Source organism: Spirillospora sp. NPDC052242 (genome assembly GCF_040679555.1).
Lineage (GTDB): Bacteria > Actinomycetota > Actinomycetes > Streptosporangiales > Streptosporangiaceae > Spirillospora.
In genome coordinates, this window is sequence record NZ_JBFAUZ010000064.1 from 1 (window position 1) to 50,589 (window position 50,589).

Sequence of the window (50,589 nt, forward strand, 5' to 3'; positions counted from 1 at the left end):
TCCAGGTCGCCGCCGTCGGTGCGGGCGGTGCGCCGGGACTCGGTGAGCAGCATCAGCGCCAGCAGGCCGGTCACCTCGGCGTCGCCAAAAGCGGGGCCGCCTGACCGTCGGCCTCCACTCCGCTGCGCTCCGTTCCGGCCGCCGGTCAGGCGGCGGCGGCGGGGGTGCGGCGCATCAGCCAGATCAGGTACGGGGTGCCGATGACGGCGGTCATGATGCCGACCGGGATCTCGACGGGGGCGAGCAGGGTGCGGCCGAGCGCGTCGGCGGCGACGACGAGGACGGCGCCGAGGACGGCGGCGACCGGGACGAGGCGGGCGGTGGCGCCGCCCGCGAGGCGGCGGGCGAGGTGCGGGGCGACGAGGGCGACGAAACCGACGTTCCCGACGGCCGCCGCGGCGCCCGACGCCAGGACCGCGCCCGCGAGGAGCGCCAGCAGCCGGGCCCGGCCGAGGTTCAGCCCGAGGGCGCGCGGCAGGTCGTCGCCGAGCGCGAGCATGTTCACCGGGCGGGCCGACAGGGCGAACAGGACGGCCGCGAGCGCGGGCACGACGAGCCAGCCGAGCGTCGTCGCGTCGCGGGCGTAGGTGCTGCCCGCCATCCAGGTGAGCGCCGCCGACACGTTCATCTGCTCGGCGACCACCATCATGTTCGTCACCGCGCTCATCGTGACGGCGACGCCGAGGCCGACGAGGACGACGCGGGTCGGGTCGAGGCCGTGCCGGTCGCGGGCGATCGCGACGACGACGGCGAGCGCGAGGACGCCGCCGGCGGCGGCGAACACCGGGATCAGCGCGGCGGGCGCGCCCGGCAGCACGGTGATCAGCGCGACGGCGCCCGCGGAGGAGCCCGCGGTGACGCCGAGGAAGCCGGGTTCGGCGAGCGGGTTGCGCACCACCGACTGGACGGCCGCGCCCGCGACCGCGAGGACGGCCCCGGCCAGCGCGGCGACCAGGATGCGGGGCAGCCGGTAGAACACGACGGCGTCGGTCTCGTCGGTCCCGGAGCCGGTGAGGGACGCGGCGACCTGGCCCCACGACACGTCCACGTCGCCGATGCGCAGGCCGACCAGCGTCGCGGCGGCGAGGGCGAGCAGCCCGCCCGCGAGGACGGCCGCGTAGCGGGGGCCGCGCGGCGGCGCGGTGACCGCGACGGCCGCGCCCGCGTCGGCGTCCCCGGTCTGGGTGCGGCGGGCGAGGAGGACGAACACGGGCCCGCCGATCAGCGCGGTCACGACCCCGACGGGCAGTTCGCCGAACCCGGCGGACGGCGGGAGCGCGAGGCGCGCGGCGGCGTCCCCGGCGAGGACGAGCAGCGCGCCGCCGAGCCCGGCGAGCGGCAGCAGGGCGAGGTGGCGGCGGACGCCGAGGCGGCGGACGGCGACCGGGGCCATGAGGCCGACGTAGCCGATCGGGCCGGTGAGGGTGACGGCGGCGGCCGCGAGCAGGACGGCGAGCAGCCAGGCGAGCACGCGGGTGCGGGCCACCCGGACGCCGAGGGACTCGGCGGTGTCGTCGCCGAGCGCGAGGACGTCCAGCGGGCGGGCGAGGGCGGGGGCGAGCAGCGCGGCGGCGAGGACCACGGCGCCGATCGTCAGCGGGCGGTCGAGCCCGGACTGCAGCAGCGTCCCGTTGCCCCACAGGAAGACGCCCCGGGTGGAGGGCTCGTCGACGAGCTGCAGGAACTCGGCGCCGGCCATGCCGCCGAGGGTGACGCAGGCGCCCGCGAGCAGCAGCCGTCCGGGGGTGAGGACGCCGCGCGCGGTGAGCAGGTAGACGATCGCGGCGGCGGCGAGGCCGCCGAGGAACGCGGCGCCGCCGGACAGCAGGGTGCCGGTCTCCAGGCCGAGGTAGGCGGCGAGGGCGACGGCGAAGTAGGCGCCCGCGTTGACGCCGAGGGTGTCGGGGGCGCCGAGCGGGTTGCGGGTGGAGCCCTGGATGAGGGCCCCGGCGACGCCGAGGGCGACGCCGGAGGCGAGACCGGCGAGGGTGCGCGGCAGGCGGCTGCCCAGCAGGACGGCCTCCGCGCCGGCGTCGGCGTCGCCGGTCGCGAACGCGACGAGGTCGCCGAGGCCGACGCCGGACGTGCCGAGGGTCAGGTGCAGGACGGCCACCGCGCACAGCGCCGCCGCGAGCGCGCCGCCCGCCACAAGGGCGGACGGGCGCGCGCGCAGCGGAACCTTGGCCTCGCCGGTCGTGGCGGTCATCAGACCCCGAGCGCCTTACCGGTCATGGTGAGGATGTGGACGCTCGACAGGACGCCGCCGTAGAACCAGGTGCCCGGGTCGAGGGCGATCGCGCGGTCGTCCTCGACGAACGCGGCGCCCGTCCAGACGGGGTTGTCGGCGAGCTGCTCCTTGAACGGGTTGTCGTCGTCGGCGGCGACGTACAGGAACGTCGCGTCGTCGGGGACGTCGGTGACGCCCTCGACGCCGACGGTCGTCATGCCCCAGTCGTCGGGCTTGCCGGTCCAGGTGTTCTTCAGCCCGGCGAGGTTCAGGACCTGCGCGACGAGCGCCTTGTCGGTGTGCATCCGGATCTGCGGGGCGTCGTTCGCGGTGAACGCCTGCGCGACCGCGTACTTCAGGCCCGCCTTGTCGGCCTTCTCCAGGCGCGACTCGAGGTCGGCCGCCGCGGTGTCGATCTTCTGCAGGACGGCCGGGGCCTCGCCCTCCTTGCCGACGGCCTTCGCCAGCTCGGTGAAGTTCGTCTTCATCGTCTGCAGGGCCGGGTCGGCGAGCGGGTCGAACGCCAGGACGGGCGCGATGTCGGCGAGCTGGTCGTAGTTCGCGGCGACGCGGGCCTCGTCGGAGACGATCAGGTCCGGCTTCAGCGCGCGGATCTTCTCCAGGCTCGGCTCCTGCCGGGTGCCGACGTCGGCGACGCCCTCGGGGAGCTTCGCGTCGGGCGCGCTGACCCACTTGGCGTACCCGGCGGGGTCGGCGTGGCCGATCGGGTTGACGCCGAGGGCGAGCAGGCCCTCGGTGTACGTCCATTCCAGCGACACGACGCGGGTGGCGGGGGCGTCCAGCGACACCGGGCCGCGCGCGGTCTGCACGGTGATCGCGCCCCCGTCGCCGCCGGGGGCGTCGCCGCCGGCGGTGTCGCCCGCCGAGCCGCCGCACCCGGCGGCGGCGAGGACGAGCGCCGTCGCGGCGGCGCCGCTCGTGAGGGCGCGCAGAAGTCTTCTCATCAGGGGTTCCTCAAGGTGAAAGGGTCGATACAGGGGGAAGGCTCAGGGGGCGGCCCGCTCGGTGGGCTCGGTCCGCTTGGGGAAGCAGGCGAGGTGCCCGCTCGCCGGGTCGCGGACGACGTCGACCTCGATGCCGAACGCGTGCGCGATCGTCCCGGGCGTCAGGACGTCGCCGGGCGTCCCGGCCGCGGCGACGCCGCCGTCCGCGACGACCACGACCTCGTCGGCGTACGCGGCGGCCTGCATCAGGTCGTGCAGGACGACCCCGCACGCGATGCCGTGCTCGCGGGCGAGCCGCCGCACCACGTCCAGCACCTCGAACTGGTGCTTCAGGTCGAGGTACGTCGTGGGCTCGTCGAGCAGCAGGATCCCGGCGCGCTGCGCGAGGACGGTCGCGAGCCACGCGCGCTGCCGTTCGCCGCCCGACAGCTCGTCCAGGCGGCGGTCCGCGAGCGGCGCGGCGTCGCCGACGTCGAGGGCCCACTCGATCGCGGCGACGTCGTCGGCGGTGTGCCGGGCGAACGCGCCGCGGTGCGCGTACCGGCCGTGCCGGACGAGTTCGCGGACGGTCACGCCCGCGGGCACCAGCGGGGTCTGCGGGAGGAACGCGAGCCGCCGCGACAGGTCCCGGCGCGACAGCGACCGCAGCGGGGCGCGCTCCGCGCCCGCGCCGACCTCGACCGTGCCGGCGATGGCGTCCTGGAGTCCGGCGACGGTGCGCAGCAGCGTCGACTTGCCGCAGCCGTTGGGGCCGACGAGCACGGTGACCGCGCCGGCCCGCAGCGTCAGGTCGACGCCGGACAGCACGGCGCGGCCCTGGTGGCCCACGGTGAGGCCGCGGGCGCCGAGCAGGACGTCGGCGGTCGCTTGAGGGGCCACGTGCGCACTCCCGGCGGTCGAACGGAACGGTCCACGCGCACGTCGAGTGCGTGCGAGTTAGGGCAGGCTAACTTATTGCCCCCTCCCGGTTCATCCCGAGGTCGGGCCATATGCCGGGATCGACGCTCTCCGCCCGCCCGCACCCGACCGACCGGTCACAGTTCGATGACTTTCCGGAATCGGCCGATCACTCTCGGCCGCGCTCCATACGATCTGTGTTCATTCCGGCACGTTGTGCAGTCACAGGGGGATCATGGACATCGCGCCCGACCGCCGCCCCGGGAACCTTCCCGGCGGCCTCCCGAGCCTCGTCGGCCGCGCCGTCGACCTCGCCGAGATCGACAGGTCGCTCCGCCTCCACCGGCTCGTCACCGTGACCGGCGTCGCCGGCGTCGGCAAGTCCCACGCCGCCCTGCGGGCCGCCGGCGACGCCGCCGACCGGTTCCCCGACGGCGTCTGGATCGTCCCGCTCTCCCAGCTCGTCGACCCCGCGCACGTCCCGCAGGCCGTCGCGCTCGAGCTGCGCGTCCGCGACCAGACCGCCCGGCCCGAGACCGACCTGATCGCCGAGCACCTCGCCGACCGCCGCTGCCTCATCGTCCTGGACACCTGCGAGCACCTCGTCCCCGGCTGCGCCGCGCTCGCCGAGACGATCATCGCCGCGTCCCCCGGCAGCCGCGTCCTCGCCACCAGCCGGCGGCGGCTGAACGTGCCCGGCGAGGACGTCGTCGAGCTGGCGGCGCTCCCCATGCCGCCGGACGGCGCGGACGCCGCCGCCGTGGCCCGCTGCCCGTCCGCCGCGCTGCTCGCCGAACGGGCCCGCGAGCGCGTCCCCGGCTTCGCCGTCACCCCCGGCAACGCGGCCGCCGTCACCGCCCTGTGCCGCCGCCTCGGCGGGCTGCCGCTCGCCCTCGAACTCGCGGCGGCCCAGCTCGTCCGGCGGTCCGTCGCGGACCTCGCCGCGCACCCCGGCCTCCCGCCGGACGACGCCGCGCGCCGCCGGTCCCCCGTCCTCGCCCCGCACGGCGGCCTGTGGACGGCCATCGGCTGGAGCCACGAACTGTGCACGCCCGCCGAACGGCTGCTGTGGGCGCGGGCGACCGTGTTCGCCGGGGCGTTCACGCCGGAGGCCGCCGAGGACGTCTGCGCGGGCGGCCCGCTCACCGACGTCGCGGGCGCCCTCGACGGGCTCGTCGACAAGTCCGTCCTGGTCCGGCGGGCGGACGGGCGGCACCGGCTGCCCGCGGCGCTGCGCGAGTACGGCGCGTCCTGGCTCGCCGCGCTCGGCGAGGAGCGGGACGCGCTGCGCCGGCACCGCGACCGCTACCTCGCCATGGCCCGCGAGGCGTACCCGGAGTGGACGCGCGCCGGGCAGGTCGACCGGTACCGGCGGCTCGCGGGGGAGTTCGCGGAGGTCCGCAAGGCGCTCGAGACGTGCCTCGCCGAGCCGGGGCCGCTCGCGCTCGAGCTCGCCGGCGCCCTCTGGTTCTTCTGGGTGTCGTGCGACTTCGAGCGCGCGGGCCGCGCGTTCCTCGACCGGGCCCTCGCGCACGCCGACGCCGCGCCCGGCCCGCTGCGGGTCCGCGCCGCGTGGGCCCTCGGCTCGGTCATGAGCTTCCAGGGCGACCGGGCCGGGGTCGACCGGTGCGTCGCCGAGTGCCGCGCGGCCGCGCCCGACCCCACCGCCGTCCGCGCCGCCGACTACATCGAGGCCGCCGACCGGGCGATGAGCGGCCGTCCGGCCGAGGCCGTGCCGCCGCTGCGCCGCCTCGCCGCCGAACCGTGGGACGACCCCGTCCAGGAGGCCACCTGGATGATGGCGCGCGCCGCCCTCGCGTTCGCGCACGTCGTGATGGACGACTACCCGGCCGCGTCCGCGCTCGCCGAGGACCTGCGGCGCGACGGCGAGCGCCGCGGCGAGCACAAGTTCCGCGGCTACGGCCACTACATCCACGCGCTCGTCGCCCTGTTCGGCGGCGACCACGGCACCGCCGCGGCCCGCGCCGGGCGCGCCTTCGAGAGCTTCAAGCTGCTCAACGACGCGTCCAACATGGCCCTCACCCTGGAGGTCGTCGCGATCGCCGACGGCCTGGACGGCGCCCACGAGCGCGCCGCCGTCCTGCTCGGCGTCAGCACCCGGCTGTGGGCGCCCGACGGCGGCCGCGCCCGCTACACCGCGCCCCGGCTCGCCGAGGCCCGCCGCGCCTGCGAGAAGTCCATCGCCGCCGCCCTCGGCGAGGAACCGATGGCGACCCTCTTCCACACCGGCCTCCACTCCGCCTGGCCCTGACCAACGCGACGCCATTCACCGGAAATGCTTCGTTCATGATGCGGACATCGGGAATTCGCCCTGCGGCGATCGGTGCCGAAAAACGGCGATCATGCCCCCACCCTGCGGCTTCGCCGCCATCGAATGGCGTCTAAATTGACTGCATGACATGCCCCCTCGTCAGCGTGATCGTCCCGGTCCACAACTGCCGGAACTCGCTGCGCGGCGCCCTGGAATCGGTCGCCGCGCAGTCGCTGCCCGCTGACCTGATCGAGGTGATCGCGGTCGACGACGGCTCCACCGACGGCGGCGGCGCGCTCCTCGACGCGCTCGCGGGCGACCGGCTGACGGTCGTCCACCAGGAGAACTCCGGCGGCCCCGGCGCCCCGCGCAACCGGGGCCTCGACCTCGCGACCGGACGGTTCGTCTTCTTCCTGGACGCCGACGACCGGCTCGGCCCCGAGGCCCTCGAACGCACGGTCGCGATGGCCGAGCGCAACGGGACCGACGTCGTCCTCGGCCGGCAGGTCGGGGTCGGCGGCCGGAAGATCGCCCGCGGCCTGTTCGACGCGACGATCGAGCGCGCCCACGTGCTCGACCCACCGCCGGCGCCCGGCGGCGACCTGTTCGGCCGCATGTCGATGGCCGCGCTGCAGCTGTTCCGCCGCTCCCTCGTCGAGGACGCCGGGCTGCGCTTCACCGAGGGCGTCCCCTCCCACGAGGACCAGCTGTTCACCGCGGGCGCGTACCTGCGCGCACGCGGCGTCTCCGTCCTCGCCGACCACGACTGCTACTACTGGACGGCCCGCGCGGACGGGACGAGCGCCACCCAGTCGGCCGGCGCCGCGCACGCCGACGTCTACGCGATCATCGCCGCCGCGATGCGGCTGGTCGCCGACCACGCCCCGCCCGGCGACGTCCGCGAGGCGCTGCACCACCGCTACCTGCGGCTGGAGATCTGCGCGCGGCTCCAGCGGCACTACCCGGGCGCGTCCGCCGACGACCGGAAGATCATGCTCGCCGGGTGCCGCGACCTGCTGGACGCGTGGGGCACCCCCGGCCTGCTGGCGCGCGCCCACCCCCGGCACCGCGCCATCGCCGAATGCGTGATGCACGGCACGGACGACGACCTGGACGCCGTCCTCGCCCCATGACCCGTATCGGCCCGTATCCGCCGAACCGCCCGACGTTCCCCGTGGAGGTCATCGCATGAACCATCGCATCCAGCCGAGCGCCCAGGTCGACCCGTCCGCCGAGCTCGGGGACGGGACGAGCGTGTGGGAGCTCGCGCAGATCCGCGAGGGCGCCCGGCTCGGCGCGGGCTGCATCGTGGGGCGCGGCGCGTACGTCGGGGCGGGGGTGCGGATCGGCGACAACGTGAAGCTGCAGAACCACGCGCTCGTCTACGAACCGGCCGTGCTCGAGGACGGCGTGTTCGTCGGGCCCGCGGTCGTCCTCACCAACGACCGGGCGCCGCGCGCGGTGGACCCGGACGGGCGGCTGAAGCGCGCCGCGGACTGGGAGGCCGTCGGGGTGCACGTCGCCGAGGGCGCGTCGCTGGGCGCGCGCAGCGTGTGCGTCGCGCCGGTGCGGGTCGGGCGGTGGGCGATGGTCGCGGCGGGCGCGGTCGTGACCCGCGACGTCCCCGACTTCGCGCTCGTCGCGGGCGTCCCGGCGCGCCGGATCGGCTGGGTGGGGCGGGCCGGGGTCCGGCTGGCCGAACGGCCGGACGAGCCGGGCGCGTGGGAGTGCCCGAGCACCGGCGAGGTCTACGTGGAGGCGTCCGGCGAGCTGACCGAGAAGCGCTGACGCGCGGGCCGGTCAGGGCTTGGACACGAGGCTCCGGTCCTGCCGGGTCGTCACGACGGCGTCCGGGTGCCGGCGGGCCAGCCAGCGGGCGAGCGGGACGGACGTCCGGTCCATCACGATGACGCGGGCGAGCGGCGCCGCCGCGACCTCGCGGGGCAGGCGGCGGCGCGCGACGCGGGCCAGCACGAGCGGCCGGGCGTGCCGGTAGAACGGCAGGAACGCGCGCCGGTGGACGGCCGTGGAGGCGGTGCTGCGGGCGCGGTCCAGCCGGGCGCCGGGACGGCCGAGCCGCTTCACCGGACGCGCGAGGAGCCGCGGCACCCGCACGACGAGCGCGTGCTCCAGCCACGGCAGCGGATGCCGGGCCTCGGCGCGGTCCAGCCGGTGCAGGCGCACCCGGTCGTCCAGGCCGTCCCAGCCGCCCGGTTCGGCCGTCACCACGTCGACCTCGGCGCCCTCCTCCTCGACGAAGTGGCCGGCGAGCCCGACGATCCGCCGGTACTGCCGCCGCGGCTCCACGCTCGGCACCGGGTCCATGCTCAGTTTCGGGTCCATCGCCAGGACGATCACCCGGGGGGCCTCGCGGCCGGCTGGTTCGGTCACGTCGACGTCTCCCCTCACCGGGCCAGCTCGCCGAGCCGCCGCACGAGCGGTTCGAGGGCCACGGTCCGTTCGAAGCGGTCCGCGTGGGCGCGGGCCTCGGCCACCTGCCGGTCGTCCAGGCCGGCCGCCGCCTTCGCGGCCGCCACCATCGACGCGGCGACGGCCGCCGGGTCGAGCCCGCCGGGATTGAACCACAGCGGGTAGTCCCGCAGGAGGTCCTCGGCGGCCGAGCCCGGCGTGTGCACCGACACGATGGGCCGTCCCGCCGCCATGTACTCGAAGATCTTGCCCGAGGTCACGTACCGTCCGCCGCCGTTCAGGAACACGAGGACGTCGGAGTCCCGGTACACGTCGGCGAGCGCCGTCTTGGACACCGGCCCCCGGTAGTGGACGCCGGGGGCGAGGGCCTCGCCGCCGGGCTCGCCGCCGAACCGGCGGCGGAGCGCGCCGTCGGAGTCCTTGAAGAACCCGAAGTACCCGTACAGGTCGAGGGCCGCGCGCCCCATGTCGGCGTGGTCGCGGGCCCGCGCGAACCCCTCGGCCAGCGCCTCGATCGGCTGCTCGCTGGTGACCGTCCCGACGAACGTGAACCGGGGCGCGTGCTCGCCCGGCGGCGTCCGCGCGGCGGGCGGCGGCTCCGCGGTCGCCGGGAGCGTGTCGGCGTCCCAGCCGTTCAGGACGGTCATCATCCGGTCGGCGGCCTCCGGGTAGCGCTCGGCGTGCCAGGCGCGCTGCGCGTCGTTGACGTACAGCGAGTTCGCCGCCGACCGCAGCACCCGGCGCTCCCACCGCCACGCGGGATGGTCGTCGTCGTACCGCGGCTCCTCCTTGAACTGGTCGAGCGTCCAGGAGTCGCGGTAGTCGATGACGTACGGCGTCCGGGTCAGCTTCCGGAACGCCCACGCGGCGCCGAACGACGCGAACGGGTTCCCGGTCGCGAGGACGACGTCGAACCTGCGGCGCGCGTGCAGCCGCAGCGCCTTCCGGACGCTGTCGCGGGCCCAGGACGCGTAGCGCTCGGGGAACACGTGGTCCTGCCCCCACGCGTACATCGACTGCGCGAGCTGCGGGAACGCCGCGCGGAACCGGCTGTACTCGCGCACGTCCGTCTGCCACACGAACCGGTTCAGGTCCGGGCGGACGATCGTGACGCGCGGGTCGATCGTCGCCAGCAGCTCGTCGTCGACCGAGCCGATCGTGTCGTACAGGAACGGCAGCGGCGCCGCGAACACCGTGACGTCCCAGCCCAGCTCGGTCAGCCGGTTCGCGGTCGCCCGGGGGCGGTACACGCCGCTGGCGCGGGACGGCGGGAAGTAGAACGCGAGGTAGAGCAGCCGGGGGCGGCGTTCGGTCATGGGGGTCATCCTCCGGCGTAACCGGCCTGCGGCCGCTCGTGGGCGATGGAGTAGGCCAGCCGCGCGCCCGCGCCCGCGATGACGTCCGCCAGCTCGGACGCGGCCACCAGCGACTGCGGGTCGCCGACGACGACGAGGTCGACCGAGCGGCGGCGCAGCACCTCGCGCTCGACCACCCGGCGCCGGACCGCGGCCGGGTCGCGGCGGTAGGCGCGGGCCAGCAGCCGGTCGACGGGGCGGGCGACGCGCCGCCGGTACGCGGCGTCGATCCGGTTCCCGAGCCCGCGGAGCGGGCCGGGCAGGCACACGCGGACCAGCAGCCGCGGCACTCGGTACAGCGGGATCCGGACGGCGGCGGGACGGTAGCGGCGTTCAAGCGCGGGCAGCTCGACGGCGTCGACGCCGTCCGGCAGCGGCTCCCGCGCCCACGCTGACGCGGCGCCGACGAGCACCGCGGCCTCGCCGCCGTCCGCGACGACCCGCGCGGACTCGCGGACGACGGCGGGCCTGCGGGTGGCGCCGAGCGCGACGAACAGGACGTTCACGCTACCTCCCTCTCCTCCGCCGCTTCGGTGTCGGTGTCGCTTTCGGTGGCGCCGTCGGCGGCGCCGTCGGGAAACCAGTGCCGGTGGTGCGCCTCCGCGACGGTGCGGTAGCCGAAGCGCCCGTCCAGGACGTCCCGGCCCCGCGGCAGGTCGAGCCCGTCCGGGAAGCGGTCGCGGAGCCGGCGGTAGCCCGCGACGATCACCGCCGGATCGTCGTCGACGTCGATCATTTCCCCGACCGCGTCCGCCACACCCGCGAGCGTCCGCTCGGGGCCGCCGCAGCGGGTGACGAGCACCGGCATGCCCGCCGCGACCGCCTCGATGATCGTCACGCCGAACGTCTCGTAGCGGGCCGCGTGCACGAGGAGGTCGTGCTCGCGCATCAGCCGCGCCGCCCGGTCCGGGGGGACGGCGCCGAGGAACGTCACGGCGCCGTCGACGCCGAGTTCGGCGGCGCGCTCCGCGAGCGGCCCCGCCAGCGCGCCCGTCCCGGCCATCGTCAGCGTCAGGCCGGGGTCCTCGGCGCGGCACGCGGCGAAGGCCTCCAGCAGCGGCCCGACGCCCTTGCGCTCGACGAGCGTGCCGACGTACAGCCAGCGGCGCAGCTCCGTGACGGGACGGGGCCGCGGCGTGTCGAACGAGATCGGGTTGGAGATCGGCCGGATCTTCCCCGCGAGCGCCGGGAACGCCTCCGCGAGCCGGTCGCGCAGCACGTCCGTCACGACGAAGAACCCGTCGCAGCGGTCGAGGACCTGCTCGTACAGCTCCCGCGAGTCGGGCTGCTCCAGCACCTTGTCGAGGAAGGACGCGTGCTCGGTGACGAACACGCGCGCGTCCGGGCGGGCGTTCTCCAGCGCGGTCCAGCCGCCGCGCAGCCCCACGTGCGCGTGCACGACCGGCGCCGGGATCGGCTCGCCGCGCAGCGCCTCCCGCAGCCACGCCGCGTGCTCGCGGGCGAGGTCGGCGAACGTGTACTCGGGCACCGTCGGGACGGGGACGCGCAGCAGCCGGGCGCCCGCGACGGCCGGCTGGGCGTGCAGCGCGACCGGCAGCAGGCGCCGGTGCGCCGCGCGCGCCGCCTCGACCTCCTCCGGCGGCTGCCGCATCAGCCACGCCTCGGTGTGGTAGACGGTGACGTCGCCGCAGCCCGGCGCGGTCGCGCCGACCATCGCCTCGACGAACGACCCGGCCCACTCCTGCTGGGGGTTCGGGTACCAGGGGGTGACGACCGCCACGTCGCGGTCGCCGGCGCGTTCCGTCACGCCTGGTCCCGGGCACCGATCAGGGGCGCGTCGGGCGCCTCGCCCGCCGGGGCCCCGGCCGCGGGCGCGGCCGGACGGGCGGCGGACGGCAGCAGGCGCGTGTAGACGCCGTCGAGCACCTCGGCCTGCGCCTCCCACGTCCACTCGCGGAGCAGGTCGGGACGGTCGTCGTACACGGTCCGGTACCGTCCCGGGTCGCCGAGCACCGCCTCGACCGCCCGCACGTAGTCGTCCAGGTCCTCGGCGCGGAACACCTCGCCCTGCCCGGTGTTCTTCACCATGTCGCCCATCGCCTGGACGTCGCTGACGACGATCGGCAGCCGCGCGTGCGAGTACTCGAAGAACTTCGTGATCAGCGCGATCTCGTGGTTCGGCCAGTGGTGGATCGGGATGACGCCGAAGTCGGCCGCCGCCAGGAACGGGACGACCTGGTCGAACGGCACGTACGGCAGGACGTGCACCCGGTCGTCCACGCCGAGTTCGGCGGCGCGCGCGGCGAGCCCCCGGACGTACTCGGACCGCGCCGTCGCGACGACGAGCGCGACGTGCAGCTCCGGCAGCCGCGGCAGCGCCTCGATCATGATGTCGAGGCCGCGCTGCACGGACGCGCTGCCGCTGTAGACGGCGATCGGGACGTCCGGGCCGACGCCGCACAGCTCCCGCATGTCCGGGACCGGCTCGTCGCTCCTCGACGCCCCCTCGGTGACCGGGGCGTTCAGCACGACGGTCGGCTTCTCGCGCAGGCCGTGCCCCTCGACGAGCCGGTCGGCGAGCGCCTCCGACACCGTCAGCACCGCGTCGGCGTCGCCCGCGTACTCGCGCTCGTGCGCGCACATCGCGGGGATCCAGCGCGGCCCGATGCCCCACGGCCGGATGCCCGGCAGGAACTCGTGCGCGTCCCAGACCAGCTTCGTCGTCCGGCCCTTCGCGCGCGCCCGCCGCGCCGCCCGCGCCCCGACGCCGAGCATCCGGAAGTCGTTCGCGTGGATGATGTTCGGTTCGAGCTCGTCGATGACGTTCTTGTACGCGCTGTCCCAGTCCCACAGGTTCCGGTCGAGGACGCGCCAGGCCCGGTCGCCGAGCAGCGCCTGCCAGAACCGGATCGACAGCCGCTCCAGCGGCGAGTCGCGGTCCTTGCGGGCCGCCGCGAGCGCGTCCGTCTGCCGGGCCCGCACCGCGACCCACCGGGCCTGCGCCTTCGCCGTGACCCGCCGCGCCAGCAGCCAGCCCTTCCGCGCCGGGCCCACCCCGGGCTCCAGCCGGCTCGCCGCCAGGTCGGCCCGCCGGGACTGGACGAGCCGGCGCCGGTAGTCGGCCACGTTCGGGTGCCCGTAGGCGAGCGGGCGGCGCAGCGTCGCCCGCAGCACGCCGTGCCGCTTCCCCGGCACCAGCGTGTGCCGGAGCTGCACGAGGCGCACGTGCGCGCCGCCCAGCTCCCAGCTCCGCTTCCGGCCGCCCGTGCAGCCGAGGAGGTGCACCTCCCAGCCGGCGTCGGCGGCGGACGTCGCCGCCTTCTGCACCCGGGAGTCGCGCACGACGTCGTTGTCGACGAGCATGACGACGCGGCCGCGCGGCGCGGTGGAAGGCGCGGCGGGAGCCGTTCCGTCTTCGGGTCGCATTCGGTTCTCCAGTGGTCCGTCGGTGTCCGGAATGGGGCGGGCCCCGCCTAGTGCGGCGTCCCGCGGTCGGCCCCGTCGGCCGGGGCGCCGATGACGACGCGGGCCGCGCCCGCCCAGCGGGCCGCGTCGGTCACGCGGCGGCCGTCCACCAGCACCTTCACCCCGGGGAAGTCGGACGAGCCGAGCGTGCGGTACTCGGCGTGGTCGGCCTGGACGATCGCCGCCGTCACGGGCTCGCCGCGGTGCGGCGGCAGGCCCAGCGCGTCCAGCTCGTCCGCCGTGTACATCGGATCGGACACGTACGGGACGGCTCCGCGCGCGCGCAGCGCCTCGACCGTCGGGAAGACGCCGGAGAACGCCGTCTCCTTGACGCCGCCCCGGTACGCCGCGCCGAGGACCAGCACCGGCGCGCCCGTCAGGTCCCCGTACGCGTCCGCGAGCAGGCCCGCCGCGTACTCGGGCATCGCGACGTTGGCGTCCCGGGCCGCCCGGACGACCGTCGCCTCCGGGTCGTTCCACAGGTACATGCGCGGATACACCGGGATGCAGTGCCCGCCGACCGCGATGCCCGGCCGGTGGATGTGGCTGTACGGCTGGGTGTTGCAGGCGTCGATCACCTTCATGACGTCCACGCCGATCGCGCCGGCGTACCGGGCGAACTGGTTCGCGAGCCCGATGTTGACGTCCCGGTACGTCGTCTCCGCCAGCTTCGCCAGCTCGGCGGCCTCCGCCGAGCCGAGGTCCCACACGCCGTTCGGACGGTCGAGGTCGGGCCGCTCGTCGAACTCCAGCACCCGCTCGTAGAACTCCACCCCGCGCCGCGCGGACGCGTCGTCGAGGCCGCCGACGAGCTTCGGGTAGCGCCGCAGGTCCGCGAACACCCGGCCGGTCAGCACCCGCTCGGGGCTGAACACCAGGTGGAAGTCCGTGCCCGCCGCCAGGCCCGAGCCCTCGGCGAGCATCGGCGCCCACCGGGTCCGCGTCGTCCCGACGGGCAGCGTCGTCTCGTAGCTGACGAGCGTCCCCGGGCGCAGCCCCCGCGCGACGGCGCGCGTCGCGTCGTCCATCCAGCCGAAGTCGGGGGTGCCGTCCGCGCCGACGAACAGCGGCACCACCACCACGACCGCCTCGGACTCGGCGACCGCCGCCGCCGTGTCCGCGGTCGCCGTCAGCCGCCCGTCCGCGACCGTCTCGGCGAGGTACCGGCCCAGGTCGGCCTCGCCGGGGAACGGCTCCCGGCCGGCGTTCACGTCGGCCACCACCCGCTCGTCCACGTCGGCGCCGATCACCCGGTGCCCGCGGCGGGCGAACTGCACCGCCAGCGGCAGCCCGATCTTGCCGAGCGCGACCACGCAGATCCGCATGCTCCGCCTTTCCGTCTCAGCCGACACCCAGCACCTCCGACGGCGCCTTCAGCGCGACCGTCTCGCCCGTCCCCGCCGACTCCAGCACCGCCGCCGACACCTCCACCGTCCGCAGCGCCTGCCGCAGCGTGACGATCCCGCCCGTCCCGTCGCCCGCGCGGACGGCGTCCCGGAACCGCTCGTGCTCGACCCGCAGCGGCTCCGGCTTCGGGATCGCGTAGCGGATCGTGTCGCCCTGCGAGACGCCGCGGAAGTTGCGCAGCGCCTCCCACTCGTTGCTGACCTCGCCGTTCGCGTGGAACGTCAGGTCGGCGGTGAGGGTGTCGGCGACGAAGCAGCCGCGCTCCCCCGTCACCACCGTCGTGCGCTCCTTCAGCGGGCTCAGCCAGTTCACGAGGTGGTTCACCATCGCGCCGTCCGCGAGCCGCCCCACGGCGGCCACCATGTCCTCGTGCGGACGGCCGCTGCGCGCCACCGTGTGCGCGGAGATCGACACGTAGTCCTGGCCGGTCACCCACGCGGTCAGGTCGATGTCGTGGGTCGCGAGGTCCTTCACGACGCCGACGTCGGAGATCCGGTGCGGGAACGGCCCCTGGCGGCGCGTCACCACCTGGAACACCTCGCCCAGCTCGCCCGCCTCCAGCCGCGCCCGCATGCTCTGCAGCGCCGGGTTGTACCGCTCGATGTGCCCGACGCCCGCGACGAGCCCCCGCGACTCGAACGCCGCCACCAGCCGTCCCGCCGCCTCCACCGAGTCCGCGAGCGGCTTCTCGATCAGCGCCGCGACGCCCGCCTCCGCGAGCCGCAGCCCGACCTCCTCGTGCAGCGCCGTCGGGCACGCCACCACCGCGTAGTCGACGCCGAGCTCCAGCAGCCCGTCCAGCGAGTCCAGCAGCGGCACCCCGTTCGGCGCGGCCCCGCCGCGCGGGTCGACGATCCCGGCGAGCTCGACGCCGTCCATCGACCCCAGCACCCGCGCGTGGTTGCGTCCCATCACGCCGAGCCCCACGAGGCCCGCCCGCAGCGCGCTCATGCCGCACCCCCCTCGTTGACGGCGTCGGCCACGCGCGCCAGCTCCGCCTCGGTGAGCGTCGGATGCACCGGCAGCGACAGCACCTCGGCCGCCGCCCGCTCGGTCTCCGGCAGGTCCCAGCGCGGATCCGGCGCGCCGTCCTTGAGGAACGGCCGCAGCCGGTGGACGGGCGTCGGGTAGTAGACGGCGTTGCCGATGCGGCGCTCGTCCAGATGCCGGCGCATCGCCTCGCGGCCCTCGGGGACCCGCACCGTGTACTGGTGGTAGACGTGCCGCGCGCCCGCGGCGACCGGCGGCGGCACCGCCCCGGTGATCTTCGCGTCGAGGAAGGCCGCGTTCGCCCGGCGCCGCTCGGTCCACTCCGCGAGCCGCCCGAGCTGCACCCGTCCGACGGCCGCCGCGACGTCCGTCAGCCGCAGGTTCGCCCCGACGATCTCGTTGGCGTACCGCTCCTCCATGCCCTGGTTGCGCAGCAGCCGCAGCGTCCGCGCCGTCCCGGCGTCCGCCGTCGTGACCATGCCGCCTTCGAGGGTGTGCATGTTCTTCGTCGGATAGAAGCTGAAGCAGCCGACCGTGCCGAGCGCCCCGGCGGGGACGCCGTCCAGGCTCGCCGCGTGCGCCTGCGCCGCGTCCTCGACCAGCGCCAGGCCGTGCCGCTCGGCGAGCGCCGCGAACCGGTCCATCGCCGCCGGATGCCCGTACAGGTGCACGGGCATGATCGCCGCGGTGCGCGGCGTGATCGCCGCCGCCGCCGCGTCCGGGTCGAGGCAGAACGACCCGGGCTCGATGTCGGCGAACACCGGCTCCGCCCCGGCCAGCCGCACCACGTTCGCCGTCGCCGCGAACGTGAACGACGGCACGATCACCTCGTCGCCGGGCCCGACGCCCAGCGCGAGCAGCGCCAGGTGCAGCGCCGACGTCCCCGAGTTGACCGCGACGCAGTGCCGTCCGGCCACCAGCGCGGAGAACTCCTCCTCGAACGCGGCGACCTCCGGCCCCTGGACGACCCGTCCGCTGCGCAGCACCCGGACCGCGGCGTCGATCTCCGCGTCGCCGATCACCGGTCTCGCCGCGGGGACGGGTTCCCCGGATTCCACGGGCATGGGCAACTCCTCATTGCGGTGGCCGTGCAGGGGCCTCGAAAAAGAGCGCGCGGCGACGGCGTCGCGGACCTCGAAAGTCTCGCTTAACGGTCGGATTGTAGCTAAAGCCTCGATGGTGCAGCACGCACTTCAATACACCGTTGCCGTACTCCGGCCCAGTGTGTACGGACACATGAGGAATTCGCGACCCTGAACCATTTTGATCACCTTCGAGGCCGATCGCCCCGCCGCCCGTCCGCCCCGCCCCACCGGCCCCCGCGAGCCGCCTCGCCTCCGCGAACGCCCCTTACCTGCACGCGGGACGACCCGTCCCCGGTCGACCGAACGGCCTTCTTCGAGCCCGAACCCGAACATACGCGGCACTTTCTTCCGCGAGCCCTCCGAACGTCACCCGATATTCGCCTGCATTTCGCGGGTGCGTCGCCTGAATTCTTCTCGGACTTAACCGTGTATTCGCTTGCGCGTCGCCGAACCGTAAATCGCGCGACGGCCGGACCTCGGCGCGTTTCACGGATGCGCCGGGCGCCCCGCCTGCCCGTGCGTCCGGGCGGGGCCGGGTGGCGCAGGTCACAGGAGGAGGCCGTCACAGGACGCGGACCGGCGGCGTCTCGTGTTCGTCATGGCGCCGACCGCGGGTGCGGCGCACGGGACCACGAGCGAGGACGAGGTCATGGCAACCACGAAGGCGCAGGAACCGGCGGGCGACACGCGCCGCTGGGCCGCGCTGTTCTGCATCGGGCTGGCCCAGCTCATGATCGTGCTGGACGCCACGGTCGTGAACATCGCGCTGCCGTCCATCCAGCGGGACCTGACGGTCTCCGACGGGGACCGGCAGTGGATCGTCACCGCGTACACGCTGGCGTTCGGCGGGCTGCTGCTGTTCGGCGGGCGGGTCGCCGACCACTTCGGCCGGCGGCGGACCTTCCTGGTCGCGCTGGTCGGGTTCGCCGGCGCGTCGATGCTGGGCGGTGCGGCGACCGGCTTCGAAACGCTGCTGGTCGCGCGCGTCCTGCAGGGGGTGTTCGGCGCGCTGCTCGGGCCGTCCGCGCTGTCGCTGCTGACGGTGACGTTCTCCCGGCCGGACGAGCGCGCCAAGGCGTTCGGGATCTGGGGGGCGATCTCCGCGGCGGGCGGCGCGGTGGGGCTGCTGGCCGGCGGGGCGCTCACCGAGTACCTGGACTGGCGCTGGTGCATGTACATCAACGTGCCGCTCGCGCTGGTCGCGGCGGTCGGCGGGTACGGGGTGCTGACGGAGTCGCGGCGCGAGGGCGGCGCCCGGTTCGACGTGCCGGGCGTGCTGCTGGTCACCGGCGGGCTGGTCGCGATCGTGTACGGGGCGGGGCGCGCCGAGTCCAGCGGGTGGAGTTCGGTGACGGTCACCGGCCTGCTGGCGGGCGGGGCGCTGCTGCTGGCGGTGTTCGCGCTGGTGGAGCGGCGGGTGGCGCACCCGCTGCTGCCGCCGCGCCTCGTCGCCGACCGCACGCGGGGCGCCGCCTACCTGGCGGTGGGCCTGAGCGTCATCGGGATGTTCGCGGCGTTCCTGTTCCTGACCTACTACATGCAGGGCGTCATGGGGTACTCGCCGGTCCGGACGGGCGTCGCGTTCCTGCCGATGGTGACGGCGGTGCTGGTGTCGGCCGGGGGGCTGACCACCCGGCTGCTGCCGCGGGTCGCGCCGCGGGCGCTGGTCGTGCCGGGCATGCTCATCGGCGCCTGCGGCATGCTGTGGATGCTCAGGCTGGAGGTCGGCGGCGGCTACGCGGGCGGGGTGCTGGTGTCGCAGCTCCTGTTCGGCTTCGGGGCGGGGATGATCCTGCCGACGGCCCTCAACTACGCCACCCGCGGGGTGCACCCGGACGACTCGGGCGTGGCGTCGGCCGGGGTCAACACCGCGCAGCAGATCGGCGCGTCGATCGGCACGGCGCTGCTCAACACCATCGCGACCGGCGCGACCGCCGACTACCTGGCCGAGCACGGACCGGCCGCCGCGCAGCAGGCCGTGGTGGAGGGCTTCCAGGTGGCGGGCGCGTGGGCCGCGGGGATCATGCTGGCCGGGGCGCTGGTCGTCGCCGTGCTGATGAACGCGCCGCGCCCCCGGCGGGAGGACGACCCGGAGAACGCGCCCGCGGTCGCGGTGCACGCCTGAACCGGGGGCCGGGCGCCCGGAGCGGGCGCCCGGTCGCGGGTCACGCGAGGGTCGCGTCGAGCGCGGCGGCGAGGTCGGCGTTGAGCCGGTACGCGGTGCGGACCTCGCCGATGACGCGGTCCTGCTCGGCGGGGCTCCACGGGGCGGCGTCGAGGAGGGCGCGGTAGCGGTCCTTCAGGACCTTCGGCTTCTCGTTGAAGTGGTAGAAGCGGACGCCGTCGCGGTCGAGGCCGTAGGCGCGGGCGACGCGGGCGCCGATGGCCTGGCCGCCGGACAGGTCGCCGAGGTAGCGGGTGTAGTGGTGCGCGACGAAGCCGCCGGGCCAGTCGAAGCAGACCTCGCGGAGCCGCGCGCAGTAGGCGGCGGTGGCGTCGCCGGGCGCGATGCGGGACGCCCAGTCCGGGCCGTGGAAGTGGACGAGGTCGGCTTCGAGGCCGGGGAGGCGGCGGAGGCCCGCGAGGTCGAACGGCGCGGCGACCGGGTCGTCCCGCAGGTGGTCGGCGGCCCGCTCGAGGACGTCGGCCGCCGGGGCCAGCGGCGGCGTGTTCACCGCCGGCGCGGCGCTCAGCCTGCTGATCCCGGCGGGCGTCAACCCCGGCTCCTACACCGGCACGCTCACCCTCACCCTGTCCTGACCCCCGACCGGGTGCGGCGCCGTTCCCTCCCCCTCTCGGCGCCGCACCCCCGACCTCCACGGCGGAGCCCCACCATGACCTCCTCGCCCGTCCGCGCGGCCGGCGCCGCGGCGCTGGCCGCGGCGCTGCTCGCCGCGCCCGCCCCGCCCGCGTCCGCCGCCGCACCGGCGGCCGTCCGGGCGGCCGCGCCCGGCCCCGCCGGGGCCACCTGGGCGGTGCGGCCCTCCGGACCGAAGGGCCCCAACGGGCGCGACTACTTCGTGTACTCGGTGTCGCCGGGGCAGACCGTTAAGGACAAGGTGACGGTGACGAACCTCGGCGAGGCCGCGCAGACCTTCAACGTCTACGCCACCGACGCGTTCAACACCGCCGACGGCTCGTTCGCCCTGCTCACCGCCGCGCAGAAGCCCACGGACGTCGGAACCTGGATCGACTTCGCGCAAGACGCGTACAAGGTCGCCCCCGGCGAGACCGTCGACGTCCCGTTCACGCTGACCGTCCCGCACGACGCGACGCCCGGCGACCACGGCGGCGGCATCGTCGCGTCCGTCACCCGGCGCGAGGCGACCACCGGCGGCCGGACCGTCAACGTCGACCGGCGCGTCGCCGCCCGCGTCTACCTGCGGACCGCCGGGCCCCTCCGCCCCGCCCTGCAGGTGTCCGCGCTCCGCACCGGCTACGCGTCCGAACCCCTCGGCGTCGGCCGGATGGACGTCACGTACACCGTGCGGAACACGGGCAACGTGCGGGTCGCCGCCCACGCGAAGGTCAGCGCCCAGGGCCCCTTCGGCATCGCGCTCGGCGAACCCGTCGAGCGCCGCATCCCCGAACTCCTCCCCGGCGGCAGCTACACGTTCCGCGAACGCGTCGGCGACGTCGCGCCCGCCGGGCGGCTCACCGCCTCCGTCCTCCTGTCGGCCACCGACCCGCGCAGCGGCGACCCCGTGGACGCGCGCCCGATCGTCCGGCGCGCCTCGCTGTGGCACGTCCCGTGGGTCGCGGCCCTGCTCCTCGCGGGCGCCGTCGGGTGGCTGATCGTCCGCCGCCGGAAGGCCGCACGGTGAAGCGCGCCACGCTGCTCGCCGCGGCCCTCGCCGCGCCCCTGCTGATGACGGCGCCCGCCGCGGCCGCCGAACCCGGCATCGGGCTCGACCGGACGAGCGTCGCCCCCGGCCAGCGCGTCGGCGTCGAACTCACCGGCTGGCCCGCCGGGAACGTGCTCGTCGAACTGTGCGGCAACCGGGCCCGGCGCGGGACCGTCGACTGCGCCGTCGGCGCGTCCGCGGGCACGTTCGTCCGCGAGGGACGCGCCTCGACCGTCGTCCTGACGGCCGCGAAACCCCCCGTCGGCTGCCCGTGCGTCATCGCCGTCCGTCCCGTCACCGGCGGCGAACCCCGCACCGTCCCGATCGAGGTCACCGGCGTCCCCACACTCCCGGCCGCCGAGACCCCCGCCGCCGGACGCGCCGCCACCCGGCGGCTCACCGCGACGAAGGTCGAGGTCACCGGCGGCGGCATCGGCCCCGGCTGGCTCGCCGGAACCGCCGACCGCACCCTCAGGGTCACCCTGCGCAACAACGGCACCGCCACCCTCACCGACCCGCCGCTCACCCTCACCGCCGGACGCGGCGACCAGCCCGCCCGCGTCATCGACGCCCCGCCCCTCGGCACCCTCGCCCCGGGCGCCGAACGCACCTACGCCGTCCCCGTCACGCTGGACGCCCCCGCGTTCGGCCGCTACACGATCCGCGGCGAGATCGCGGGCCTCGACGAACCCATCGCCTTCACCGCCGAGGCCGCCTCGTACCCGTGGGCGATCCCGATCATCGGGGCGCTGCTGGTCCCGGTGCCGCTGCTGACCGCACGCCGCCGACCGGCCCGCACGTCCCGCGCCCACGCCCCGGGCGCCCGTCCGGCCCGCACCCCGAACCAGACCGTGGCGGCGAACATCGCATGGTGGACCCGCACCCGAGGGCTCACCCCCGAACGCGTCGCCGAAGCCCTCACCGCCCGCACCGGCCGTCCCCGCACCGCCGCCGACCTGCCGCCCCGCGCGTCCGAATGCACCTTCGACCCCGACACCCTCGACGCCGTGAGCCGCATCCTCGACGTCCCCCTGCCCGCGATCCTCCTGCCCCCACCGCACGACACACCACCGGTCGACACCCGAGCCGATGCACACCCCGGAGACGTGTGGTAGGCTGATTCAAAGTTGCGGTTCCCATAGACTCTTGCATGCGCCTGAGGGTTTCCACCTCGGGCGCATTTTTTGTTGATCTGGATTCTCCGGATGGGTTCGACGCAGCGACCCCGAGCCCGCAAGGTGTGGGCCGGGAGAGAACCGAGAAGGAGACACCATGGCCACCGGTACCGTGAAGTGGTTCAACGCCGAAAAGGGCTTCGGCTTCATCGCTCAGGACGACGGCGGCGCCGACGTGTTCGCGCACTACAGCAACATCGCGGCGCAGGGTTTCCGTGAGCTGCAGGAGGGCCAGAAGGTGACCTTCGACGTCACCCAGGGCCAGAAGGGCCTGCAGGCCGAGAACATCACCATCGGCTGACGCACGACCTAACCGACGGGCCCCGGGCATCCGCCCGGGGCCCGTCGCTTTTCCCTCCACCCGCTCGTCCCCTGCCCGGCCCACGCCCTCCACCCCTCAGGCCCGCGCGGCCGCCGCCTCTCCCGCGCCGCGCCCCGTGCGCCCCTTCACGTCGGCCCCGGGACCTGCGCCTCGCAACGTTACGCGCACCGCCCGCACGTCCCACCACCCCACCCGGCGCGCGCCTTGCACCCCCGGCCCGCGCCCCGCGGCGGGCGGACCTCGGCGCGCCCGGTGATCAAATAAATTGATCGGGAGTATTGCCGAAGGCGCGAACATGGATGATCATTAAAAGGCACCCCGGCCGGGGCGAGCACCGCCTGAACAATCGTCGATTCCAGGAGGCTCCCCCATGTCCCGACGAATCGTTCGCCTCACCGCCACGCTGGGCGCCGCCGCCGTTCTCGGCGTCACCGGCGCCGCGCTCGCCGGCGCCGCCTCGGCGGCGCCCGTCCCCGCCGCCGCCCCGGCGTCCGCCGCGGGCCAGCACTTCATCGCCTTCTACCCGGACAAGGCGTCCTGCCAGGTCGGCGGAGAGTACTACCTCCGGCACGGTTATTCCGGCTACATCTGCCAACTCGCCCCGATGCGCGGATGGGCCCTTTACGTAGAGGACTGACGCGTTCGATGAATGTGCCCGGCACCTGTGCGGTGCCGGGCACATTCGCCGTCTCCGATTCGTTCTTCCCTTTACCGGAACGGACGCTTAAACGGCGGGCAGGCCGAGGCCGGAGCGGAACAGGTCGCCGTTGAGCCCTACCGCGGCGCTGAGCCCGGCGGGCCGCCGCCGATCACGATGACGTCGTGCATCAGTCCTCCTCGCGGCGCCACGCGTGGACGCCGTCGGCGGGGTGCGGGGCGAAGCCCGCGGCGGTCAGCTCGGACGCGAGGCGCTCGTCGGAGATGACGTGGCAGTCGAACTCGGCGGTCTCCTCGGCGACGAGGGCGTCGCCGTCCCAGGTCCGGTAGGTGTTGACCCAGCGGACGAGGTCGTCCCCGGCGACGTCGGCGCGGGTGACGACGTCGTACCGGCGGCGGCCGAGGGCGCGGCCGGGGACGGTGACGGCGGGGACGGGCTCGGCCTTCTGCGGGTACTGCGGCTCGATGAGGAGGAGGCCGCCGGGCGCGAGGGCCTCGGCCCAGCGGCGCCACAGGGCGGGGCGCTGCTCCGGCGAGAAGTGCATGACGAGGTTGAACATGACGACCGCGTCCACGGGCACCGGGAAGCGGACGGTCAGGGCGTCCTCGGGCAGCACGGTGACGCGGCGCGCCAGGTCGGGGTCGCGGGCGAGCCTGGCGGTGAGGGCGGCGCGCATGATGCGGGCGGGTTCGACGGCGAACACCTCGTCGGCGAGCCCGGCGAGGACCTCGGTGAACCAGCCGGTGCCGGGGCCGATCTCGGCGACGGCGCGGACGTCCGCCAGGAGCGTGCGGAGGGTCGCGGCGAGGGCGTCGCGGGGTTCCTCGGGGAAGATCAGGTCGTAGTAGGGGGCGTTCACGGCGTACCCGAGGCCCTCGTCGGCGCGGGCGGCTTCGTCGGTCATGTCTCTCCGTGAGTCAGTGCAGGTCGGCGGCGGTCACGGCGGGGTCGGGGCGGAGCCGGTCGAGGACGGCGGGCAGCGCCCAAGCGGTGCCGCCGGTGCGGCGCCGCACGAAGCCGACGTCGCGCGAGATCTCGTCCGGTTCGAGATCGAGCGGCTCGGCCCAGACCGCCGCCGGCTCCTCCATGATCGATTCCTTCGTGCCGGTCGAGGACCGCATCGCCCGCCCCTGCGTGAATGAAAACCGTTATCGGAATCCTGTCACGCCGGACCGCCCGGACGGAACCCCGTGGATCTTCAGCCGGGCCGGCGGGCGGCGGTGCCGTCCGCCGCCGAGGGCGGGCCGTCCGGCACGCGGACGTCCGGGGCGTCGCGGCGGGCGGGGAGGGCGAGGGACGCGGCCGCGACCACGGCGAGCATGGCGGCCATGGCCAGGAACGCCGCGCCGTACGTGGCGGTCGCGGCGGCGAGCGCGGCGAGCCCGACCGCGCCGCCGACCTGCTTGGCGGTGTTCATCAGGCCGGACGCGGCGCCCGCGTCGCGCCCGGCGACGCCCGCCGTGACCGTCGCGGTCAGCGGCGTGTTCAGCAGCCCGCCGCCGACCGAGACGAGGACGGCCGGACCGAGGACGTCGCGCACGTACGAGGCGTCGCCGCCCCCGGCGGCAAGGCCCGCCGCGGCGCTCTGCCAGGCGAAGCCCGCCGCGGCGACGGCCGCGCCGGCGGCGACGAGCACCCGGTCGTCCACGCGCCGCATCAGCCGGGGCGTCACCTGCAGCCCGACCAGCATCGTCAGCAGGGTGTGCGGGAGGAAGCCGAGCCCGGTCTCCAGCGCCGAGAAGCCGAGGACGTCCTGCATGTAGAGGGTGAGGAAGTACCACATCGGCACCGCGAAGCAGGCCCCGGCGAGCAGCATCAGGACGTTGCCGAGCCCGATCGCGCGGGACCGGACCAGGCGCGGCGGGACGAGCGGGTCCGCGGCGCGCGCCTCGATGCGGGCGAGCGCGGCCAGCAGGACGGCCGCGCCGCCGAGCGCCCCGGCCGTGCGGGCGTCCGTCCAGCCCCGGGACTCGGCCTGCATGATGCCGAACGCGAGGAGCGACAGCCCGGCGGTCGCGACGGCCGCACCCGGGACGTCGAGGCGGCGGGCGCGGGCGCGGCGCCCGTCCGGGACGCGCCGGGCGAGGACGGCGGCGGCGAGCCCGACCGGCACGTTGACCAGCAGGATCCACCGCCACGACAGCGCCTCGGTGAGCAGCCCGCCGACGAGGTTGCCCGACGCCCCGCCGACCAGGCCGACGGCCGTCCAGACGGCGAGGGCGCGGGTCCGGCGGGGGCCCTCCGGGATCGTCGTGGTGATGATCGTCAGGGTGGCGGGTGCGAGCACGGCGGCGCCGATCCCCTGCGCGGCGCGGGCGGCGACCAGCAGGCCGGGCGTCGTGGCGAGGCCGCCGGCGAGGCTGGGCAGGCAGAACAGGAGGAGGCCGAGCAGGAAGGTCCGCTTGGCTCCGGCGAGGTCGGCGAGCCGCCCGCCGAGCAGGAGGAACCCGGCGAACGCGAGGGTGTAGGCGCCCGCGACCCACGGCAGGCCCGCGTCGGTGAAGCCGAGGTCGTCCTGCACGGCGGGCAGCGCGACGTTCACCACCGAGACGTCCAGGACCACCATGAACTGCGCCGCGCACGCGAGCGCGAGGACGACCCGTGCCACCGGCACCCCCAGATCGATGTGACCGCATCGCTTTGCCTCGCAGGCTAGGCGGCTAGACTCGGAGCAGTCAATCCGATGCGGTCACACTGGAAAGCATGAGGGCATGGAACGGCGGACGCGCGGGCCCGGCGCCCGGCACGAGGAGCGGCGGAACGAGATCGCGGACGCGGTCCTCGCGATCGTCGCCGAGCGCGGCCTGGCGGCGGTCTCGCTGACCGAGGTCGCGGCGCGCGCGGGCGTCTCACCCGGACGCGTCCAGCACTACTTCCCCGCCAAGCAGCGGCTGGTCGAGGCGGCGTTCGACCGCGGCAACGCGCTGAGCGCCGCCCGGATCCGCGCGAAGGTCGGCCGCGACCTCGCCGACGCCGCGCCCCGGGACGCCCTCACGGTCGTCCTCAACGAACTGATCGCCCACGACGCCGAGACCCGCGCGCACATGCGCGTCCGCCAGTCGTTCACCGCGCTGGCCCTCGCCGACGAGGCCATCGCCGCCCGGATGCGCGACGAGTACGCCCGGTTCCACGGGCGGGTCGCCGGCCTGCTGCGCCGCGACCGGGCCGCCCTGCCCGCCGGGACCGACCCCGACGCCGCCGCCGTCGACCTGGTCGCGCACGCCGAGGGCCTCGCGTACTACGTGCTGATCGGCATCACCGCCCCGGACGCCGCCCGCGCCCGCGTCGCACGCTCGATCGCCGCCCTGTACGAGGACGGCCGGGACCGCGAGGCCCGGACGGACTGACCGGGGAGGTCACCGGGGAGGTCGCCGCGGAGGTCGCCGGGGAGGTCGCCGGGCGGGCGTCAGTCCCGCGTCGGCAGGGTGAGGATCTCGGCGCCGTCCTCGGTGATGACGATCGTGTGCTCGCTGTGCGCCGTCCGGCAGCCCGTCGCGCTCCGCAGCGTCCAGCCGTCGGCGTCGGTGACGAGCTCGGCGGTGTCCGCCATGATCCACGGCTCCAGGGCCAGCAGCAGGCCGGGCCGCAGCTTGTACCCGCGGCCGGGCCGCCCCTTGTTCGGGACGTGCGGGTCCTGGTGCATCGTCGAACCGACGCCGTGCCCGCCGAACTCGGTGCTGATCGGGTAGCCCGCCTCGCCGAGGACCTCGCCGATGGCGTGGGAGATGTCACCGATGCGGGCGCCCGGCCCCGCCGCGGCGATCCCCGCGCTCAGCGCGCGTTCCGTCGCACCGATCATCGCGGCGCTCCCCGCCGGCCGCGCGTCGCCCACGATGAAGCTGACGGCGGAGTCCGCGACGACGCCGTCCAGGGACACGGCCAGGTCGAGCGACAGCAGGTCGCCGTCGGCCAGCGCGTAGTCGTGCGGCTTCCCGTGCAGCACGGCGTCGTTGACCGACGTGCAGATGTGGTAGCCGAACGGCCCGCGCCCGAAGGACGGCTCGTAGTCGACGTAACACGACTCCGCGCCCGCCTCGACGATCATGTCCCGGGTCCACCGGTCGATGTCCAGGAGGTTCGTGCCGACCTCGCTGCGGCTCCGCATCGCCTGCAGGATGTCGGCGACGAGCGCGCCCGCGGCCCGCGCCCGCGGCAGTTCGGTGGGGGTGAGAATCTCGATCATCCGGTGCCTTCCTCGACTTTGCCAATAACTATCCCGGCCATACTATCCCGGTACTAGAATCGGCGGCATGGTCAGGTTGCCGCTCACTCCCGAAGAGATCGAACGCGGGCAGCGCCTCGGCGCCCTCCTGCGGCGCGCCCGGGGAGAGAGGTCGATGCTGCACACCGCGCTCGACGCGGGCGTCTCGCCGGAGACCCTCCGCAAGATCGAGTCCGGCCGCGTGGCCACCCCCGCCTTCCCGACGATCGCCGCGATCGCCGCCGTCCTCGGGCTCTCCCTCGACGCCGTCTGGGCGGAGATCAACCGGTCGGACGGCGACGCCGAACTCGCGGGCTCGGGCCCCGGCCCGGGCGAACGACTCGCCTCGTAAGCCCCACCCCGGGGGACGGCCTCATGCGCGGGCGCCCGCGTTCCGCAGGGTCGCGTCGAGCCACTGCAGCAGCGCGATGTCCGGCCCGCAGCGACGATTCCTCTCCCGCCGCCGCGCCGCCCGATAGACGCACGCGCCGTTCGGGAGGCCGATGACGTCGAGGTCCACGAGCCCGTCCCCCCGAACCACCTCGTACCGCCCGTCCACGTCGCCGTCCCCCGCGTCGTCGTCCGATGCCCGTCGTCGCCGGACGATCGTGGCGTCGTCGCGGGCGAGGCCGTCCCGCAGGTCCGGCGGCCCTTGCAGGAGGACGCCCTGCAGGGGCGGGACGACGCGCCCCGGCTCGTGCCCGGCGAGCCAGACCGCCCGCAGGCCGCCGACCTCGCCGCGCCGCAGCCAGCCGGGCAGCGGCCCGTCGGACGTCACGACGGCGGCGGCCCCGCCGGGCAGTTCGTCGGCGAGGGCGAGGGCCTCCCCGGTGCTCATGAACCCGACGCGGAAAAGGTGCGCGTCCTCGATGTAGTTGTGCCGGGCTGCCGCGAACTCGTCCAGCCCACCCGGAATGGCGCGGTCGCATCCCGCGATCCGCCCGACCACGTTCGCGAACTCGATGCCGAGCGCCACCCCGCCCCCATGTGCCACCTGTCGTAGACGTCCTCTACGCTCCTGCGAACATGTCGCAGTGGAGCCCCCGCACGCAAAAGAATTTGTGGATCGCCGCCGCAGCGGTGAGCGCGGCACCCCTCGTCCTGACCGCGGGATACTCGCTCTTCGGCGGCGAGTCGGCAGGCGTCGCCATCGCCTTCATCGGCAGCTACGAATGCTGGGGCTGGATGCACCGGAGCGACCTGTGGTCCGTGCCGGGGTACACCCTCCTCCGGCACAGCCCGTGGGCGATCGTCCTGCCCGCGTTCGTCGTGTGGCTGGTGACCCGGCGGCGGGCGGTCGGCTGGACGGCCGTCGCGCTGCTGGCTCCGGTCCTCCTCGCCGAACCCGCGCTGTTCGGGTACGACGTCACGCGCTGGGGGCAGACGTGCGTGGAGAGGTGGTACCCGTTCGGCGCAGGCCAGGTCTTCTGGCAGGTGTACGGCCTGGTTCCCCTCGCGCTCGTCCTGGCGGCGACGTACCGGCCGGGGACGAACGTGGCCCGGACGGCCGCCGCGCTGCTCGTCACCGCACCGCTCCTCACCGCCACCGGCGACCGCGATCGTCCGGTGCCGCTGTCGAGCCCGGAAGCGTGCAAGCGCGCCGAACAGCCCTTCCGAAGCCCGGACGAGGTCCGGGTGCAGGCGGTCGCGGACATGCCGGAGCGCGAACGGAAACTCGCGTACCTCTGCGCCATGCGCGACTACAACACGCGGTTCCCCGGGTCGAAGCCTTTGTCGACGTCCACCGACGGGCGATCCGACACGTTCCTCCTCAACGAGGGACGTCGAGCCTGCGAAGAACAGGTCCCGTCCCACTACACCTGGCAACCGGCCCTGCAGCAATACGTGTACCTGTGCCCGGACGTCGCCGCCGTTCGGCTACAGAAGCAGAAGCGCGCGCAGGTGAAAGCCGCCGAGGAGTACGAACGGGAACAGGCGAAGGTCGAAGCGTTCTGCGAACGTAAAACGCCGGATGCGGAAATCCGTCCGGTGCGGGAGTACACCGACGTGCTCATGGGCGGGCTCATGCGCGCCTACCACCTCGGCGAGTTCCCCGACGGGACGTCCTACGACGGCTCGATGCCCGACGAGCTGGTCGTCTCGGAAGGCGGGATGGCGACGGTGACGACCGGAACCGAGGACGGCGTCTGCCTGACCGTCCGCGCCTACCGCGCCGAGCCGCCTCCGGACCTGGACGGCTGGGAGCGGGTCGTCGAGGTCGGGTTCGACAGCCCGGACGGCAGGACGGTGATCACGCAGCCGGACGGGCCGCCCGGCCTCCCGCCCGTCACCGTCGCGGGCCCCGGACGGTACCGGCTCCGCCTGCACGTGTCCGGGCGCGGCGAGCCGGACTCATGGCCGCTCCCCGCCCAGCGGCACCTCCTGGTCGTCTACCCCGGCGAGTCGCGGAAGACGGAGGTCCTCAAGTAGGCCGCGCACCAGGACGGCGTCCACGATCGTCGCGGCGGCCGCGCGCGGGTCGTCGCCCGCTCCGGCGAGGGCGTCGTTCCAGCGTGCGGCGGCGCCCTCGGCCATGTCGCGGAGCCCGTCCTCCATCGGGACGAGCGCGGCGGCTACGGAGAGCAGGGGGCGCGCCCAGTCCCGCAGCGCCTGCGTCTCCGTGAAGGTGACCGCCCACCCGTCCCCCGCGGGGGCGCGGCTCACCGAGAGGGTCTCCGTGCCGAACGCATGGACGTTCGTGCGGACGATCGGCGCACCGGACGTCCACCAGCCGTGCAGGTCCGCGTCGATCCGGCCCGTGACCGCGCCGAGCGCCGCCGCCCCTTCGGCTCGACCCCGGGGAGATCGACCGCGTACCGGGACCCGGCCGCGAGGTGCCGCCCCTGGACGAGCCGCGCCGCCGCGACCACGCCGCCGCCCGCGTGGAGCCCGTCGCCCCCGATCGCGAGCGCCTCGACCGCGTCCAGGACCGGCCCCGCGACCTCGTCCGGCAGCCTCGCGGGAAGCGCGGCGAGCCGGACGTCACGCCGAACGCGCACCATGGTCGATCATCCTGCGGCACGCGCGCCCGTCCCGCCAGGCCCGGTTCACCGCGCCAGCAGGTCCCGGACGAACGCGCGGTACGCGTCGCGCATCGGCAGTTCGCGGTCGACGCGCACCCGCCGCCGCGCCGCCGTCACCGCGACGCCCGCGACCGGATCACGCCCGGCCTTCTCGAACGTCTCCCACCACAGCCCGACCCCGCGGCGCTGCCAGGCGGGGACGTCGTTGAAGTTGATGCCGCGCGCGAACAGCAGCTCGTTCTTGTCGGACACCGACGTGCGGTGCAGCTCCCGCGTCGCCTGCCGCGGGCTGCGCCCGTCCTTGCGCAGCGTCCAGTAGCACCAGCCGTTCAGCGCGCACCGCGCCGCGTCCGCCTGCCGCCACGACAGGTAGTCGACGACGTCGTCCAGGCCCGTCCCCGTCCAGACCCGGGCGTCGAACACGGCGGGCTCCCCGGCGGCGTGCGTGAACGCGGCCGTCGCGATGCCCGCCGACAGCGACACCAGCTTCTCGACCTCGCGCCCGAACAGGTCGAACGCCGGGTCGAGCACCACGGAGATCTCGTCGCTCTCGGTGTAGGCGTACCGTCCGCCCAGCTCGGTCAGCAGCGCCTCCGCCGCACCGGCCATCAGCGCGGAGAACCGGGCGTCGAACGGCTTGTCGAACCGTTCCTCGGTGTACTTCGAGAACGACCGGCCGTCCACCCGGACGACCGCCCACGCGCCCGGGTGCAGCGTCAGCGCGTGGAACCGTTCCCGCGCCCGCATCCGCGTCTCAAGGTCGTCGAACTTCATCGGCCCCGCCTTCCGGCGGCGCGACGGCGAACCCGCCGCGCCCGTCCGGCCGCACCGTCCACAGCTCGTCGAACCCGTCCCCGGGGGCCGGGCGGCGCAGCCGCTTGAGCGTCGCATACACGCCGACGTCCGGCACCCGGATTTCCGGCGGCCGCAGCGCGTTGCGGCGCATCGACAGGGCGACGTCCGGCGGGAACCAGTAGCCGACGACCCGCGCCCCGAACCGGCGCCCGGCCGCGATCAGCGGCGCCCACTCGTCCGGCGACGGGTTGGTGTTGTCGACGGCGACGTCCCGTCCGGCCTCCAGCGCCGCCGCGACGAGCCGCATCTGCCGGGCCTGCTTGCGCCGCGCCTTCGGGAAGTGGTCCTTGCTCACGTGGACGTGCGTCGCCGCGAGCCGCGCCCGGTAGAACGTCGTCTTCCCGGACGCCTGCAACCCGATCAGCACCGCGATCTCGCCCACGCCTCCATCCTGCCGGGCTCGCCCGGTGCGTCGAGACGGCCGATCACATCCTGAAGTGGGAATGACGCCGTGACGGCATCGTGACGGCGATCCGCCCGCGCCGGGGCCGACGTCCCGGCGCGGGCGGGCTGACCCGGCGGGCGGGAACGTTTTACCAACGCGTTCAAGTGAGAACGTAGATTCTCGGGAAAAGCCTGGGTCATGGGGATCACCGATCACGGGACCGACCGAGAGCCGGGTCACGGCGCGCCGCCGGGCTCCGAGGGGCGCCCGCGCACCGACTGGATCGTTTACGGGATCAGTGCGGTGCTGGCCCTCGCGCTGATCGTCTGGGGGTCCCTCTGGACCGACAACCTGAGCACGGTCGCGCAGGACGTGCTCGACTGGCTGCTGACGAACGTCGGCTGGATGTTCGTGCTGGCGGCCACCGGGTTCGTGGTGTTCTCCCTCTGGCTCGCGGTCAGCAAGTACGGGCGGATCCCGCTCGGCAAGGAGGGCGACGAGCCGGAGTTCCGCACCGTCTCCTGGATCGCGATGATGTTCAGCGCGGGCATGGGCATCGGCCTGATGTTCTTCGGCATGGCCGAGCCGCTGGAGCACTTCGTCAACCCGCCGCCGCGCACCGACGCGCCGCAGAGCGAGGCGGCGGTCGAGACGTCCATGGCCACCACGCTGTTCCACTGGACGCTGCACCCGTGGTCGATCTACGCGGTGCTGGGCCTCGCGATCGGGTACGGGCACTACCGGCGGGGACGCAGGCAGCTGATCAGCTCGGCGTTCGCGCCGCTGTTCCCGAAGGGGCGCGGCGAGGGGCCGGCGGGCAAGTTCATCGACATCCTGGCGCTGTTCGCGACGCTGTTCGGCTCCGCGGCCTCGCTGGGCATCGGCGCGCTGCAGATCCGGACCGGCATGGAGGAGGCGGGCTGGATCGAGACGCTCGGCACGTCCGTGCTCGTACTGATCATCGTCGTGCTGACCATCTGCTTCATCCTGTCGGCGGTGTCGGGCGTCGCCAGGGGCGTCCAGTGGCTGTCCAACATCAACATGGTGCTGGCCCTCGTCCTGGCGGTCTTCATCTTCCTCGTCGGCCCGACCGTCTTCATGCTGCAGCTGATCCCGACGTCCGTGGGCGTGTACATCCAGGACTTCGGGCAGATGGCGTCGCGGTCGGGCGCCACCGGCGGGCAGGCGATGGCGGACTTCCTGTCCAACTGGACGATCTTCTATTGGGCGTGGTGGATCTCGTGGGCGCCGTTCGTCGGGATGTTCCTGGCCCGCATCAGCCGCGGCCGGACGATCCGGCAGTTCGTCGCCGGGGTCATCGTCGTGCCGAGCGTCGTCAGCCTGCTGTGGTTCTCGGTGTTCGGCGGGGCCGCGATCAGGGACCAGCAGGACGGGAACGACCCGTACGGCGACGGCTCGCCGGAGGCGATCACGTTCAACGTGCTGGGCGACCTGCCGTGGCCGGGCATCACCGCGGTCGTGGTGATGATCCTGGTGGCGATCTTCTTCGTGTCCGGCGCGGACGTGTCGTCCATCGTCATGGGGACGCTCTCGCAGCGGGGCTCGACGCACCCCGCCCGCTGGATCGTGATCTTCTGGGGCGCGGTGACCGGCGCCGTCGCGGCGATCATGCTGGTGATCGGCGGGGACGAGGCGTTGAACGGCATCCAGAACATCACGTTCATCGGGTCGCTGCCGTTCACGATCGTGCTGATCGTCCTGTGCGTCGCCCTCGCGAAGGACCTGCGGGACGACCCGATGATGCGGCGCCAGCGCAAGGGCGTCGAGGTGCTGGAGGACGCGGTCGTCACGGGCGTCCGGGAGCACCAGGGCGACTTCGAACTGGCGCTGCGCCCCTCGAGCAACGGCGACGACGCCGGGGACGGGACCGCCGGGGACGACACCCTCGGGGACGATCCCCTCGGGGACGGGGCCGGCCGGGACGTCCGCAAGCCCTGAGGGTCAGCCGAGCGCGTCCAGGCAGCGGCGGGCCTGGAGGCGGAGGGCGTCGGCGAGCTCCGGCGGGCCGTCGGCGAGCGTGAAGCCGACGCCCACCGAGGTGATCATCCATACGAGGTCGTCGCAGGTGTCGGCGCCGACGTGCAGGCGGCAGGTGCGGTCGTCGACGGGTTCGACGGCGCCCATGCCGGGCCAGACGCGCTCGGCCGCGTCGTCCGCCGGGACGTGCAGGACGACGGTGGCCCGCACCGGCCACGCCCGGGACGACAGCGTGCGCTCGAGGTACGCGGCGACGTCGCCGTCCGGCGGGGGCCGCGGGACGAACCGGGGCCCGGGCGGGGTGCGCGGGGTGAGCCGGTCGACGCGGAAGGTGCGCCAGCCGTCGCGTCCGGGATCCCACGCGACGAGGTACCAGTGGCGGCCGAAGCTGACGAGGCGGTGCGGCTCGACGGTCCGGCGGGTGTCGCCGCCGCGGGGGCTGCGGTAGTCGATGCGGAGGCTCTCGTGGCGGCGGCAGGCGTCGGCGATCGCGACGAGCGCGCCGGGATCGACGGCGGGGCCGGGCGCGGCGCCCGTCCGGACGGTCGCCGCGTTCAGCGCGCCGATCCGGTACCGCAGCCGCGCGGGCAGGACGCGTTCGAGCTTGGCGAGCGCCCGCAGCGCCGTCTCCTCGATCCCGGCGACGGTGCCGGCCGTGCGGAGCCCGACGGCGACGGCGACGGCCTCGTCGTCGTCGAGCAGCAGCGGCGGCAGGGCCGACCCGGCGCCGAGCCGGTACCCGGCGGTGCCGCGCGCCGCGTGCACCGGGTAGCCGAGTTCCCGCAGCCGGTCGACGTCCCGGCGGACGGTGCGGGGCGTCACGCCGAGGCGTCCGGCGAGTTCGGCGCCCGACCGGTCGCGGTGGGTCTGGAGCAGCGACAGCAGTTTCAGCAGCCGCGCGGAGGAGGTCGTCGGCACGCCGCCGAGTCTGCCGGACGGTTAGGACCGGTTCCGACCTAACCCCTGCCTAGCGTGCTCGGCATGACGACCGAACGAGAGATCCGCCCTTTCACCATCGACATCGGCCGGGCGGCGCTGGACGATCTGGCCGAGCGGCTCGCGCGCACCCGCTGGCCGGACGAGCTGCCGGGCGTCGGCTGGAGCCGCGGCGTCCCCGCCGGGTACCTGCGGGACCTGGCCGAACACTGGCGGACCCGCTACGACTGGCGCGTCCACGAGGCGGCGCTCAACGAGTACCCCCAGTTCACGACCGTGGTCGACGGCCAGAACGTGCACTTCCTGCACGTCCGGTCGCCCGAGCCGGACGCCGTCCCGCTGCTGCTCCTGCACGGCTGGCCGGGCGCGTTCACCGACTTCCTCGACGTCATCGGGCCGCTGTCGGATCCGCGCGCGCACGGCGCGGACCCGTCCGCCGCGTTCCACCTGGTGATCCCGTCGCTGCCGGGCTTCGGGTTCTCGACGCCGCTGGCCGGGCCCGGCATGGGCGCCGCGCGGATGGCGGCGGTGTTCGCGGAGCTGATGGACCGGCTCGGGTACGGACGGTACGGCGTCCACGGCTACGACACCGGTTCGTGGGTCGCGCCGGAGCTGGGGAAGGCGGCGCCCGACCGGGTGATCGGCGTCCACGTCAACGCGCTGATCACGTTCCCGGCGGGCGTCGAGGGCGAGATGGACGGGCTGTCGGACGCCGAGCGCGACCGGTGGCGGCGGATGCAGGACTTCAACGACGGCTACCTGCAGTGCAACTCGAAGCGCCCGCAGACGGTCGGGTACGGCCTGCACGACTCGCCGTCCGGGCAGCTCGCGTGGATCGTGGAGAAGTTCAAGGAGCTGACCGAGCCCGAGGACGGGCTCCCCGAGGACGCCATCGACCGCGACCGCATCCTGACGACCGTGTCGCTGTACTGGCTGACGGGCACGGCGGCGTCGGCGGCGCAGGTGTACTACGAGGAGATGTCCGCGAACGCGTGGTCGGACGGCGGCGCGGACGGCGACTGGGACGGCGGTTCGGACGGCGACCGGGGCGACGGGGCGTCCGGGGGCTGGGCGCCCGAGCGGGGGAAGGTGCCGACCGGCGTGCTCGTCTCGGCCCACGACGTGACGATCCGGCCGTGGGCCGAGCGCGACCACGACGTCGTCCGCTGGACCGAGCTCGGCAAGGGCGGGCACTTCCTCGCGATGGAGGAACCGGACGCGCTCGCCGGCGACGTCCGCGCGTTCTTCGCGCCCCTGCGCTGACCGGCGGCCGAAGCGACCGAACCGAACGAACCGACCGAAGCGGCCGAAGCGAACGAACCGAACGAAGGGGACCCGCGGCGTCCGGCGGGCGCGGATGCCGGACGCCGCGGGTCCCCGGCTCGGGGTGGGAGCGTCAGACGATCGCGAGGCCGCCCCGGATGCGGCGGCGCACGTCCCACAGGTAGACGTTGAACGGGAACTCGCGGGCGGGGCGCGGCAGGGCGCGGTTGACCCGGCCGAGGACGCGCATGAGCCGGTCGAAGCGGGCCTGGTCGCGGGCCGTCCAGCGGTAGCCGAGTTCGTCGCGGAACGGCTGCGGCAGGAACCCGACCGTCTGGAACCGGTTGAAGCCGCCGAACAGCTGCGGGAACGGCGCGGGCAGGAACTTCAGTTCCGTGAGGTCGCGCAGGTAGCCGCGGGTGAGGTCGTCCATCTCGATCTCTTCCAGCGAGGCGTCCCAGTACTTCTGGAACGCCTCCCGGTCGGGCGGCCACATGTCCTCGGTCATCTGCAGGGTGGTACCGAAGCGGGCGCCGTACCGGTAGAGGATCTCGCGCTGCGCGTCGGTCGGCTCCCCGTACAGGATCCGGTAGATGTCCTCGGTGCCCATGTAGAGGCACGCGGCGACCCAGAGCTGCAGGTCCCGGTCGAAGGCGTTGTACTTGACGGGTTCCCTGGCGTTGACGTGCCGGTGGGAGCGGTTGACCTCGCTGCGCATCGCGGTCCGCTCCGCCTCGGAGCCGAGCATGGCGACGGCGATGTAGCTGAGGGTGGTGCGGGCGCGCTTGATCGGGTGCTTGTCGATCCGGCCGCTGTCGACCGTGCTGTTGGCGACACCGTGCCCCACGGGAAGGCGGGCGAGCTGCATGACGACGTTCGCGGCGGCGGCGGCGAGGGCCAGGCCGCTGATGGCGTCGGTGACGACCTTGGGCGGCGCCTGTTCCGGCGTCACGGTCATTCGGGGGGCCTCACTTCCCGGGGGAAACGAAAGTGCGTTGCGCGTACCACTGTGCCGCAGTAAGTGGTTACTTGCAAGCCCCGGGACGCCCGCGCGCCGCGGGCGTCCCGGCCGCCCCTGCCGTCCTAGGCCGGGTCCTCGCCCGCGCGGAGCCGCCCGGCGAACTCCTTCAGCGCCTCCATGGCGTGCATGTGCGGGAACGGCCCGTACGAGACGCGGGCCGCGCCCGCCTCGGCCAGCTCGCGGAGCGGAGTCCCCGGGAACTGGTTCACGTTGACCGGCCCCGGCAGCCCCTCGGCCAGCGCCTTCACCGTCTCCGCCGGCGCCATGATCGGGTAGACGCAGTCCGCGCCCGCCGCCAGGTAGCGGCGGCCCCGCTCCAGCGCGCCGTCCAGCGGCTCCGGGGCCTGCCGGACGAACGTGTCGACCCGCGCGTTGATCACGAGCGCGTCCCCGGCCGCCTCCCGCACCGCGGCGAGGTACGCGGCCTGCTCGTCCGGGTCCGTCAGGTCGCCGCCGCGGCTGTCCTCGAGGTTGCAGCCCGCCGCGCCCATCGCCAGCAGCCGCTCCACCAGCTCCACCGGCGGCAGCCCGTACCCGGCCTCGGCGTCCACCGTGACCGGCACCTCCGCGACCCGCACCACCCGTGCGGCCGCGGCGAACATCTCGTCCACCGGCCCACCCTCCCCGTCCGGGTGGCCGAGCATCGCGGCGATCGCGGCGCTGGCCGTGGCGAGCGCCGGGAACCCCGCCTCCTGGACGACCCGCGCGCTCGCGGCGTCCCACACGTTCGGCAGGACGAGCGGGTCGCCCGGCCGGTGCAGGTCGCGGAGCCGTGCCGCCCTGTCGTTCGCCTCGTCGGTCATCAGGTTCTCCCCTGGTTCGCGGGTGATCGTCCACAGGCAGGACGACACGCCCCCGTGATCTGTGACATCCGGCGCGTACCCTCGAAGACGATCATCAGTCTGCACGAGGGAGTGCGCATGCTGCCGTGGTCGGCGGAACTCGCCGGACGCCTGGAGGAGCACGTCGTCAGCAGCGAGCTGCTGCGCGGCAACCCGCTGAAGGACCCGCACGAACGTCCGGTCCTGGTGTACACGCCGCCCGGGTACGACGACGAGCCCGAGCGCCGGTACCCGTCCGTCTACGTGATCACCGGGTTCACCGGGCACGTCGGGATCTGGCGGAACCGCATGCCGTACCGGCGGACGTTCCCCGAGACCGCCGACGCGGTGTTCGCGAGCGGCGAGGCCCCGCCCGCGATCGTCGTCTTCGTGGACGCCTGGACCGCGCACGGCGGCAGCCAGTTCATCGACTCCCCCGGTACCGGCCGCTACCACTCGTACATCTGCGACGAGGTCGTCCCGTGGGTCGACGCGCGCTACCGGACGCTCGACGCGCCCGGGCACCGCGCCATCAGCGGCAAGTCGAGCGGCGGCTACGGCGCGATGGTCACCCCGATGCTGCGCCCCGACCTGTTCGGCGCCCTCGCCACCCACGCGGGCGACGCGCTGTTCGAGTACTGCTACCTCACCGAGTTCCCGAAGTGCGTGCGGCACCTGCGCAAGTACGACGGCGACATCATGCGCTGGTGGGACGCCTTCAACGCCCGCGTCGCGTTCACCGAGCCCGAGGACATGGAGCTGCTGAACATCCTCGGCATGGCGGTCTGCTACTCGGCCCGCGAGGACGGCACCCCCGAGCTGCCGTTCGACCCGGTCACCGGCGTCGTCCGGCAGGACGTGTGGGAGCGGTGGCTCGCCTGGGACCCGGTGCGGATGGTCCCAGCCCACGCGGACGCGCTCCGCTCGCAGCGCGCGATCTGGATCGACGGCGGCACCCGCGACGAGTGGTACCTCGACGTCGGCGCCGAGGCGTTCCGGGCCGCCCTGCGGGACGCGGGCGTCGCCGACGACGTCGTCCGCTTCGAGCTGTTCGACGCCGGGCACGGCGGCATCGACTACCGCTACCCGATGGCCCTGGCCTGGCTCGCCCGACGCATCGCCCCCTGACCCGCCCCCTGACCCACCCCCGCACCGCCGGGCGGGGCGGACGGGTCGTCAGACGGGCGGGGGTTCGAAGTCGAAGTCGAGGCGGTCGCCGCGGGCGGCGGCCCGCGCGACCGGGTGGTCGGCGCCGAGGCGTTCGGCGAGCCGCCGCACCGGGTCGCCGTCCGGCACGGGCACGCCGGCGGCGCCGCCGTCCCCGGTCCGGCCGGCGGCGGCGACGTCGGCGGTCAGGTTCACCGCGCACTGGAGCGTCAGCGGATGGTCGGGGCCGAACGTGGCGAGGAACCCGGCGAGGGCCCGGCCGCCCAGCTCGGCGGCGCCCGCGAAGTCGCCGGCGGCGGCGCGGTCGCTCGCGAGGTTCGCCAGCGCGATGAGCGTGTAGTCGTTCTCGGCGCCGATGGCGTCCGACAACGTCCGCCACGCCCGCTCGTTCAGCTCGGCGGCCTCGGTGTGCCGGCCCAGCCGGCGCAGGACGACCGCGAGGTTGACCGCGCAGCCGTGCGTGAACGGGTGGTCGGCGCCGAGCGTCTCCGCGAAGCGCTTGCGCGTCTCCTCGCCCAGCGTGCGGGCCTCCTCCAGCTCGCCCGTCACCCGCAGGTCGTTGACGAGGTTGCAGCGGGCGGCGAGCGTGTCGAGGTGGGTGGGGCTGAACCGCCGCTCGTAGTGCTCGCTCACCTGCTCGGCCAGCTCGCGGGCCTCGGCGAACCGGCCGGACTTGCGCAGCGACACCGACAGGTTCTTGCGGGCGCGCAGCAGGTTCGGGTGCTCGGGGCCGAGCGCCTGCTCGTAGTCGGCGACGACCTCCCGCTGCCGCCGCACCGACCGCTCGTACTCGCCGAGCTCGCGCAGGTCGCGGTTGATCTGGTTGCGGGTGAACAGCACCCAGTGGTTCGTCGGGCGGCCGTACACGCGGAGCCTGCGCTCCAGCGTGTCCTGGTCGAGTTCGAGGGCGCGGTCGTAGCGGCCGGACAGCCGGTGGTCGATGGCGAGGTTGTTCTCCGCCATCAGCGTCCACGGGTCGTCGCCGCCGAACACGCGGCGGTGCAGTTCCAGCGACAGCTCGTCGTGCTCGGTCGCCTCCGCGAACCGGCCGAGGGACCGCAGGTCGCCCGCGTAGCTGTTCATCAGCCGGAGCGTCTCCTCGTGCTCGGGCCCGAACACCGCCGTCATCCGCGCGAGGTTCGTCTCGTCCAGTTCGTAGGCGGCCCGCAGCTCGCCGAGCAGCCGCAGATCCACGCCGAGGACCATGCGCATCGACAGGACGTGCTCGTCGGTGTCGGGCTCGGCGCCGGGAGCCGGGTGGCGCGTCCAGTGCCCGATGGCGCTCTCGGCGAACGCGCGGGAGCCCTCGTAGTCGCCGCGGACGTACAGGTACCGGGCGAAGCGCACGCAGAACCGGCGGACCTCCGGCTGCGCGCACTCGACGACCCTGGACTCCAGGACGTGCCCGAGCAGCCCCTCGTAGACGGACCAGTTGTCGGGGTCGTCGACGTCGATCGGCGCGCGGGCGCTGAGCAGGACGTGGACGTCGAGCCGGGCCGCGTCGCACGCCTCGCCGCCGAGTTCCGCGCGGGTGACGGCCTGGATGAGGCGGTGCACCTGGATGGTGTTGCGGACGGTGTCGACGCGGGCCAGCGAGTACCGGCCGAGGTGGCGCAGCGCGCGCTGGAGGCGCAGCGTGTCGGTGAGGATCGCGCCGAAGTCGCCGCCGAGGACGCGCCGGGCCTCGGTGAACGTCTCGAGCGGGATCGGCTCGGGGCCGAACAGGGCCAGCCGGTCGAGCAGCGCCATGGCGTCCGGGCTCTGCCGGCGCAGCCGCAGGACGGACGTCGCCCAGACGGTCGCGAGCGTCAGCGGGTAGCCGACGGGCGGGTTCTCGTTGAAGACGTCGAACAGCTCCCGCGCGCGTTCGCGGAGCTCGCGCAGCAGGGTCTCGGCGGAGATGCCGGTCTCCGCCTGGAACGCTGCGGCCTGCTCGAGGGCGAGCGGCAGATCGCCGAGCGCCTCGGCGATCTGGTCGGCGTCGCCGCCGCCCAGCCCGGCGACGCGCTGCGTGAGGAAGGCGGTGCTCTCCGCGCGGTCGAACACGTCGATGTCGAGGTTGCGGGCCCCGTGCCGCCACTGGGTGCTGCGCGAGGTGATGAGGACGTGCCCGCCGCCGGACGGCAGGAAGTCGGCGATCTCGTCCGGGCCGACGGCGTTGTCGTAGATCAGCAGCCAGCGCGGGTACGGGCGGCCGAGCCGCAGGCTGTCGAGCACGTTGCGGACCGCGACGGCGCTGTCGGCGCCGCCGACGCCGAGTTCCTCGGCGAGCGCGGCCAGCGACGCGCGGGCGACGAGCTCGCTCTCGGCGGGCACCCACCACACGACGTCGTAGTCGGAGGCGAACCGGTGGGCGTACTCGGTGGCGAGCTGGGTCTTGCCGATGCCGCCCAGCCCCTGGAGGGCCTGCAGGACGAACGTCCCGTCCGCGGAGCCGGACAGCTCCCGGTGCAGCCGATCGAGCGTGCTCTCGCGCCCCGTGAAGTGGGGGTTGCGCATGGGGACGGAACCCCAGATCTCAGGCTGCCCGCCTGTCGCAGACATGTGGCCTCCGGGGGAGACGGAAACGAAAGGGCGGTGAGCATTGCTTTTCTCATCCAGCCTATCTTCCGGCGTGTGAATTTTCTGTGCCCGATGACGCCGAAGTTCTGTCCGATGGGCGACATCGGGGGAACGAATCGGACGAGGGAACGTTCCATCGGCCGCCCCACGCCAATGATCTTCGTGCGCGACTATGATCGAATCGTGATCGGCGAGCGGCGGGGAGCATAACGGGCAATAATGGCATGTCCGTAATTGCCGAGCCCCCTACCGCGATCCTGTCATTTTCGTCATGGAACCGCGGCTCCGCAAGCCAGTGGCCGGTGTCCGCCAGAGATATGGCACCGGTCCGGACGGGACGGTTATTTTGGCTTCGACCACGTCGACGACGACAGCGCGAGCGACACGACTCGACATCGGCGGAAACATCGACGGAAACATCGGCGGAAACGGAGTCGGCCCCGCCGCGGGGAAGGTCCGGTCGGCGGACCGTACGGCCGGCCGCTCGCCCGCGGGTCACCGCTGCTCCCGTCCCGGGCCGCCGCACGACGGCGCGAACGTCCGCGCTCCGTCGTCCGTCCGTGCGGAGGAACGTTGACCGAACCCGCCAAGCCGGAGCCGGGGGCTCCCGCGGCGCCACCGCCGCCCGCCCGGACGTCCGACCCGCGCGGCCCGCGCGCCCGCCGCGCCCGTGCGGCGCTGCGCTGGCTCGTCCTCGCGGTGGTCACCGGGTGCGCGGCCGGGCTGGCCGCCGCGATCTTCGTCGCGCTGCTCCGGCTGCTGACGCACGGGCTGCTCGGCGGCCTCGCCGGGTTCGAGCCCGCCACCACCGTCACCGAGGGCGACGTCCACGGCTGGACCGGGTTCGACCGCCCCTGGGCGCTGCCGCTCATCACCTGCGGCGGCGCGCTGCTCGCCAGCCTCATCGTCGCCCGCACCGCGCCCGAGACCGCCGGGCACGGCACCGACGCCGCGATCGACGCCGCGCACACCGACCCGAACGGGATGCGCGGCCGGGTCCCCGCGATCAAGACGATCACCGCGGGGCTCACCCTCGGGTCCGGCGGCTCCGGCGGGACGGAGGGCCCCATCGCGCAGATCGGCGGCGCGCTCGGCTCGATCCTGTCGCGCCGCGCGGGCCTGACCGGCGCGCAGGCCCGCACGCTCGTCATGACCGGGCTCGGCGCGGGCGTCGGCGCGATCTTCCAGGCGCCGCTCGCCGGGGCGCTGCTGGCCGCCGAACTGCTGTTCCTGCGCGGGTTCGGGTGGCGGGCGCTGCCCCCGGCGCTGCCCGCGTCGTTCGTCGCGTTCGGCGTCTTCGGAATCTTCCTCGGATACGGGCCGATGTTCGGCGACGTGTCGCCCGCCGCCGGTTTCGCCTCCCGCGACGTCGTCGCGTTCGCGGTGCTCGGCGTCCTCTGCGGCGTGCTCGGCCGGTGCTACGCGTTCTCGCTGCACGGCGTCGGCGCCGTCACCAAGCGCTTCACCGAACCCGGCGACGGCGCCCGGCGCCGGGCGGTGCCGGCCTGGCTGCCGCCCGCCGCCGGCGGCCTCGCCGTCGGCCTCCTCGGGCTGGCCGTGCCCGCCGTGCTCGGTCCCGGCTACGGCGTCGTCCAGCGCGAACTGGACGGCGGCGCGCTGCTCGGCATGTCGTTCTGGCTGGTCCTGCTGCTGCCCCTGCTGAAGATCGCCGCGACGTCGCTGTCCATCGGCACCGGCGGCTCCGGCGGGGTGTTCGGCCCCGGGCTGGTGATCGGCGCCGCGGCGGGCGCCGCGGTGTGGCGCGTCGCCGAGTCCCTCGGGGCGTCCACCGGCGGGCCCGCCCCGTTCGTGGTCGTCGGCATGGCGGTCTGCCTGGGCGCGATCGTGCACGCGCCGTTCGGCTGCGCGGTCCTGGTGCTGGAGAGCACCCGCACCCCCGAGCTCGCGCTGCCCATCGTCCTCGCCATGTCGCTGGCGTACGTGGTCGTCGGCGACCGCACCCTGTACCGGAGCCAGCGGGAACGCGACGAACCCGGGGTGGAGGACGCGCTGGCCGCGCTGCGGGCACGCGTCCGCCGCGGCCGGGGCGCCGCGCCGGACCGGGCGCCGGGCGCGGGCGCCGCCCTCGCCGCGGCGCCGGAACCGGCCGGCCCGGCCGACCTCCCCCCTTCCGACGACGGGACGTGCCGGACGCCGCCGGAGCGAACGAGGAAGTGACGACGAGTGACGACGATGGACGACCACGAAGCAGGGGGCGTGCTGCACGGGCTGCCCGACCTCAGCCGGCTCCCCCTCGACCGGCTCGACGCGCGGCCCGGCTCGGTGCTGCACGACTGCCTGTGCCGGATCGCCGCCGAGTCCGCGTCGCCGGACGACGCGTCCGCCGGCTTCAACGCGGTCATCGACTAGGGCGCCCCGGAAGGCTCTGTCATGATGCGCAGAACGATCCGGCCGGACGTCCCCCGACCGGACACGCCCCGACCGGACACGCCCCGACCGGACGCACCCCACCCGGACGTCCCGCGGCCGGGCGGGCCCCCGCCGGGCTCGTCCCGCCCCCACGGCCGACCAGCGGAGACACGCTTGGAAGACAGAGACTGGGATCGGCTCATCCGGCAGCTCCAGGCCGGTCAGGTCGCCCCGTTCCTCGGCGCCGGCGCCTGCCACGGCACCCTCGAGATGGCCGGGACGCTCGCCGCCCGGTGGGCCGCCGAGTACGACTACCCCTTCGAGGACCGCTTCGACCTGGCGCGCGTCATGCGGTACGTCGCCGTCCTCGAGGACGACCTCACCTACGTCAAGGGCGAGTTCCTGCAGCGGCACTTCACCGGGATCACCGCCCCCAACGACCCCGACGACCCGCACGTCGCGCTGGCCCGCTTCCCGCTCCCCCTCTACCTGACCACGAACTACGACGACCTGCTGATGCGGTCGCTGCGCAGCGCCGGGCGCGCGCCGCGCCGCGTCCTGTGCCCGTGGTACGACGGGGCCCCCTACGACCCGGACGCCTTCGTCCCGCCGCCCGGCGGGTCCCCGGCCGACGAGCCGGTGGTCTACCACCTGCACGGGCACGACGGGCACCCCGAGTCGCTCGTCCTGACCGAGGACGACTACATCCAGTTCCTCGTGGCCCTCATCGAGGACCGCAACAAGGAGGAGGACACCTCCGCGCGGGTCAGCCTCGTCCCCCCGGCCGTCCAGGAGGCGCTGGCCCGGCGGCCGCTGCTGTTCGTCGGCTACAGCCTCCGCGACTGGACGTTCCAGGTGCTGCTGCAAGGGCTCGTCAAAGGCCTGCCCACCACGCACCGGCGCTCCCACATCAGCGTGCAGATGCTGCCCCTGCCCGACGGCGCCACCGACGACCAGCGGCGCAGCGCCGAGGAGTATCTCGACCGCTATTTCGCCGATCTCAAGGTGTCCGTATATTGGGGAAGCGCGAGAGACTTTTTCCGCGAGCTCAATCGGCGCGCTGGGGGTACACCGTGACTTCTCCCGGCGCCGTCGCCCACCTTCCCCCCGGGGAAGGGCCCTATCCGGGGCTCCGCGCCTTCGGCCAGTCCGACGGCCCGCTGTTCTTCGGCCGCGACCGCGAGATCCGCGATCTGCGCTCGCTGTGGCTCGCGAACCGGATGACGATCCTTTTCGGTCCGTCCGGCGTCGGGAAATCGTCGCTGCTGAACGCGGGGGTGCTGAGCGGACTCGGCGACGAGGTCGACCGGCTGCCCGTCGGGCGGGTGTTCCCCGCGCCGTTCGCCGAGCCGTCCGCCGGCGGGAACCCGTTCACGTTCACGCTGCTGTCGTCCTGGAACCCGAGCGCGAGCCCCGAGGCCCTGCGGGACCTCACGATCCGCGACTTCTTCCGCGACCGCGCGGGCCGCCTCGACCAGTTCGACGACCCGCTGCCGTTCCTCGTCGCGATCGACCAGTTCGAGGAGCTGTTCATGGCGCCGCCGCAGCTGTGGCGGCACCGCGACCACTTCGTCGACGACCTGTCCGCCGCGCTCGCCGACCAGCTCGAACTGCGGCTGCTGATCTCCATCCGGGAGGACGCGGTCGCGGCGCTGCTGCCGTTCGAGCGCCGGCTGTCGCCGCCGCCGCGCCGCCGCCTCGCCGTCCGCGCCCTCACCGTCGACGCGGCGCTCAAGGCCGTCACGGGGCCGCTGCGGCGGACGTCCCGGACGTTCGCGCCCGGCGCCGCCGAGTACCTCGTGAACGACCTGCGCGCCGCGCGGCGTCCCGGCGGCGGCCCGGACGGGTCCGACGGCCCTGACCGGTCCGGCGCGACGGACGGCCCCGACGGCCCCGCGGCCCTGGACGAGCTCGTCGAACCCGTGCAGCTCCAGATCGTCTGCTCGACGCTGTGGGCGGCGCTGCCCGAGTCCGTCCGGACGATCACCGCCGAGGACGTCCGCGCCCACGGCGACCCCGACCGGTCCCTCGCCCGCTTCTACACCCGGACGGTCGCGGAGGTCGCCGCCGAGCACGGCATGCCGGAGAACGGGCTGCGCTGGTGGATCGAGCGGAACCTCATCACCGACATGGGCACCCGGGGCATGGTGTGCGAGGGCGCCGGGGAGACCGCGGGCCTGCGCAACGAGGTCGTCCGGGCGCTGGCGTCCCGGCACCTGCTGCGCGCCGAGCACCGGCTGAACGCCCGCTGGTACGAGCTGCAGCACGACCGGCTGATCGCGGCGATCCGGCAGGCGGACCGGGCCGCGGACGAGCCCGCCGACGCGGCCGAACGGGAACCGGACGCGCGGCTGCGGCTGCGCGCCGCGCACCGGGCGCTCGTCGTCGGCGCGACCGGCGACGCCGCGAACTGGGCGCGGCAGACGATCGAGGCCGCGGCGCGCAGCGCCGACCGGCGCACCGAGGCGGAGGGCCGGTACCTGCTCGGGCAGGTCGCCGGGCTGCGCGGGGACGTCGACGAGGCGCGGACGCACTTCGGCGCGGCCATCGGGGTGTACGAGGCGCTGCGGGACGGCGCGGCGGTCGCCCGGGTGCTGACCGGCCTCGGCGACGTGCTGCTGGCGCGGGGACGGGTGGAGGACGCGTTCATCGAGTACGAGCAGGCGGTGCGGCGGCAGCCGTCCGACCTGGACTCGCTGGAGGGGTACGCCCGCGCCCTGTGGCATCTCGGCCGCCTCTCGGACGCCCGGACCGCCTACGAGCGGATCCTGCAGCACGACCCGGGCAACGTGTCGGCGCTCGCGGCGCGCGGCGAGCTGCTGGCGGAGCTGCGGCAGCCGCGCGAGGCGATGAGCGACCTGGAGCGGGTCATCGCGCTCGGGCCCGACCCGGCCCGCCTGGAGGACCTGCGCTCCGCGCGCGCGCTCGCGCTGGCGCAGCTCGGCCGCAACGACGAGGCGGCCGAGGAGCTGCGCGCCGCCATCGAGGCCAACCCGCGCAACGCGCGGACGTACCTGCGCGGCGGCGAGACCGAGCTCCTGCGCGGCCGCCCGGAGGAGGCCCTGGAGCTGCTGCGCGAGACCCGCCGGGTCAGCGACCCGGGCCTGCTCCCGTACCAGACCGGCGCCGCCGACGATCTGGAACGCCGCATCTCCTCCCGCAGCTGACCCACCCCGCCCCGTCCCGCATCGGCCCCTCCCGTACCAAGCCCTCCCGCACGGTCTCGGGCGGTCACGTGGCCGGGCCTCCGACCCCCGCCGCTCCGGCCGCTTCTCCCGGCCCCTCCGCTTCCCCTGAGCCGCCGCCCGGGGTGCCCCTGGAGGCGTCCCCCGCACCGCCGCCCGGGCCGTTCGCCTCGCTCGGGCCGCCGGCGGCGCCCCTCGCGTCGCCGCCGGGGACGCCGTCCTCGGGGGTCTCGGTGCGGGCCGCCTGCCACAGGGAACGGAACTGGTCGACCCAGAACGTGAACCAGCGTTCGGACTCGTCGCGGGCGATGCGGACGTGCATGCGGGACGCGGTCGACTCGCCGCCGAAGCCGTGCATCTCCGCGATGACGAGGCCGTCGGCGGACTCCGGGTCGATGATCAGCAGGCTGAACCCCGGGTTGTAGGCCAGCAGCCGGTACCGGAACGCGCCCGCGACGTGCCAGCCGCGCATGGCGCGCAGGCGGTCGAGGACGGCGCGCAGCGACGGCCCCATGTACTGGAGCGGGAAGAACCGCGAGTCGTCGAGCTGCCAGGTGGCCATCGCGACGGCCGCCTCCCGCTCCGGGTCGAGCACGACGATCCGGACCCGGCCGTCCCGGCGGGCGAGCACCCCGGTGCGGAGCGCCTCGCAGCGCTCGGGGGTGAGGAAGTTGACCCCGGACGGCGCGTACAGCCACACGGTGCGGGCGCGGCGCAGCCGCCCGGCGACGTCCAGCTCGGCGAGGGAGTTGCGGTCGCCGAGCATCGTGTCGGCGGCGCTCATGGACGGGCCGGGCAGCGTGCTGCGGTAGACGAGCGCCGCGAGCGCGGCGAGCGCCACCGCCCACCGCACGTCGTCGGAGACGACGTCGCCGATCACGGTCAGCACGGCCAGGACCAGGGCGAGCGCCGAGATCGCGTACGCGTCGAGCTGCCGCAGCCAGCGGACGTCCCGGGCCACCCTGCGCAGGGTCGCGCGCATCGGCACCGCCTTCGTCGTGGTTCGCGTCGCACATTCGGTCGGGATTCGGCCTTCACCGTTCTATCGCGCGGCGGGGACCGAACGCACCGGGTTTCCCGCCGCCTCTTCGCCGACGCCGATCGACCAGCGGCTTTCCAGACATTCATGGCCGCACTCAATACACATTGAAATCCAACGACATGTGGATTCATTGACACCTTTCATCTTTCGGAGTGCACTTCGGACAGCTCATCCGGATGAGACCCCCATCCCCCGCCGACGCGGGCGCCGCCCGTCCCACAAGGACCCGGCGGGCCCTCGACGGCCCCTGGAAGGAGCACCCCCGTGAGACACCAGACCGCGTTCGGGGCGGCGGCGCTCGCCGTCGGCCTCGCCGTGGCGATTTCCGCCCCCGCCACAGGTGCCACCCGCACCGCACCGGCGGCGCCGCAGCCCGACCCGCGCGCCCTCGCCGCCGCGTCCGCCGACCGCCTCGTCGCCGCGAAACCCGCGGAGTTCCGCACGTCACCGGACGAACGCGTCGTGCGGCGCGGCGTCACGTCCGGGCAGAACGGCCTGCAGCACGTCGCGTACGAGCGCGTCTACAAGGGCCTGCCCGTGCTGGGCGGCGACTTCGTCGTCACCACCAACCGGACCGGCGGGGTGCTCAGCACGTCCGTCGGGCAGGAGCGGCGCCTCGACGTCGCCACGAAGCCGGACGTCCCCGCCGAGCGGGCCGCGACGATCTCCCGGGCGCGCGTGGACGACCCCGCGCGGACGTCCGAACCGCGCCTGCTGGTGCTCGCCGACGGCTCGGGACGGCTCGTCTACGAGACCGTCGTCACCGGCACCGACGGCGGCGCGCCCACCCGGCTGCACGTGCTGGTGGACGCCCGCACCGGGAAGGTCGCGGGCTCGTGGGACGACGTCCGCGACGTCGCCGACGACCGCAGCCACTACCACGGCACCGTCGACATCAGCACCGCCGCGCAGCAGATGACGGACCCGCAGCGGCCCGGCATCCGGTGCGGCGGGCAGAACGGCGGCACCTACACCGGCACCGACAGCGCCTGGGGCAACGGGAGCGGCACCGACCTCGAGACCGCGTGCGTCGACGCCCTGTACGCCGTCCAGAAGGAATGGGACATGCTCGGCTCCTGGCTCGGGCGCGACGGCATCGACGGCTCGGGCGGCGGGTTCCCGATCCGGGTCGGCCTCAACCAGGCCAACGCCTACTGGAACGGCTCCTACACCAACTTCGGCCGCAACCAGGCGGGCACCCGGCAGGCCACCCCGTTCGACGTCGTCGCCCACGAGTTCGGCCACGCGATCTTCCAGGAGACGCCGGGCGGCTCCGGCGGCGGCGGGAACGAGAAGGGCGGGCTGAACGAGTCGGCGGGCGACATCTTCGGCGCGCTCACCGAGCACTACGCCGCCGAGTCCGCGACCCACGACCCGCCCGACTACCTCGTCGGCGAGGAGGTCGACCTCGTCGGGTCGGGCCCGATCCGGAACATGTACGACCCGCAGGCCAAGGGGCACCCGAACTGCTACTCGTCGTCCATCCCGAACACCGAGGTGCACGCGGCGGCGGGCCCGCAGAACCACTGGTTCTACCTGCTGGCCGAGGGCTCGAACCCGTCGGACGGGCCGAGCAGCCCGACGTGCGACGGTTCGTCCGTCACCGGGATCGGCATCGAGAAGGCCGGGCAGATCTTCATGGGCGGCCTCAACCGCAAGACCTTCTCCTGGACGCACGCCCGCGCGCGCGTCGAGACCGTCAACGCCGCCCTGCAGCTCTTCCCCGGCTCCCCCGCCGAGTGCAACGCGGTGAAGGCGGCGTGGAGCGCGGTGGACGTGCCGCAGCAGTCCGGTGAGGCGTCCTGCGGCACGCAGCAGAACGACTTCTCGCTGGCGATCAACCCCGGCACCGCCACCGGCGAGCCCGGCGGCACCGCCACCGCGACCGTGACCACCGCGACGACCGGCGGGAGCGCCCAGCGGGTCGCGCTGTCGGCGACGAGCGCCCCGTCCGGCCCGACCGCGACGTTCGCACCGGCCGCGGTGACGTCCGGGCAGTCGTCCACGATGACCGTGTCGATCCCCGCCGGCACCCCGGACGGGACGTACCGGATCACCGTCCTCGGGCAGGGCACGGCGATCGAGCGCACCGCGACGTTCACGCTCACGGTCGGCGAGGGCGGGCCCGGCGGCGCCGTGTTCGCCGACGACTTCGAGACCGACCGGGGCTGGACCGTCGACCCGGACGGCACCGACACCGCGACGTCCGGCACGTTCGAGCGCGGCGCCCCGCAGCCGACGACCTGGTCGGGCGTGAACCTCCAGCTCGGCGCGGCCGGCGGGTCGAACGACCTGGTCACCGGCGCCGCCGCCGGGACCGAAGCGGGCTCGGGCGACGTCGACGGCGGCGTCACGTCCGTCCGGTCGCCCGCGATCGCCCTCCCCTCCGGCACCCTCACGCTGACGTTCGACTGGTACTTCGCGCACCTGAACAACAGCGCGTCCACCGACCACCTGCGGGTCTCGGTCGTCGGCCCGAACGGCTCCACGACGGTGCTGAACCAGACCGGGGCGGCCGCGAACCGCACCGGGACCTGGCAGACGGCGACGCACGACCTCTCGGCGTACGCGGGCCAGACCGTCCGCATCGTCGTCCAGGCCGCCGACGCGTCCACCGCCAGCCTCGTCGAGGGCGCGATCGACAACGTCGAGATCACCCGTTCCTGACCCCCGCTCGCGGCCCGTGGCGGGACCCGTCCCGCCACG

45 protein-coding genes are annotated in these 50,589 nt (G+C 74.7%); 19 read left to right on the forward strand and 26 right to left on the reverse strand.

The window, feature by feature from the left end:
• Positions 1-145: 145 nt before the first annotated feature.
• The 3 genes from AB0L25_RS36350 to AB0L25_RS36360 are packed head-to-tail and all read right to left on the reverse strand — an operon-like array spanning position 146 to position 4,071.
• Positions 146-2,206 (reverse strand): iron ABC transporter permease, encoded by a 2,061-nt coding sequence (locus tag AB0L25_RS36350; RefSeq protein WP_500177588.1) that lies wholly within the window; start codon positions 2,204-2,206, stop codon positions 146-148.
• Positions 2,206-3,192, reverse strand: coding sequence for an ABC transporter substrate-binding protein (locus AB0L25_RS36355; protein ID WP_500177590.1), 987 nt, complete (start codon positions 3,190-3,192; stop codon positions 2,206-2,208). Before AB0L25_RS36355 ends, AB0L25_RS36350 begins: the two co-directional genes overlap by 1 nt.
• 42 nt (positions 3,193-3,234) lie before the next feature.
• Positions 3,235-4,071 (reverse strand): ABC transporter ATP-binding protein, encoded by an 837-nt coding sequence (locus AB0L25_RS36360; protein ID WP_500177591.1) that lies wholly within the window; start codon positions 4,069-4,071, stop codon positions 3,235-3,237.
• Between the two features lie 253 nt (positions 4,072-4,324).
• Between AB0L25_RS36360 and AB0L25_RS36365 the strand changes: the two genes are divergently transcribed.
• From AB0L25_RS36365 to AB0L25_RS36375, 3 genes are all read left to right on the forward strand, one after another.
• Positions 4,325-6,361 (forward strand): ATP-binding protein, encoded by a 2,037-nt coding sequence (locus AB0L25_RS36365; RefSeq protein ID WP_500177593.1) that lies wholly within the window; start codon positions 4,325-4,327, stop codon positions 6,359-6,361.
• 143 nt (positions 6,362-6,504) lie between these two features.
• Positions 6,505-7,494 carry a glycosyltransferase family 2 protein gene (locus AB0L25_RS36370; RefSeq protein ID WP_500177594.1) on the forward strand — a complete coding sequence of 330 codons (990 nt, stop codon included), beginning with the start codon at positions 6,505-6,507 and terminating at the stop codon, positions 7,492-7,494.
• 55 nt (positions 7,495-7,549) lie between these two features.
• Positions 7,550-8,149 (forward strand): acyltransferase, encoded by a 600-nt coding sequence (locus AB0L25_RS36375; RefSeq protein WP_500177595.1) that lies wholly within the window; start codon positions 7,550-7,552, stop codon positions 8,147-8,149.
• A gap of 12 nt (positions 8,150-8,161) precedes the next feature.
• Here the strand turns inward: AB0L25_RS36375 and AB0L25_RS36380 are convergent, their stop codons facing one another.
• Genes AB0L25_RS36380 through AB0L25_RS36415 form a run of 8 tightly spaced genes read right to left on the reverse strand, consistent with a single transcriptional unit; the run spans position 8,162 to position 17,033 of the window.
• Complete coding sequence (locus tag AB0L25_RS36380; protein WP_500177597.1) at positions 8,162-8,752, reverse strand: hypothetical protein; 591 nt, start codon at positions 8,750-8,752, stop codon at positions 8,162-8,164.
• Between the two features lie 14 nt (positions 8,753-8,766).
• Positions 8,767-10,107 carry a glycosyltransferase gene (locus tag AB0L25_RS36385; protein WP_500177599.1) on the reverse strand — a complete coding sequence of 447 codons (1,341 nt, stop codon included), beginning with the start codon at positions 10,105-10,107 and terminating at the stop codon, positions 8,767-8,769.
• Positions 10,108-10,112: 5 nt separating this feature from the next.
• Positions 10,113-10,652: a hypothetical protein gene (locus tag AB0L25_RS36390; protein ID WP_500177601.1), complete on the reverse strand. Its 540-nt coding sequence runs from the start codon at positions 10,650-10,652 to the stop codon at positions 10,113-10,115.
• A complete protein-coding gene (locus AB0L25_RS36395) occupies positions 10,649-11,914 on the reverse strand; it encodes a glycosyltransferase (RefSeq protein ID WP_500177603.1) in 1,266 nt (421 codons plus the stop codon). The genes AB0L25_RS36390 and AB0L25_RS36395 overlap by 4 nt, the downstream gene beginning before the upstream one ends.
• Entirely contained in the window at positions 11,911-13,533 is a 1,623-nt protein-coding gene (locus tag AB0L25_RS36400) for a glycosyltransferase family 4 protein (RefSeq protein WP_500177605.1), read from the reverse strand. Before AB0L25_RS36400 ends, AB0L25_RS36395 begins: the two co-directional genes overlap by 4 nt.
• Positions 13,534-13,580: 47 nt before the next feature.
• The gene (locus tag AB0L25_RS36405; protein ID WP_500177607.1) at positions 13,581-14,897 is read right to left on the reverse strand and encodes a nucleotide sugar dehydrogenase; all 1,317 of its coding nucleotides are present in this window, start codon (positions 14,895-14,897) and stop codon (positions 13,581-13,583) included.
• 16 nt (positions 14,898-14,913) lie between these two features.
• On the reverse strand, positions 14,914-15,930 hold the full coding sequence (locus AB0L25_RS36410; RefSeq protein WP_500177609.1) for a Gfo/Idh/MocA family protein: 1,017 nt from the start codon (positions 15,928-15,930) through the stop codon (positions 14,914-14,916).
• Positions 15,927-17,033 (reverse strand): DegT/DnrJ/EryC1/StrS family aminotransferase, encoded by a 1,107-nt coding sequence (locus AB0L25_RS36415; protein WP_500177611.1) that lies wholly within the window; start codon positions 17,031-17,033, stop codon positions 15,927-15,929. The genes AB0L25_RS36410 and AB0L25_RS36415 overlap by 4 nt, the downstream gene beginning before the upstream one ends.
• A gap of 670 nt (positions 17,034-17,703) precedes the next feature.
• Here AB0L25_RS36415 and AB0L25_RS36420 point away from each other — a divergent pair.
• A complete protein-coding gene (locus AB0L25_RS36420; protein WP_500177613.1) occupies positions 17,704-19,179 on the forward strand; it encodes an MFS transporter in 1,476 nt (491 codons plus the stop codon).
• Between the two features lie 40 nt (positions 19,180-19,219).
• Here AB0L25_RS36420 and AB0L25_RS36425 read toward each other — a convergent pair whose 3' ends face one another.
• The gene (locus AB0L25_RS36425; RefSeq protein ID WP_500177614.1) at positions 19,220-19,771 is read right to left on the reverse strand and encodes a biliverdin-producing heme oxygenase; all 552 of its coding nucleotides are present in this window, start codon (positions 19,769-19,771) and stop codon (positions 19,220-19,222) included.
• Positions 19,772-19,888: 117 nt separating this feature from the next.
• Here AB0L25_RS36425 and AB0L25_RS36430 point away from each other — a divergent pair, with 117 nt between their 5' ends.
• The 4 genes from AB0L25_RS36430 (at position 19,889) to AB0L25_RS36445 (ending at position 23,033) form a co-directional block, all read left to right on the forward strand.
• On the forward strand, positions 19,889-20,878 hold the full coding sequence (locus tag AB0L25_RS36430) for a WxL protein peptidoglycan domain-containing protein (RefSeq protein ID WP_500177616.1): 990 nt from the start codon (positions 19,889-19,891) through the stop codon (positions 20,876-20,878).
• On the forward strand, positions 20,875-22,014 hold the full coding sequence (locus AB0L25_RS36435; RefSeq protein ID WP_500177618.1) for a hypothetical protein: 1,140 nt from the start codon (positions 20,875-20,877) through the stop codon (positions 22,012-22,014). Before AB0L25_RS36430 ends, AB0L25_RS36435 begins: the two co-directional genes overlap by 4 nt.
• Positions 22,015-22,171: 157 nt before the next feature.
• Entirely contained in the window at positions 22,172-22,375 is a 204-nt protein-coding gene (locus AB0L25_RS36440) for a cold-shock protein (protein ID WP_026403702.1), read from the forward strand.
• A gap of 391 nt (positions 22,376-22,766) precedes the next feature.
• Positions 22,767-23,033: a hypothetical protein gene (locus AB0L25_RS36445; protein ID WP_500177621.1), complete on the forward strand. Its 267-nt coding sequence runs from the start codon at positions 22,767-22,769 to the stop codon at positions 23,031-23,033.
• A gap of 190 nt (positions 23,034-23,223) precedes the next feature.
• On the opposite strand, the gene AB0L25_RS36450 is transcribed toward AB0L25_RS36445, so the two are convergent.
• The 3 genes from AB0L25_RS36450 to AB0L25_RS36460 all read right to left on the reverse strand — a co-directional run bounded on the left by AB0L25_RS36450 (position 23,224) and on the right by AB0L25_RS36460 (position 25,662).
• Positions 23,224-23,958, reverse strand: a complete 735-nt coding sequence (locus AB0L25_RS36450) for a class I SAM-dependent methyltransferase (RefSeq protein WP_500177622.1) — start codon at positions 23,956-23,958, stop codon at positions 23,224-23,226.
• A 13-nt stretch (positions 23,959-23,971) separates the two neighbouring features.
• Positions 23,972-24,142 carry a hypothetical protein gene (locus tag AB0L25_RS36455; RefSeq protein WP_500177624.1) on the reverse strand — a complete coding sequence of 57 codons (171 nt, stop codon included), beginning with the start codon at positions 24,140-24,142 and terminating at the stop codon, positions 23,972-23,974.
• 110 nt (positions 24,143-24,252) lie between these two features.
• Entirely contained in the window at positions 24,253-25,662 is a 1,410-nt protein-coding gene (locus AB0L25_RS36460) for an MFS transporter (RefSeq protein WP_500177626.1), read from the reverse strand.
• A gap of 103 nt (positions 25,663-25,765) precedes the next feature.
• On the opposite strand from AB0L25_RS36460, the gene AB0L25_RS36465 reads away from it, so the two are divergent.
• Positions 25,766-26,401: a TetR/AcrR family transcriptional regulator gene (locus AB0L25_RS36465; protein ID WP_500177628.1), complete on the forward strand. Its 636-nt coding sequence runs from the start codon at positions 25,766-25,768 to the stop codon at positions 26,399-26,401.
• Between the two features lie 59 nt (positions 26,402-26,460).
• On the opposite strand, the gene map is transcribed toward AB0L25_RS36465, so the two are convergent.
• On the reverse strand, positions 26,461-27,237 hold the full coding sequence (gene map / locus AB0L25_RS36470; protein ID WP_500177630.1) for a type I methionyl aminopeptidase: 777 nt from the start codon (positions 27,235-27,237) through the stop codon (positions 26,461-26,463).
• 67 nt (positions 27,238-27,304) lie between these two features.
• Between map and AB0L25_RS36475 the strand changes: the two genes are divergently transcribed.
• On the forward strand, positions 27,305-27,607 hold the full coding sequence (locus tag AB0L25_RS36475; protein ID WP_500177632.1) for a helix-turn-helix transcriptional regulator: 303 nt from the start codon (positions 27,305-27,307) through the stop codon (positions 27,605-27,607).
• 21 nt (positions 27,608-27,628) lie between these two features.
• On the opposite strand, the gene AB0L25_RS36480 is transcribed toward AB0L25_RS36475, so the two are convergent.
• Positions 27,629-28,249 carry a hypothetical protein gene (locus AB0L25_RS36480; RefSeq protein WP_500177634.1) on the reverse strand — a complete coding sequence of 207 codons (621 nt, stop codon included), beginning with the start codon at positions 28,247-28,249 and terminating at the stop codon, positions 27,629-27,631.
• 86 nt (positions 28,250-28,335) lie between these two features.
• Between AB0L25_RS36480 and AB0L25_RS36485 the strand changes: the two genes are divergently transcribed.
• Complete coding sequence (locus AB0L25_RS36485) at positions 28,336-29,685, forward strand: hypothetical protein (RefSeq protein WP_500177636.1); 1,350 nt, start codon at positions 28,336-28,338, stop codon at positions 29,683-29,685.
• Here the strand turns inward: AB0L25_RS36485 and AB0L25_RS36490 are convergent.
• The 4 genes from AB0L25_RS36490 to AB0L25_RS36505 are packed head-to-tail and all read right to left on the reverse strand — an operon-like array spanning position 29,608 to position 31,515.
• Positions 29,608-29,919: a hypothetical protein gene (locus AB0L25_RS36490; RefSeq protein WP_500177638.1), complete on the reverse strand. Its 312-nt coding sequence runs from the start codon at positions 29,917-29,919 to the stop codon at positions 29,608-29,610. The genes AB0L25_RS36485 and AB0L25_RS36490 overlap by 78 nt on opposite strands.
• Positions 29,916-30,257 carry a hypothetical protein gene (locus AB0L25_RS36495; protein ID WP_500177639.1) on the reverse strand — a complete coding sequence of 114 codons (342 nt, stop codon included), beginning with the start codon at positions 30,255-30,257 and terminating at the stop codon, positions 29,916-29,918. Before AB0L25_RS36495 ends, AB0L25_RS36490 begins: the two co-directional genes overlap by 4 nt.
• Positions 30,258-30,302: 45 nt before the next feature.
• Positions 30,303-31,052, reverse strand: coding sequence for a tRNA(His) guanylyltransferase Thg1 family protein (locus tag AB0L25_RS36500; RefSeq protein ID WP_500177641.1), 750 nt, complete (start codon positions 31,050-31,052; stop codon positions 30,303-30,305).
• Positions 31,033-31,515, reverse strand: a complete 483-nt coding sequence (locus AB0L25_RS36505) for an AAA family ATPase (protein ID WP_500177643.1) — start codon at positions 31,513-31,515, stop codon at positions 31,033-31,035. The genes AB0L25_RS36500 and AB0L25_RS36505 overlap by 20 nt, the downstream gene beginning before the upstream one ends.
• A 201-nt stretch (positions 31,516-31,716) precedes the next feature.
• On the opposite strand from AB0L25_RS36505, the gene AB0L25_RS36510 reads away from it, so the two are divergent.
• Complete coding sequence (locus AB0L25_RS36510; protein WP_500177645.1) at positions 31,717-33,477, forward strand: BCCT family transporter; 1,761 nt, start codon at positions 31,717-31,719, stop codon at positions 33,475-33,477.
• A gap of 3 nt (positions 33,478-33,480) precedes the next feature.
• Here the strand turns inward: AB0L25_RS36510 and AB0L25_RS36515 are convergent, their stop codons facing one another.
• On the reverse strand, positions 33,481-34,434 hold the full coding sequence (locus AB0L25_RS36515; RefSeq protein WP_500177646.1) for a helix-turn-helix transcriptional regulator: 954 nt from the start codon (positions 34,432-34,434) through the stop codon (positions 33,481-33,483).
• Positions 34,435-34,497: 63 nt separating this feature from the next.
• Here AB0L25_RS36515 and AB0L25_RS36520 point away from each other — a divergent pair, with 63 nt between their 5' ends.
• The gene (locus AB0L25_RS36520; protein WP_500177647.1) at positions 34,498-35,715 is read left to right on the forward strand and encodes an epoxide hydrolase family protein; all 1,218 of its coding nucleotides are present in this window, start codon (positions 34,498-34,500) and stop codon (positions 35,713-35,715) included.
• Positions 35,716-35,848: 133 nt separating this feature from the next.
• Here the strand turns inward: AB0L25_RS36520 and AB0L25_RS36525 are convergent, their stop codons facing one another.
• A complete protein-coding gene (locus tag AB0L25_RS36525; protein WP_500177649.1) occupies positions 35,849-36,673 on the reverse strand; it encodes an oxygenase MpaB family protein in 825 nt (274 codons plus the stop codon).
• Positions 36,674-36,798: 125 nt separating this feature from the next.
• Positions 36,799-37,539, reverse strand: a complete 741-nt coding sequence (locus AB0L25_RS36530; protein WP_500177650.1) for an isocitrate lyase/PEP mutase family protein — start codon at positions 37,537-37,539, stop codon at positions 36,799-36,801.
• Positions 37,540-37,656: 117 nt separating this feature from the next.
• Here AB0L25_RS36530 and AB0L25_RS36535 point away from each other — a divergent pair, with 117 nt between their 5' ends.
• Positions 37,657-38,685 carry an alpha/beta hydrolase gene (locus tag AB0L25_RS36535; RefSeq protein ID WP_500177652.1) on the forward strand — a complete coding sequence of 343 codons (1,029 nt, stop codon included), beginning with the start codon at positions 37,657-37,659 and terminating at the stop codon, positions 38,683-38,685.
• A gap of 48 nt (positions 38,686-38,733) precedes the next feature.
• Here AB0L25_RS36535 and fxsT read toward each other — a convergent pair whose 3' ends face one another.
• Positions 38,734-41,268: an FxSxx-COOH system tetratricopeptide repeat protein gene (gene fxsT / locus AB0L25_RS36540; protein WP_500177653.1), complete on the reverse strand. Its 2,535-nt coding sequence runs from the start codon at positions 41,266-41,268 to the stop codon at positions 38,734-38,736.
• A 591-nt stretch (positions 41,269-41,859) separates the two neighbouring features.
• Between fxsT and AB0L25_RS36545 the strand changes: the two genes are divergently transcribed.
• From AB0L25_RS36545 to AB0L25_RS36560, 4 genes are all read left to right on the forward strand, one after another.
• Positions 41,860-43,464, forward strand: a complete 1,605-nt coding sequence (locus AB0L25_RS36545) for a chloride channel protein (protein ID WP_500177655.1) — start codon at positions 41,860-41,862, stop codon at positions 43,462-43,464.
• A 15-nt stretch (positions 43,465-43,479) separates the two neighbouring features.
• Positions 43,480-43,656, forward strand: a complete 177-nt coding sequence (locus tag AB0L25_RS36550) for an FxSxx-COOH-like cyclophane-containing RiPP peptide (RefSeq protein WP_500177662.1) — start codon at positions 43,480-43,482, stop codon at positions 43,654-43,656.
• Positions 43,657-43,830: 174 nt separating this feature from the next.
• A complete protein-coding gene (locus tag AB0L25_RS36555) occupies positions 43,831-44,733 on the forward strand; it encodes an SIR2 family NAD-dependent protein deacylase (RefSeq protein WP_500177657.1) in 903 nt (300 codons plus the stop codon).
• The gene (locus AB0L25_RS36560) at positions 44,730-46,823 is read left to right on the forward strand and encodes an nSTAND1 domain-containing NTPase (protein ID WP_500177658.1); all 2,094 of its coding nucleotides are present in this window, start codon (positions 44,730-44,732) and stop codon (positions 46,821-46,823) included. The genes AB0L25_RS36555 and AB0L25_RS36560 overlap by 4 nt, the downstream gene beginning before the upstream one ends.
• Positions 46,824-46,887: 64 nt before the next feature.
• Here the strand turns inward: AB0L25_RS36560 and AB0L25_RS36565 are convergent, their stop codons facing one another.
• Complete coding sequence (locus AB0L25_RS36565) at positions 46,888-47,823, reverse strand: hypothetical protein (RefSeq protein ID WP_500177660.1); 936 nt, start codon at positions 47,821-47,823, stop codon at positions 46,888-46,890.
• A 324-nt stretch (positions 47,824-48,147) separates the two neighbouring features.
• On the opposite strand from AB0L25_RS36565, the gene AB0L25_RS36570 reads away from it, so the two are divergent.
• The gene (locus tag AB0L25_RS36570; protein ID WP_500177661.1) at positions 48,148-50,550 is read left to right on the forward strand and encodes a M4 family metallopeptidase; all 2,403 of its coding nucleotides are present in this window, start codon (positions 48,148-48,150) and stop codon (positions 50,548-50,550) included.
• The last annotated feature ends 39 nt before the right edge of the window (positions 50,551-50,589 follow it).

What these genes read in the sequence shown, in the direction of transcription:
- AB0L25_RS36350 (WP_500177588.1), bottom strand. Translation starts at nt 2,206, where the DNA reads ATGACCGCCACGACCGGCGAGGCCAAGGTTCCGCTGCGCGCGCGCCCG.
- AB0L25_RS36405 (WP_500177607.1), bottom strand. Translation starts at nt 14,897, where the DNA reads ATGCGGATCTGCGTGGTCGCGCTCGGCAAGATCGGGCTGCCGCTGGCG.
- AB0L25_RS36495 (WP_500177639.1), bottom strand. Translation starts at nt 30,257, where the DNA reads ATGGTGCGCGTTCGGCGTGACGTCCGGCTCGCCGCGCTTCCCGCGAGG.
- AB0L25_RS36450 (WP_500177622.1), bottom strand. Translation starts at nt 23,958, where the DNA reads ATGACCGACGAAGCCGCCCGCGCCGACGAGGGCCTCGGGTACGCCGTG.
- AB0L25_RS36500 (WP_500177641.1), bottom strand. Translation starts at nt 31,052, where the DNA reads ATGAAGTTCGACGACCTTGAGACGCGGATGCGGGCGCGGGAACGGTTC.
- AB0L25_RS36565 (WP_500177660.1), bottom strand. Translation starts at nt 47,823, where the DNA reads ATGCGCGCGACCCTGCGCAGGGTGGCCCGGGACGTCCGCTGGCTGCGG.
- AB0L25_RS36415 (WP_500177611.1), bottom strand. Translation starts at nt 17,033, where the DNA reads ATGCCCGTGGAATCCGGGGAACCCGTCCCCGCGGCGAGACCGGTGATC.
- AB0L25_RS36510 (WP_500177645.1), top strand. Translation starts at nt 31,717, where the DNA reads ATGGGGATCACCGATCACGGGACCGACCGAGAGCCGGGTCACGGCGCG.
- AB0L25_RS36355 (WP_500177590.1), bottom strand. Translation starts at nt 3,192, where the DNA reads ATGAGAAGACTTCTGCGCGCCCTCACGAGCGGCGCCGCCGCGACGGCG.
- AB0L25_RS36365 (WP_500177593.1), top strand. Translation starts at nt 4,325, where the DNA reads ATGGACATCGCGCCCGACCGCCGCCCCGGGAACCTTCCCGGCGGCCTC.
- AB0L25_RS36530 (WP_500177650.1), bottom strand. Translation starts at nt 37,539, where the DNA reads ATGACCGACGAGGCGAACGACAGGGCGGCACGGCTCCGCGACCTGCAC.
- AB0L25_RS36370 (WP_500177594.1), top strand. Translation starts at nt 6,505, where the DNA reads ATGACATGCCCCCTCGTCAGCGTGATCGTCCCGGTCCACAACTGCCGG.
- AB0L25_RS36400 (WP_500177605.1), bottom strand. Translation starts at nt 13,533, where the DNA reads ATGCGACCCGAAGACGGAACGGCTCCCGCCGCGCCTTCCACCGCGCCG.
- AB0L25_RS36430 (WP_500177616.1), top strand. Translation starts at nt 19,889, where the DNA reads ATGACCTCCTCGCCCGTCCGCGCGGCCGGCGCCGCGGCGCTGGCCGCG.
- fxsT (WP_500177653.1), bottom strand. Translation starts at nt 41,268, where the DNA reads ATGTCTGCGACAGGCGGGCAGCCTGAGATCTGGGGTTCCGTCCCCATG.
- AB0L25_RS36535 (WP_500177652.1), top strand. Translation starts at nt 37,657, where the DNA reads ATGCTGCCGTGGTCGGCGGAACTCGCCGGACGCCTGGAGGAGCACGTC.
- AB0L25_RS36520 (WP_500177647.1), top strand. Translation starts at nt 34,498, where the DNA reads ATGACGACCGAACGAGAGATCCGCCCTTTCACCATCGACATCGGCCGG.
- AB0L25_RS36420 (WP_500177613.1), top strand. Translation starts at nt 17,704, where the DNA reads ATGGCAACCACGAAGGCGCAGGAACCGGCGGGCGACACGCGCCGCTGG.
- AB0L25_RS36550 (WP_500177662.1), top strand. Translation starts at nt 43,480, where the DNA reads ATGGACGACCACGAAGCAGGGGGCGTGCTGCACGGGCTGCCCGACCTC.
- AB0L25_RS36475 (WP_500177632.1), top strand. Translation starts at nt 27,305, where the DNA reads ATGGTCAGGTTGCCGCTCACTCCCGAAGAGATCGAACGCGGGCAGCGC.
- AB0L25_RS36385 (WP_500177599.1), bottom strand. Translation starts at nt 10,107, where the DNA reads ATGACCGAACGCCGCCCCCGGCTGCTCTACCTCGCGTTCTACTTCCCG.
- map (WP_500177630.1), bottom strand. Translation starts at nt 27,237, where the DNA reads ATGATCGAGATTCTCACCCCCACCGAACTGCCGCGGGCGCGGGCCGCG.
- AB0L25_RS36440 (WP_026403702.1), top strand. Translation starts at nt 22,172, where the DNA reads ATGGCCACCGGTACCGTGAAGTGGTTCAACGCCGAAAAGGGCTTCGGC.
- AB0L25_RS36525 (WP_500177649.1), bottom strand. Translation starts at nt 36,673, where the DNA reads ATGACCGTGACGCCGGAACAGGCGCCGCCCAAGGTCGTCACCGACGCC.
- AB0L25_RS36465 (WP_500177628.1), top strand. Translation starts at nt 25,766, where the DNA reads ATGGAACGGCGGACGCGCGGGCCCGGCGCCCGGCACGAGGAGCGGCGG.
- AB0L25_RS36375 (WP_500177595.1), top strand. Translation starts at nt 7,550, where the DNA reads ATGAACCATCGCATCCAGCCGAGCGCCCAGGTCGACCCGTCCGCCGAG.
- AB0L25_RS36445 (WP_500177621.1), top strand. Translation starts at nt 22,767, where the DNA reads ATGTCCCGACGAATCGTTCGCCTCACCGCCACGCTGGGCGCCGCCGCC.
- AB0L25_RS36410 (WP_500177609.1), bottom strand. Translation starts at nt 15,930, where the DNA reads ATGAGCGCGCTGCGGGCGGGCCTCGTGGGGCTCGGCGTGATGGGACGC.
- AB0L25_RS36455 (WP_500177624.1), bottom strand. Translation starts at nt 24,142, where the DNA reads ATGGAGGAGCCGGCGGCGGTCTGGGCCGAGCCGCTCGATCTCGAACCG.